Consider the following 57,671-nt stretch of genomic DNA (forward strand, 5'->3'; position numbering starts at 1 on the left):
TGGAAGGAGCATCCATCAAAACACTGCGGCTTGCCCTGGGCGGCGTGGCGCATAAGCCATGGCGAAACAAAGCAGCAGAGGCAGCGCTGGTGGGTAAACCTGCCAATGCTGCGGAGTTTCGCCTCTTTGCAGAGCACATCCTGGCCGATGCCATTGGCTACGGGCACAATACTTTTAAAATAGAACTGGCCAAACGCGCCATTGTACGGGCCTTAGAAATGGCTTTAAACGCTAAATCCTAAAACATGAACAGTAATTATACAGGGCAGCCAGCCAACAGGGTAGATGGGCCGCTTAAAGTAACAGGTAAGGCAAAATATGCCGCAGAATTTTTTGTAGAGGGTATGTTGTATGGTTATGTATTCAACAGTGCCATCGCCAAAGGCAGCATCAAAGCCATCGATACTACAGCAGTCCTAAGTGTACCGGGCGTCAGCCAGATTTTTACCCATGAAAATGTTTCCGGCCTGGCCTGGTTCAACATCAAATATAAAGACATGGATTCCCCCAGGGGCAATCCTTTCCGGCCCTTGCACGATGCGAAGATTCATTTCAGCATGCAACCCATTGGCCTGGTGGTGGCAGAAAGTTTTGAAATTGCTCGTTATGCGGCCTCGCTGGTTAAGGTCACTTATAAAGAAGAAAAATTTACCACCAATCTGCAGGAAAACCTCATCCATAGCAAGGAAGCGCCTATGGGCAAAATTGGCTATGTGCAACCAAAAAGCAGGGGCGATGCCGAAAGTGTTTATGCCAAAGCCGAACATAAAATTGAGGGCGAGTATGTGCATGGGGCAGAGCACCACAATCCTTTAGAAATGTTTGCCACCACTGCGGTTTGGGAAGATGACGACCACATTACCCTGTACGATAAAACACAAGGAGTAGGTAATGTACAGTTTTACATCAGTAATGTATTTGGCCTGTCGCTCAGTAAAGTAAGGGTCATTTCTCCTTATGTAGGCGGGGCTTTTGGTTCCGGTCTGCGGCCGCAGTACCAGGCCTTTATGGCTACGCTGGCAGCACTGGAATTAAGACGTCCGGTAAGGGTGGTGATGACCCGCCAGCAGATGTTCTCCTTCGGGCATCGTCCGGGAGCCGTACAGCGCATCGCCATGAGTGCAGATGCAGATGGTAAACTGACTTCCATCCAACATGGCGCCTTCGGGGAAACCTCTCAGCTGGAAGATTATACAGAGATCGTGGTCAACTGGTCGGGCACCATGTACAACTGCGAAAATGTGGCGCTGAAATATGAACTCGTTAAACTTGATGTGAGCACACCAACAGACATGCGGGCCCCGGGTGCGGTAACCAGTGCACATGCCTTTGAAAGTGCCATAGACGAGATGGCTTACGAAGTTAAAATTGATCCGCTACAATTTCGTAAAATCAATTATGCCGAAGAGGATCAGGTAGAAGGAAAGCCTTATTCAAGTAAAGAATTACGTGCCTGTTATGATCAGGGTGCTGCCAAATTTGGCTGGGACAAGCGTCCGCTAGAACCAAGATCCATGCGCGAGGGCAATCAGCTGGTCGGTTGGGGTATGGCCAACGGGGCATGGGACGCCCTGACTTTTCCTGCCCGGGCAGAAGCCATTTTAAGTATGGATGGTAAACTGGTGGTGAGCAGCGGGACTTCAGATATTGGTACGGGAACCTATACCATCATGACACAAATTGCGGCAGAAACGCTGGGCTTAAGCTTGGCCGCTGTGAGTTTTAAACTGGGCGATACCAAAATGCCTTTTGCACCTATAGAGGGTGGTTCCTGGACAGCTGCTTCGGTAGGCTCGGCGGTAAAGGCAGCTTGCGAAGAGGTCAAAGCCAAACTCTTTAAATTGGCCCGCCGTACCAAAGGTTCTGCTTTAAAAGGCGCCGATAAAAAGGACATGTTGCTTGCTGATGGTGCGATATACCTTGGCAAAGATCCAGCTGCTTCTATTTCCATTGTAGATTTGATGCGGCTGTCCAATACCAGCAGCATCAAAGAAAAATCATGGGCGGGCCCTAATCCACTGGCCAAGAAAACCCATAGTTTCAATTCCCATGCGGCTGTATTTGCAGAAGTAAAAGTAGATGAAGATTTGGGCACGGTCATCGTCAGCAGGGTGGTATGCGCCGTGGCAGCCGGGCGAATCCTGAATCCTAAAACCGCAGGTAGCCAGATTTTAGGTGCGGTGGTTTGGGGCATCAGCAAAGCGTTGGAAGAAGAATCCATTATGGACAATCGGCAAGGACGTTTCATGAACCACAGTCTGGCAGAGTACCATGTGCCCGTCAATAAAGACATCAATGAAATTGAGGTGATTTTTGTGGAAGAAAAAGATGATTTGGTGAATCCATTGGGCGTTAAAGGCGTGGGTGAAATCGGGATCATTGCCGTAGCACCCGCCATTGCCAACGCGGTTTTTCATGCCACAGGGGTAAGGGTGCGTAATTTGCCGATTACGATGGATAAGGTGTTGCAACTAGCGGAAGAGGATAAAAACCAGGAATCCTTAGTGCTTTAGTTTTTTCTCCACCTCTTTCAGCCATCCGTCCATCTGTTTGGCTTCTTCGTGCACATATTCCAGGTATTGTTTCAGTTCATCGGCAGGCTGTCCTTCGCTTTCCAGCAAGCTACAGATGCCGATGATGTTGGCCAGGGGCTTGCGCACCTGATGCGAATTGATAAAGGCCAGTTCTTCAGAACGCGCCTGGTTAACAAGTTTTTGATAATGGTTTTTCTGCCTGGTTTTGGTGTAGGAAACAAAAATGACCACAATGGTCAACAGGGCAAGGATGACCAGCAATACCAAAATGATTTTTTCTTTGCGGTAAATGAGATCTCTGGCAGTATAACCTGATTCCATGCGGTCAAGACGTAATTCGGACGCCAGGTCTGCGATTTTGGTGATCCCATGCCTGTAGTCTTCAGATTCTTCCAGGGCCAGTTTTAAATAATAATTGGCCTTGGACGCCTGATTTTTATCCAGGGCAATGCTGGCCAGTAGCTTATAGGCATCTATCCTGATTTGGGGCGATACCAGGTATTCATTTTCTGCAAGTTGGCTGGCCAGGCTAAAAGCTGTATCCAGTCGGCCGGCCTGGTAGTAACATTTTGCCAGGTATAAGCTGTCCAGTCCTTTGTAATATTGGTTGCCAGTAGCCAGTAGATATTCAATTTTGGGGGCCGCTAAATCGTACTTTTTATCCAGCATTAAGGCAAAATATTCCAAACGCATAATGTCGCGGTCTGGCCTAACCGTTGGCCCGGTAATTTTCTTTGCCAAATTAAGGTAACGCTTTAAGGTATCCAGCGCGCCCATTTTAAAATAGACTTCCGCTTTATTCAGGTAAATCAATTTCTGCGTGGAGGCGCTTTTATAATTGTGTTGGGTGTAGCTCAGTTGTGCCTGGTTGAGGTACCGGAGCGCCTGGGTATACAGCCCAATATGCATATAGATGTCAGATACGCCGATATCGGTGGTCAATTTAAAGTCGGTATTTCCCAATGCTTCAGCTACTTTTCTGGCCTGGCGATAACTGAATACGGCATTCAAAGAATTGCCCATGTCTGTCTGTACATAGGCCTGGTTGAGGTAAAACTGGTAGAGGAAAATCTGTTCATCATGCAGTTGCGCCATTTCAATGGCTTCATCAAGTAATCGGGCGGCTTTTTTGAATTCCGCCTTTCTGCGGAGGCTGAGGATTTTGATGAAAGCCTGGAGCTCTTCATGGCCGGAGATGCTGTATTTAAGCAGGGAATCGACCATCGATGCGGACAGCTGCTCACCTCCAGAACCGATTAAAAACCTATCGTAGCAGAGGTCGGCAATACGTTGTTGTTTTTTATCGTCAGTTTCTTTCTTCAAGAGAATCTCCCCCAAGGGATCAGGGCTGTCAGCTTTTAAGGGATGGCTGATAGCCATGCAGAAAATGATAAAGATGAACCGAAAAAAATTACGCATGTTTCCCTGTTTGCTGATAGTGAGGGATAAAAATAACATTTTGATTAAAAGATCAGATATTTTCTGCCGCTTTTTGTTTGAGGTATAGCTGGAGGTGGTGTTCCACGAGTCACGTCATCCCAAACGGACCGCACCATGGCATCGTCATCCCGAGCGAGCCGAACCTTGCGTCATTCCGAATGGACCGCACCTTAACGTCATTCCGAACGAGCGCAGCGAGGAGGAATCTATTAATCTCAGGGAAATTTATTTTACAAAAATTTGCAGATATCGAAACTAATCTGTTTATTTGAATTATATCTCCCTAAGATATTGTAATGATACTAAATCTTATACCGCTTGCGGTATGTTGTTAATACCCTTTCAGGTTCGCTTTAAGCGGCACGAAAGTGGAAGATGATTTGGCCGAGAGGCCAATTGTGTGTGAGGAAAATTTTGAATAAGATTGCCATAACAAACAAGATAAATTAACAACAAACAACACCACATGTTTAAACGCCCTTTCTCATTCGACGGCCGCATACGCAGGCTTGAATACGGATACAGCTATTTGATCTATTTTGCCATAGCCATGGTGGTTGGTATCACTTTTACAGTGCTATTTACCTCATCAGACCGTTCAAAAGCACCTGGTGCCAACATGGCGCTGATATATCTATTTTACATCCCAATCGGCTGGTTTTTGTTGGCGCAAGGGGCAAAGCGATGTCATGACCTCGGTAAAAGTGGCTGGTGGCAATTGATCCCTTTTTATTTTTTCTGGCTCCTTTTTCAAGAGGGCGAATTTCATGAAAATGAATACGGTGCCAATCCTAAGGGTATAGACATCACAAATCCAGATCATTTTTCCGCTCGTTCAACTGATTCAAACTCACCAAATATAAACCCATCTAATTAACACATCATGTTTAAACGCCCTTTCTCATTTGACGGCCGCATCCGTAGGCTTGAATACGGTTACAGCGCTATCATTCATTTAGTTGCATATTTAATTTATGAATATTGTCTTATAGGTGCTGGCCCTATGATAGTAATAATAGGCTCTGTGTTTTTTATTCCACCTACAATATTCATACTTGCACAAGGTGCAAAAAGATGCCACGATTTAGATAGAAATGGTTGGTGGCAAGTCATACCATTTTATGGAATTAAGTTACTTTTTAAAGAAGGTGAGCCTCTCGATAACGAATACGGCTCAAGCCCTAAAGGAATCAATTTAAATGAAGCCGATCCTTTTGGGCATTTTACACCAGAGACAATAGATACTGATAAAAACCAAATATAAACCTCATTTAAATTAGCTCCATATGTTTAAAAACCCTTTTACTTTTGATGGCCGAATCAGGAGATTAGAATACGCGCTCAGCTGGGCCATTTATATTGCCGGTGCACTTATAGTAGGCATTTTAGTAGGTGTAGGTTTCGTGGTGACAGGTCATTCCGAAATGGTTGAATCGCCAATCACAGAATATGTGGTTTCCGCATTATGCTTTCCGCTCTATTTGTTCCTGCTTGCCCAGGGCGCTAAACGATGTCATGATTTAGGTAGAAATGGATGGTATCAAATCATCCCGTTTTACTTTTTGGTACTGTTGTTTGGAGATGGCGATCGCTATGAAAACGAATACGGAGTGAATCCAAAATATCCAGATCCCGAAGGTCAAAGTGTGCTCTCCGGTGATCCTTTTGGCCATTTTGGCGAAGCGAAAACTGATAAGATACAGGTTAAGCAACCGATTAAAGAAGTGGAACCGATTGACCAGGTAGATGGAGAAGGAATTATTATACCCGCTGATCAGAAAACTAACCAGATATGATATACTTAATTAACTTGTTATGTTTGGACGCCATTTCTAATTTTGTGGGCACTAATTTAGACATCTAGCAATTTCAATATCTTTAATTTAACAAAGTAAAACAACTTAGTATGCATAACGATAAAATTAAAGATATAGCTACAAGACTAGAACAAGGACAATTGGTTGATACTGTGTCTGTTAGAACTTTATTAAGTTGGTTTTGGGGATCTAAAAGACGGGGATGGTGGGTTGTAAAAATAATCAAAGAGACATTGGCGGAAGAGGGGATAGAGACATTTCCAGACTTTAGTAGCGCATATATAGATTCGTTAATTCAATTTAGAAAAGTTACTATTAATGAAATAAAAAAGGCCTCTAAGAAAGAAGAAGAGGTTGGCCCCACATCGGAAAATATTGCAGATAAAAGTTTTGACGAGCTTCTGAACATCGACGACCCAACATACAGAATTTCAAGATTGGAAGCCGCGAATAAAACCTTAATTTTTGTAAAACCAGATAGCGCTTTGTCTGAAGCGATAACACAAATGATAACTTACGACTTTTCACAACTACCAGTTATGCAAAGTACTAAGAGAGATTTAAAAGGAGTTATTAGCTGGAGATCAATCGGTCAAAAACTTTCTGTCGGTAAGAAGTCAGCTACAGTGAGAGATTTAATGGAGCCTACATTTCAATTAATAGACTCTGATACTTCATTATTCAAAGCCATACCAATTATTATTGAACATGACTACGTTTTAATAAGTAATAAGTCCAAAGAAATATGCGGAATCGTTACTGCTAGCGATTTAAGTCTACAATTTAAACAGTTGACAGAACCTTTCCTCCTGGTAGCTGAAATCGAAAATCATCTTCGTCAAATACTAGGTAGACTTGAAAAGGAAGTTCTTGAAAAGGGAAAAGACGAACGAGATAGTGAGAGAATTGTAGCATCTGTTGTAGATTTAACATTTGGTGAATATTTACGTTTGTGCCAGAATCCAACAATTTGGGAACAACTTTTTCTTGAGATTGACCGAGACATTTTCTGCAAAAACTTAGAAAAAGTTAAAGATATAAGAAACAATATTATGCATTTTGATCCGGACGGGCTGGAGGATGAAAATGTCGAGGTTCTAAGAAACTTCGTGAGATTACTTCAGACCTTGCGTAGTCTACAAGTGTTTTGATATAGAGTTAGGCGACGAGCTATATAGATATTGAAACAGCGATTGATTATGAAATATAGCCACCAGATAATAATTGTAGAATGTAAGTGCCATCTAATTTCTCAATCAACAGTTTTTGTAGATTATGTGACTCTACATAGAAATTCAAAAAATAAAATAATATAAATGGCATTAAGCGCAAATTCACTTATTCATTACACCTCGGAGTTAGACAATTTGCTAGGTATTATCAGCTCCAGTGGATTCCGATATTCATATTGCGAAGAAAAAGTAATAACTAGAGGTAATAAAAGTTTTAGTGCAGCTATAGCGATGGTGTCATTCTGCGATATTCCTCTTTCTGATTATAAAAAGCACTTTTATAACAAGAGAAATAGTGGAGATTTGGGTTATTACGGCGACTATGGAATAGGTTTGTCAAAAAAATGGGCAAATCGCAATGGCCTTAACTCAATATTTTATATTGAATATAAGTCTTTTGTCGGCACAGCGATACGTAAAGATTTTAAAAATTTCATTAATGGTAACAGATTTATAGACCATGCAGTCCCACCTCAAGTATTTTTATATTGTAAAAATTATCAAGGTGAGCTCTTCAGAAAGGAGGCCTCAGTTATAAAAGAATATCGCTTTTATGACGAAAGGGAGTGGCGTCTAGTTCCAGATAATAAGATGTTGAATTATCAGCCACCCGTTATAGATATATCTAATTATAGAAAAGAAAAGGCAACTTATAATGCTAGAATAAGTGCTAATTTACTTTCTTTTGAACTTGAAGATATATCATATATTATTGTTAGAGAGGAAAGTGAGGTGCCGTTAATTTATAGTAAACTCCAAAACGTTTTCCATAAAGATCTTATAGATTTAATAGCGATACGTGTACTTACCTCTGAGCAAATAATCAGCGACTTTTAATGAATAATGTTGTAAGACTTCGAAGGAACAACTTGAATTAGTTAAATATATTGAATAATGCCTGGCAATTAAAAGGTGTTATCTATAGCAAAATGTCAATCTGCTATTTATCTATATTTAAGCGCAGTGGTTGCATATGAAAACTTCTATTTCTTACTTACTATTTTATCCTATTTGCGCTACAACAATCTCTTCGATTAGATTAACAAACTAATCCATGATTCAATATAGCTATAAATGGCTAATCATAAAAAGCGAGGGATGTGTTGTAGTTACCAAGTTAAGTAATAATGTGGATTTCAATGAATATCTTATTACTGCAAAGTGCTTAATGAGGTAACCTAACATTCCTCAAAAGCTAATCTCCACTTTCGCCAGCGTTGTAACAATAAGAGGCCTTTCAACTATGTTAAAATTTCACCATCTTGCACAACTAGTATTTTCAAATTCTAATAATTTCACATATCTGAATATCAGAACAGTAATGAAATGAATTAAAAAAAAAAATTTGGTGTTGCGTCATTTAGGGGATTTTACTTCTGAAAAAATACAATATATGACCTACTTATACATTATAAACGCAGATATATATAACATCGCATTTAAAAGAACTAAAAAAGCATGAGCATTAATATTCTGAAATACGAATCAGACGTATGGCGTACAGCCGATCTACTTATTGGAGCTGGAATCAAACAGAGTGATTTTCCTAAATATATGATGCCTTATTTCGCCCTATTGATGGTTGAAAGCAGGTTAATACGAGAAGCAAACAGATTGGCGGAAGAAATAGGTAAAGAAAGTATTGAAGATTTTGTAGAGGAGTTCCAGTTAGCAGGATTAGGATATAATGACTACATCATCCGAAAAGGTAAATCCCTAAAAGATATTTGCAAGAACGACAAGGCTTTTGACTCTGATTTTCACCTCTACTTAAAATCTTTTGACCCTGAAACAAAATATTTGTTGGGAGTTGACAAAGGGACAGAGGATGAGAAATTTCTGGATATTTCAGGCATAAGCGGTCAGCTTAAAAAGAAAAGAATATTATTTGAAACGGTACAGGCTTGGAGCGAAATTGACCTTACACCCTTTAATAACTCTGAAATAACCACTCTTGAGGAACACATTAAAAGAAAATGGGCAGATATTTCAGCAGAAACAGCCGGAGAACAGTACACTCCGGACGATATTATTTCGCTTATCTCGGACCTTATTGCCTCTAAAATTGAGGATAATGGGAAGTTCCTTACGATATATGACCCTACTTGCGGAGGTGGCAACTTACTCTTTGGTGTAGAGGATAAAATCAAAGAGAAATTCAAAAGACCTACGAAAACATTTGGTGAAGACTGGAGCGATAGCCTTTATGCCCTGGCGAAGATAGAGAGTCGTTTTAGGGCTGATTCAGAAATCAAATATGGCAATACACTTACCAACATATCTTTCATTGAAAAGCGATTTGATATAGTAGTTGCTAATCCACCTTACGGTGTAGATTGGAAAGGCTACCAGAAAGATATTCAGAACGATACTACTGAACGCTTTGTCGCACTCCCGTCTATTTCAGATGGTCAATTCCTGTTTACGCAACATATCTTATACCAATTAGCGAATGATGGGTTTTCGGTAGTCGTTCATAATGGTTCCACACTGTTTAGTGGTGATGCAGGTAGTGGTGAAAGCACTATTAGAAAACACTTTTTTGACAATGATTGGGTGGAAGGTATCGTTCAAATGCCTACGGATGAATTTTTCAACACAGGTATTTATACCTACCTGTGGATATTCAATAAAAATAAACCTGTCGAAAGAAAAGACAAAGTAATCCTAATCAATGCAAGTGAACTGTATGAAGGACTTAAAAAGAGCAAGGGTAAGAAGCGTAAACAAATGAATCTTGACAATAGGACTGAAATTGTAAAAGCATTCACCGACTTCAAAGAAAATGAATTTTGTAAAGTATTCGACAAATGGCATTTTTACTACAACAGGCAGAGCATTCTGCTTACTAATGTGGATATAAATGGCAAATTCATTGAAATGCCAGTTAAGGAAACCAAAGAGGGTGAAAAAGTAGAAGCAAAATCCATCAAGCTCGATCCGGTGAAAATTACGATTACCGATGAAACTGGTACAGTTACTTTCACAGACTTTGAAATTACCGAATTTGATAAAACAAAGTACCCATCATTGGATGCAAAATTCAATGAAGAAATAAAGCCAAATATTGCTGCAATTGACTATAAAGAACAGAACGCAAAATTATTCACGAAGAAGGCTATCTATTGGTATGATGAAGATAAAGAAACTATTATTGAGGAGGCTAATGGCAAAAAAACCGAATTGGGTTGCGGAAAAATAATCATCAAAGCAACCTTTAAGAAGGCCACCAAAACCAAAGAGGCTTGCGTAACTATTTCGGTAGAAATAACCAAAGATATGGAAAAGGACTATGAAATTATACCCTATTCACCGATTGAAAATGAAAACCAGCAGACGATAGTCAATTTTATGACTAAATATGTAACTAAGCCATTTAAGTATGTGGACAATGTGGTTGGGGTGGAAATCAACTTCAACAAAGTCTTTTACATACCCGAGAAGCTGCGAGAAGTTTATACTATCGATGCTGATTTAGAAGCGTTGGAAAATGATTTAACCAACTTAGAAAAGGAATTGGCTTTATGATGAAACACAACTCATATAGGGATTCTGAGCTTGACTGGTTGAGTAAGGTTCCATCCACTTGGCAAGTGCTGAGAGTTAAGGACATTACTATAAAAATCGGAAGTGGCGTTACTCCTAAAGGTGGAAGTGAAGTGTATGTTGATTCAGGCATTCCCCTTCTAAGAAGCCAAAATGTCTATGATGATGGATTGAGAATTGATGATGTGTCATTCATTGATGAGGAAACTCATCATAAAATGAAAAACTCGCAGCTCAAACCTTTTGATATTTTAATCAATATCACTGGTGCTTCCATTGGAAGATCTTGTATTGTTCCTGATAGCCTCCCAACAGCTAATATTAACCAGCACATCATTTACATTAGGATGAAAAAATCCTTAGTGCCTTATGTTTCTTATTATTTTAAATCAAATGCACTCAAAGAATATATTAATCTAATTCAGGCAGGTTCCTCAAAAGAAGCCCTAAACATGGGACAAACTTTGAGCACACCGATCCTTTTGCCAAGTCAAGCAGAACAAACCGCCATTGCCGAATATCTCGACACAAAGACCCAAGCAATAGATAAGAAAGTAAGCTTACTGGAAAAGAAAATAGGCTACTATCAAGAATTGCGTAAAAGTCTGATAAATAAAACAGTTACTCAAGGGCTTGATAAAAATGTAAAGCTTAAAGACAGTGGAATTGATTGGATTGGGCAGATACCGGAACACTGGGAGGTGAAAAGATTTAAAAGTTTTGCAAAGACGATTAAAGGAAAAAATCTTAATACCTCAGACTTTCATTTTGATAACGCACTACCATTATTAAGTCTAGAATACCTAAGGAATGAAAGTGTGAAGTTTGACACTTTTGCTTACAGTGCTGATAAATCTATTAAGGCAACAAAAAAAGACCTTATTATCGTTTGGGATGGTGCTGCTGTAGGTGAAATATTGAAAGCAAAAGAGGGATATATTTCAAGCACGATAGCCAAAATAAAATTTCAAAGAGAAGTTAGTTCAAGATTCTTTTACTTTTTGCGAGACACTTTAGATTACACATTGAAACAAATTCCGACAGGGATGGGCATTCCGCATTTAAATCCTACAGTGCTTAATAATTTCCCATGCCCAGCACCCCCACTAGCAGAGCAAATACTAATAGCTGAATTTTTAGAAAAGAAGATTGGATTGATCGAAAAAATCATTACAAATATTCAATACCAGGCAACCGCCCTCAAGGAGCTTCGCAAAACACTAATTAATGATGTGGTAACTGGTAAAATCAAAGTAATTAAAGATTAAGATGAAGGAATTAGACTTACAAGATAAATACCTTATCAACTTTCTTTGTGAACGGCCTGATGGCCTGCTTTATAAAGAAGCGAAAGCCAATACTGTATCGCCTAATTTCTTCATCATTGAGGATTTAAAATATTTCATTTCCGAAACGGAACTGAACAAAGCGAATTATAAAAAGCTGCTAAAAAAGTTCAGTAGTGAGAAAGACCTACTAAATGCGTTTGCGCTTTTCTTGGATGAGAAAGTAAAATCCTCCATGAATATGGCCATATTCATCAATACTAATAAATCGGTTACGTTTGAAGGCATCAAGCTGCATTTGTTCTATCCAAGTGGCAGCGAGTTTGAGGAAGATAAATTGTTTGACCAAAATGTCTTTTCGGTTGTTCAGGAAATGCCCTACACCTTCAAGTATGAAGGCAAGCAATATTTTTCATTCCGGCCGGATTTATCCTTTTTTCTTAATGGTATTTACTTAGGCTATAGTGAACTAAAAAGCAACTGGACAAATCAGACAGCTACAAAAAACGGGCGAAGAAAAGTTAGCAATGACTACTTGAATGCAGTTCAGGAGTATTTAACAATTGCTGACAAGAATGACTTGTCCCTATCCATTCGCAAAGATTTTTTAAAAATATTTGAGAAGGCTATTCACATCACTTCTACCGATATTTCCGAAACCTATGTAATACGTAATATTTCTAATCAGTTTGATGAAATTAAAACCACTGTAATCAACGGTAGTTATGATTTTGAACAGTACGAAAAGAAGATACTAAAAGATTTTAAGCCTTATCCACTCCGTAACAAGGAAGCATCCAAGACGCAGCGTTTTGAAGAGGTGTTCAAAGCCCTTTACGACAAGAAAATGATAGAGAAAGAAATTCTCTATTACAATTTTATTGAACGTGAATTGATAAAAAAAGAAGGAAGCAGAGCAAAAGAATATAAACACAATGACGGTAGGTTAATTAGTCCAAGGCCTAAACAAAAATTCGGAACTGATAAAGTTCTTTCTAAAATCAATGAATTTCTGGAGCATGAAAATGAGCCTGACTATTTCATAAAGAAGCTGGATTCAGAATTGAGAGCTAAAGGAATTGGTGATAACCAAATCAAAGAGTTGATCGCCAAACGCCAGAAATATCAGAATAATAAGACTGTTTATTCGCTCTTATTGCAGTATGCAGCAGGATTCGGGAAAAGTAATATCATTGGCTGGACAGCCCTGCAATTAAAAGATCTTCGCAAAGATGGTCTGTATGTCTATGATAAAGTGATGTTGGTTGTTGATAGATTACAACTCCGGGATCAACTTGATTCAAAGCTACATAACATGAATATTCAGAAAGGAATGTTCATTGAAGCCTCAGACAAAAAAAGCTTTATCACTGCTCTTAGCAGTGATAAAAGGATTGTGGTTGTCAACCTACAAAAGTTTACCGCTGTAAATAGCATTATGGATGAAGCGATAGTAAAAAAGCTGTCTAAATTAAGGATAGCTTTCCTGATCGATGAAATCCACAGAAGCAACAGTGGTGTTCAACATGAAGAAATGATAAGTGTATTTGACGAACTACAAAGCAGTTTTGATCAAAGTAAAGAGTATCAGGCACAGCACACCAAGAAAAATTTAATTGTTGGTTTCACCGCCACACCAAGCGACCATACCTTAGCCAGATTTGGAGAGTTTAATAAATATGCGGAATCCGAGAAAATTTGGATTCCATTTGATAGCTATACCATGCGGGAAGCGATTGAAGATGGTTACATTTTAAACCCGATTAGAGGTATAGTTCCCGTTTCAGCAAAGATGTTTTTTGAAATTCCTGACAACGACCTTGAAGGTTTTGAAGGCGATTTAGGTTACGGATTTGAGGAAATTCCGGATGATACAGATACAGGCGTTGATGAAGAAGGAAAGAAGTACGCAATACGCAAAAAGAAAATATACGGAAATACACAGCGTATCGAAGCAATATCCAAATTCATTGTTGAACGCTTACTTTCATCAGTTTACCCCAATATCAGAGGTACAGCAAAAGCAATGCTTGCTGTTTCTTCCATTCCTGCTGCAATAAAGTATAAAGGCTTTATTGATAAATATTTTGCTGAATTAGTAAAGGACAAGAAATATGAGCGATTTGTTGACGCTCCGATATATATCGTCTATTCAGAGAGCCAGGAACACAGAAGTGCTAATGGTTTAAATGGAGGAATCAATGAAGAAAAAGTATTGCAGAACTTCGCCATTAAGAAAAATGGATTAATCATAGTGGTTGACAAGCTGCAAACAGGTTTTGATGAACCCAAGCTTCATACACTTTTTCTTGATAAGGAAATCAAAGGGATTAATGCCATTCAAACAATCTCAAGAGTAAATAGAACTGCTAAATACAAGAATGATTGTAAGATCATCGATTTTTCATATAAAAACGTCAATGTAAAAAATATCAAGGCAGCATTTGAGCATTTTAGCAATGTGGTGGTTTCTGATTTTGACCCATTGGGCGACGAAGAAAAATTGGTGAATGTGCTTAAGGAATTGAATACTCACTCAATTTTTAAAGCCAACTTTCCTTCCTTTAATGCCTATCATACGTCAAAACCTAATATTTCTTTGATTATAGCCATTGAAGATGCAATGGATGATTATATTCGCAATTTTAAGGAGGAAGCCAAGAAATTAAAAGAAAAGATATTAGTCTACTTTAAAATCCTTAATCTTATAGAGTTTGTAATAGAATTAGACCCGAAATACAGCGAAACACTTCTCTTGGATTTCTGGCGTAAATACAACATACTCTATAATCAAATCAATAAAGATTCAGAGATAATAGATGATGTAGAAATATACTTTGACAATCGTATCGGCATCATCGCACCTAAAGAAATAAAGCCTAACAGTACAAAATCCGTAGTTGCAGAACCAGCCGGTGAATATGGTAATAAAAAATACAGATACCACATTCTAAAAGTGATTGAGAAACGAAATCAGGAAGAAGAAGCGATTGCAGAACTCATAGCAGATTTTGAAAGTAAAATTACCTCGTTATTCGAGTTTATTAAGCAAGATGAAAACGGTCAAAGGCTTATTGCGAAGATTAATGACGATGGTACCGCTTTCTCTCAGGATGAAATTTATGCTGACTTCTCAAGAATATACCGAAAATTCACCATTAGAAATAAGGAGTTAGGCGATTTCTTTATTAGGGAAACTAAAGATATTCTAAGTCAGTTGTGTGATGACCTCGAGAGGACCTTGAAGGAAAGCATCTCCAAAAATACAATTACCGAGATTGCTGAAGGTTATATCTACATCTCCACTGATGACTTAATAGCAGCCCAAAACATCTTCGTAAAGTACAGCCATTTTGCAGCGTCATTGGGTTTCGAAATTACTGATGAAGGAACGTTCGAACAAGGTTCATGGATAAAAAAGGGAATTAAAATGGTTCAGAACTTTTTGAAGCGTGAAGAAGTTCAGGAAATTTACCAAAAAGGCAAAAGGAGTTTAGAACTGGCCCACATTGAGAAGGTTCAAGCTGAAATTGATGGCTTAAAAGTTGGTGCAGCGGCCCAGCTTTTAGAAAGCGTGAAAGGGACATCCAATGTGGCAGTTAAGCTTGGGTCTATAGTATTGCTAAAGGTCGTTACAAATGGGCAGGAACAAACTGTTATTTTCGATCTTTCCGATCAACAGCGCCAAAATCTGGAAAAGAACACTTTTTTACTCAACCAACCGCAAGATCTCTTGAAGCTCTTAAGAGGTAATATTAACGAAGATTAGGTTGTGAATTTTATGATATTTTTATAAAACCAATAAGCTTTTTTTCTTAACCAAACAACTCTACATGAACAGACTTATATTAGTGGGCAATGGTTTCGACTTAGCTCATGGAATGAGAACGAGCTATAACGATTTTATTTTATGGTATGTGGCATGCTGCTTTGAAGAAGCAAGATCAAAGCATATTTATGAGGACGAACTTCTCCGGATTAAGGCTAGTGATCTCTTTACCACTTTCCACGAATTAGCAGGGAAAAGCGTTAAGGAATATATATACGCTCATTACTGTAATGATACCTTGAGTATATTAATGAATTGTGAAAATGATGAAATCTCACACTCTTTCATTTTCGCATCAGACCTTGACCCTTGGGAACGGGAAAGTGCACCAACAATGAAACCATTTGAAATTGTAGTTAAGTCAGCTTTATTGAAGCAATTGATATCAAATTGCTCATCTAATAGGTGGGTAGATATAGAAAATCTTTTTTATGAGATGTTAAAAAAGGCAATTTTTAGTACCAATCAGCAGAAACAAGAAGATATTAAAAGACTAAATCAGTCACTGTCATTTTTAATACAGAAATTAGAATCTTATTTTTCTTCGTTAGATTGCTCTGCTTACATTCCTGATTATAGTGTGCTTTTAACGGATGAAATAATACCAACTGATATGGTAGACGCTGGATCATTTAGAGATCCATTCAGATCTGAGTCACCGGACAATACATTAATTTTGAACTTCAACTATACCTCAACTATAGAGAAATACGTATCCGTAAAAAATGTAAATGTTAATTATATCCATGGTAAATTGAACGATAAGCAGAACCCGATTATATTTGGCTTTGGTGATGAGTTAGATGGTGAATATAATAAATTTGAATTAGATACAACGAAGGAAATATTTAGATATATTAAATCATTTTGGTATTTCAAAACCTCTAATTACCACAACCTGTTACGGTTTATACAAAGCAATAAATTTCAGGTTTATATCTTAGGTCATTCATGTGGCTTGTCTGACCGTACTATGCTCAATATGATATTTGAGCATGAAAACTGCATTTCAATTAAAATTCATTACTATGCTCTAAAAGGTGGGTCAAATAACTATACCGAGCTAACAGAAGAGATTTCCAGACATTTTAAAGATAAGCGGCAAATGAGATTGAAAATTGTTCCACTTGATAAGTCGACCGCTATGCCTCAGTTTTTTGACTAATTTAATCAAGATGATGCCAATAATAAGCCATCAACGTCCTTTTTTTGATCTTCAAACTTGGGCCTTAATTCCTTCTCTATCAAATAAACGAAAACTCTGAGGCTTTGAATTATTAATACTATAACTATGTTCATTATACGGAGATAGGAAAATTGAGTTAACAGATTTATTAGTGTTTAAAGTGTCTTTATTGTCAAAAATGATGATGTTTTGTCCCGAATTGACTACGGTTATTTTTAAAGGTTTTTGGCAAGAGCTTAGTAATATGACTAGTATAAATATAAAATTTTTCATTGACCGCTTAATTTACAAAACAGCGTAAAGAAGATGTGTAACTGTAATCTTCCCCTAACTAGCTACGTTCAAAACTAAAGAATTCCAATTACTATTGCTATTATTATCTTGTTGTAATGTGGGAAACTGGCGCTGGTTCAGCGCTGAAAGTTTTCCATATTTCAATAAGAACTCTACTGGGGTTCTATAGCCAAGAGCTGCATGCGGCCTTTCATTGTTGTACATCCATGCCCAGGCTAGAGCATATTTTCTTAACTCAGCCAAATTATCGAACATGTAACTATCTAGCACATCCTGCCTGAAAGTTCTGTTAAAGCGTTCGATCAAACTGTTCTGTGTTGGCTTGCCTGGCTGTATATGAATCCAGCTTATGCCATTGATTTCGCACCAATCCGAAAGTGCTACTGATATAAACTCAGGCCCGTTATCAGATCTGATTGCATCAGGTTTTCCTCTCCAGTCGACTAATGTTTCCAACTCTCTTATAATCCGTTGTGAGGGCAAACTGGTGTCGACCGTTATCGAAAGCACTTCACGATTAAAATCATCAATCACATTTAATGTTCTGAGTGTCTTCCCACTGGCTAAAGTATCATGCATGAAGTCCAGACTCCAGGTTACATTAGGGTAGATTGGACAAAGCAATGGCTCTTTTACCCGTGCTGGAAGGCGTTTCTTTCTTTTGTTGCGCAGATTCGGCGCATTAAAGTATAAACCCGGTAGACACGTTTATGGTTCCATATATACTGAAGCTTCCTCAGGCGGTGGTACATCATCCAGAAACCCCATGTTCGATGGGACTCTGCAAGCGAAGACAGCTGGTCAATGATTTCATCATCAGCCTTTCTTTTAGTATGATAATAAAATACTGATGTGCTGATAAAAAATAATATGCAGGCCTGCCGAAGGCTCATCTGGAATGTTTCTCTGGCATACCCGACAAGCTCCCGCTTTTCGGCAGGCCCTAAAGCTTTTTTTCAATTACGTCTTTTAACACTACGTTTTGGAGCGTCAATTCTGCCACTATCTTTTTATACTGTGCCAGTTCCTTTTCCAGATCCTTTAAATGCTTGACCTGGGAAACTTCCATGCCTGAGTATTTACTTTTCCATTTGTAAAACGTACCCTGACTGATGCCATGCTCACGGCAAATATCTGAAACTGATTTCCCAGATTCCTGTGAAGCCAGGATTTTGATGATCTGTGGCTCACTAAAATTACTTTTTTTCATTACCCTAAATTTATTAAAAACTACATTTACTTATGTAGCTGTTTTTGGGGAAGATTACAACGAAAGCTTATTACTGGGGAAATTATCTAAGTTATGTTTACAAGGCTAATGATACTTTTAAAAAAATAAATGGCAATAATTCCATTAAGAATCAGAGCAGGAAATTTTGGAACAAGTTTAATTTCCTATTGAATCAAACTGATTAGGATCACAACGGACATCTACTATCATTTGCCTTTAACCATAAATTTAACTTTTATAAATCATTTTCAGATTCAGCCACTATTATGTCATAGTAAGTACACCTCCTGTACGGGTAATAGATTTTAATGATCTGAAAGTCAGTGGTATATTAGATATTGCATCGGGAAGTAAACGGTCATAACGAGAACTAACTATACAAAGGTAAAAGGCTCTAAGCCAAACATTGAGTTGGCTGTTTGCATTAAAATAAAACGTCACTTTAGTGTACAATAGATGAACACTTTCTTTGAACCTCCCAAAATAAGCAAATAACCGTTATGAAGATATAATTCAATAGGACTACATTCAACTTTTTAATTTAAAAGCATGTCTAATTCAAAACTTTACTAACTTAACAGAATAATTAATAGACTTATTGATATGAAATTAATCGATGGAGAAGAGGTCACTTTTTCTGACTTAAAAAACGATAAAACTAAAGAGATTTCCGATGAAACAATAAATGAAAAATATGTTAAGGGAGAAGTTCGGATAGTCACGGAACAGGCTAGATATCCGTTATCTACAATTCCTACTTTAGTTATTAGTGATAGTTATTTATTGACACCAGAATTCCAAAGAAGACATCGGTGGAGTGTTTCTCAGAAATCACGACTAATAGAATCATTTATAATGAATGTTCCGATTCCTCCTATTTTTTTATATGAGGATAGTTACGGACACTACGAAGTTATGGATGGTTTACAAAGATTATCTGCGATAAAAGAATTTTATGCAGATAGTTTTACACTAGAAGATTTAGTTGAATGGCCAGAACTGAATGGTAAAAGTTATAGTACTTTGCCGAGTCAAATCAAAAAAGGAGTAGACAGGCGGTACCTTTCTTCAATAATTCTTTTGAAAGAAACAGCAAGCAATCAAGTAGACGAAAATAAATTGAAACAATTGGTTTTCGATCGCATAAATAGTGGAGGTGTTCAACTTGAAGACCAAGAATCTAGAAATGCAATTTTTAACGGACCATTTAATTTGATGTGTATAAAAGCCTCTAGAAATCCTTTTTTCTGCCGTGCTTGGGGAATTCCAGAGCCAGAAACTGATTATTTGTCCTCCGAAATAGAAACTATCACAGAGGAAATGAGAAAAAATGAACTATATAGAAAAATGGTAGATGTAGAATTGGTTTTAAGGTTCTTCGCAAATAGGCAAAGAGAAAAATTGATAAAAAACAGCTATCTGAAGCAGTACCTTGATAAATATTTGCAAAATGCTAATCAATTTGAAGAAAGAACCATTAGTGAATTAAAAAATTTATTTGATGAGACAGTTGAATTTTTATATGATTTGTTAGGGGAAAGTGCTTTCTTCTTTTATAGAGAACGAAATGATAAATGGTACTGGTTAAACAGACCTGTAACTGCTGTTTACGATCCCCTAATGATTGTGGCAAGTAACTTCTTAGATAAAAAGGATGAAATTTTAAAATCAAAACAGAATATTAAGAAGGTTTTTGAGGATTTTTATAAGGAAAAATACAACATTTTCGAGGGTAGAAATACTACTCAAACAATTTTCAAAGAAAGAGAAAAGGCGTTTGCTGAATTATTCAAGTCTTTTCTTAAGCGATAATGCAGATTGTTTTAAATGAGCTCAATCGAAGTCTTAAAAATATTGATGACCTAATCGATTATTTTGACCTAGAAGCAAAAATGTATAATTATAGATCACATCAAATACTAGAAGAATGTGAAGAGGTGTTTGTGGATTTATTAAATTCATTCAATAATTTTTACACAGAAAAGAGGAAATTCAATTATAATACCTTTATAATAAGTTTATATGGGGAATTCGAAAGGTTTATTGAAGATATAATTGTGGCATATCTCGAAGAAGTATTGAAAATAATTGACAATTATAATTTATTACCCAAAAAGATAATAGATAATCATTTCCTCCTTTCGCTGGAACTACTCAAAAAAGTTATTGAACCAAAATATGGAGGGTCTGAGACAAAGGAAAATGCGTTGAAAAATTTAAATGATTGTTTATCAGCATCAACACCGTTTTCATTGAACACTCGAGCATTTGCACTTCATTCAGCAAATTTCAAGCATACGGTAATTTCTGAACACTTTTCTAAGTTGGAAGTTGAAAATATAAACTTAAAAATCGCAAAAGACCGTATTTTAAAGACATTTGTCGAAGACTATAATGGATTATCTGCAGGTGTCGAAGTTGCTCCAGATGTTTCTTTCTTTTTATTAAATGATTTAGTTGCTAGGAGAAATGAAGTTGCACACGGAAACTTCAGTACCTTATTGAGTAATTCCGAAATGAAAAACTATGTGTTATTTTTCGAAAAATACTGTAATTCATTAGTTAAGGTACTTAATAATGAAACTCTAAAATTGATTTGTGAGTTCAAGGCTAAATTAATTGGGCCTGTAGATAAGTGCTTTGACGATGGAAAAATTGTTTGTTTTTTTTCTAATAATGTCGGTTTCAAATTAAATGATGTGATTATTGGCAAAAATAGTCATGAGATGGTGCAAAGTCAAATTATTGAAATTAAAGTGGATGACAACAATGTAGTTGAAGTTAAGGATGATTCAAATTATGATGTGGGCATTAAAGTTACAATCCCTTTCAAGGAAAACTATGAATTACTATTATCTCAAATGTGAAATTTATCTTATTCTAACCTAGAATTAACTTTAGTCAACTAGTTTTAGATATTTTTTTAAGAATACACGTGCTAACTGATTGATAATCAAAATGGGTTCGCTTTCTGCATCGGCAAATAATACATGATAATTACTGCATAAATTACACTAAAAGTAATGTCGAGTATGTGGTTCACACATAATTTGCGTCATATAGTGCGATTGCTTGGGCAAACTTGAATTGGGTGCTGATAAATTCTAGGATATACATTCCGATGCTGGTTTCACCTTAACTTAAACCTGCCGGCACACTATCTCTGTATTCACCAAATTGGTAAGCCTCCTGAATAATTGACAGCCTTGGTAAAACCGTCCCTGAAAGTTACCAATCCGTTTAACTGAACCAGATAGTTTAGCGTAGAGTTCTCACTAATTATTACAAAAGGAGATTTCGTAACCTGATACGGTCACCCTCGAGCTGTTCGAAAAGATGAAAGTACTTCCCTTTGCTCTTCGTTGTCCTTAGCATTACCTGCTTGGCGAGGTCTATATTCCCCTTACGTTCTGTAATAAGATTCCTGGATATAATTATTTGGGCAATCATTTCAAAGGTCGCAGACCTTGTTGGTAGCGTAATCAGGGCCACCACGATCGCTTCGTGTAGGGAGAGCAGGTTTTTTCTTGCCATTTGTTAAATCATCATTTCGTTTTTTTAACTAGTTGTTGGAATTGCCAATTTAGGAAATACATTAATAGGTACTAGCAATGTTCTCAAGTTTTTTGTATCATCGCCATTCTAAATGTAATAAATTAACGATCTAGAAATGGAAAATATCACTTCGATTGAAAAATCAGATGTAGACAGGGAACTGGACCAACAGCGCGAGGAATCAGAGGCCAGGAGCCTTATTAATGAAGTGGAAAGGCTCAATACCCTTGAGGGAGAGCACCTTTACCGGTGGATCTGGGAACTGTTACAAAATGCAAGGGATGAGGCCCAGACGGGAATGGAAGTGTCCTGCCAGTTGACAAACGACCAGTTTACCTTCGAACATAACGGAGAGCCTTTTTCTACTGGCAACTTATTGGCACTAACGCGTAAGACTTCAACAAAGCCCCTTGACGGTTCCCGCGGGAATGCCGGAAAGTTCGGGACTGGTTTTGTGACTTCGCATCTGTTGAACAAGACAGTTATTATATATGGGGTGCACCATAACTCTAGGGGCGATAGGCGTTTCGAGCTGACCCTCGATCGGAATTCCGATACACTGGCGGGGATGATGAATTCGATCCGCAAGAGTTTACAGCAGATAAGGGTGATTGACCTGGATCCAGATGCGCAGATCAATGATAGGCAGAACAGGTTTGTTTATAGACTTGGACCATCTGCCTATAATATCGCTGTTGGAAGCATAAGGCAGTTAGTGCAGAACCTACCCTTTACGATGATGGTCAACCCAAAAGTAAAATCTGTGTCCATCCAAGCGGATACGCTTAGGAAGTTTTCCGCTATTGAGGAGAAAAGTGCCGTCGGCAGCGTTTCATTCGTGTTCTTCGAGGATGGTTCGCAGGATGGGGAACTGAGGAATGGTATTTTCTATAAAGACAGCGGTGCTCTGAAGATCGCCTCACCGGCGACAAGGAAAAATGGCAAGTATAGCATTATTCCGATCGGTTTTAGGGCGCACTTGTTCAAAGAGCTCCCATTGATCGGAACAGAGGAGTTTTACCTTCCTGTAATCATGCAGCACGAAGACTTTCAGCCAACTGAGCCTCGTGATGGAGTCAGAACGAAGATGTCGGACGATATTACCGATGAGACACTGGATCCCAAGGCCAAAAAGAACCGTGATGCGTTTCGCGAGTTCGCCAAAGCATTTCCTGCATACCTATCCGAGCTGATCGAGGGAAAGGTGGACAATCTCCATTTTCTCGCAGAGAGTGGTTTGCCACCCAATGTGGATATTTACTATGGAAGAGATTGGTTCCAGACCGAGCTGCAGGATCCGATCAGAACCGCACTGATTGAGCAGCCGATCTTAAGGAATGTAGAAGGGGTTAACATGAAGATCGGCCAAGCGGTCTTCTTTTCGGAAAATACGCAGAACATCGCGGAGTTTTTCGCACTGGTAAGTGCCTACATGCCAGAGCGGTGCCCTGACGAAAACAGCTATCTTGACTGGGTAAGGATAATTAACCAGCAGCCAGGTTCATGGCCTCAGGGAATCATGTTTTCGGTCGAGGATCTGATCAGGGAGTCCACTGCCGAAAATATGTTATTGTCCAGATTTCCTATCGAAGAGGACCGCATTGACTGGCTACAGCAGCTGGTGGTTTATCTTGAGACTACGGGGAAGGAAAGGCTGGCGATCGAAAATGAACTCTATCCTAACCAGTGCGGCGGGATGAAGGGACAGAACGCCATTTCCCATGAAGGCGACCTGCATCCGCGTTTCAAGGCGATCTCTGAAAAATTCGGAAGAAACCTTGCAGAAGAACTGTTGCCCAATGGGTTTGCCGCCAGGTTTGTCCTACATTTCAATTTTAAGCAGTTCCTGATCGACCTTAACAAGCAGATCGGCGACCTGGACGTCAGCACGGCTTCCCAGGGCCAAGCTACGGCAATCTTGGATATTTGCTGTACATTCAGGCCTTCGAGGGCGGAAAGAAGGGAAGTATGGTACAAGATCATCACCGACCTCTTACCGGCATATGCCGGCTCGCGCTCCGAGATCGAGATTGGTGAGGAGTATTCATTCGATCCCGCAGAAAAATGGGCGCTCAAATATGTGTGTTCGCTCGTTCAGGAAAGTGGCAGCCTCGAAGTGCTTTATGATAAATACTTCGGGGGTGACCATCAAACTGGCCTTGTATGGCTGAACGATCTCATCGCATTTATTTTCAGGAACGAAGAAACAAGAGATACCGGGCTAAAGTTCAAGGTCTTGCCGACCAGAGATGGGACATTCCGTGTGTACACAGAGGACCTGTATAAGGAGATGGATAACATGGCCTTTGATCAGGAGATCAAGGACATCTTTACCGATTTTTGTGGCGGGGGTAACCCAGATGCCTTTTTGATACACGATGGCATAATCAACTCAAACCTGCGCGAAGAAAGTATCCAATTGCTTACAGATCGGATAGACAGTCTTTTCCGCGAACAGGCTTCCGAAGAGAAGGTAAAGGAAGATGGGCCATACAAAAGCCTGTTTTTAAGGCTGAAAAAATGGATCGATGAAAATGGCAAAGGCGATGAGCTGTTCCCGCTGTTCAGCGAAAAGCAGCCTGTCCTTTATATCAAGGCGTTTGGTGGACGGACCTTCGGAAGGCTCTTGAACCTTACCAAATCTGCCGATGACCTGGAGATTCTGGACAAGATAAGTCTTTCTGCCTCGCAGGTGAAGGCCTTGGATGATGCTGTCAAAAAAATTGGCAATGCGCAATCGCTGCTCGACAAGGCACTCGAACTTGCCGATGAAGCAGAGTCCATTCGTTGGAGGAAGGATGTCGGAAATGCTGCCGAGGCTGCATTTTTGGAAGCCCTGGAAGAATTTTGCCCGGATTTTCCTGAACCAGAAAACCCGGACGATGGGAAAGATTTTGTGATCAGGGTAGGTGGGGTGGAGTATGCGGTAGAGATCAAAAGCGCCGTAGAGTTCAAGGAAACCGTCAATATGTCCATCAAACAGGGCCGCACTGCTGTTAAGGAAAGCGGCGCTTATGCACTTTGCGTTATCAGCCGGCCGGCCGGGACGCTGACGACGAAAAAGGATTTTATAGTAAACTCCAGGTTTGTTCTGACAATAGGGGAAGATCTCAAGGATAAGATCGAAAACTGGGAGCAGAACCTGGGCAGAATGAACCAGATGGGTGATCTTAGCGTGAAACTGGAAAGCCAGTCCAGTTCAGTCTATGTTAACAAGCCTATCTGGGAAGCGGGCATAAGCTTTGGGCAATTTATAGATGAGTTGCGGAGCTGTTTTTCGAAAATTTAGAATTGTCTGTCCGGAATTTGGTTGCGGATCCTAGATGAGGAAGGGGCTGATCTTTAAGACGAATTGTGCTCCATGTAGCTGGATTTTTGATGATGTCTGGACAAAAAATCTTAAATTCCTTGCCAACCATGTTGTGGTTCGCAATTCTTAAAGTTATCAAAAATCTGACTTTCAATGCTTTATGTACTTTGTAAATCTCATCTGTTTTTTTAGCTTTGCTCGTATTTAACAAAAAAGTAATTAATAAGGGCAGTGTGACAAAATAGTAGATATGGGAAAGTATGATAAATTTTTGGAAGCGCGGCTTTCAGCTGGAAGGTGGGCACTGGGCAGCGACCTCTCCTTGGCATTGATCACCAAGTTCAAGGTTGAACCGGAAAATGCCAGGAAGATTGTACAGCGGGCAGCTGATCAGGGAGTTATTGTCTCCAGTAAACCCCTGAGCTTTGGCAAGGGCCAGTTCCTTTATTTAAGGAAGGACCAGTTTTTTGGTAGGATAATGGTACGCGAGGTTGCGGCAAAACATAGGAAACCATTGTACCGTCTATTGGAGCTGCTAGAGCGCACGATGGTTGTCAGTTTCTATGAAGGCCTCAAGATCACTTCTTCAACGGAAGAAAAGACAAGCACCAAGATCAGCTTGCTTGTGGATATGCTTGACGACCTGGAAAAGCTCAAATTGGTGGCCACCAGAAAGGACCGTCGGGGGATCCATTATATCCTGCTGCGCCAGGGGGGAGATCTACAGTCAACTGAATCTACATACGAAGCGCTGATGGAAGTGCACTTCCAGTCCATGCAGCTCGACGCTATGTTCATTCCCGATGTGCTGAGGTGGCTGAGGTCGCTAAATCTTGTCGGCTTGGGGGCAGCCTACAGAAATGTAAGCGCTCCGGCAACTGGTGTAAAGCATAACAACATACTATGGGATGCCTTTGCTTATTCCAAAACTACCGGTATCAATCCTTTTGTCGCTGCCCAGGCTGACAGCATCGCCAAACAGACCCTTGTGCCCCTGGATGTGGTTATCAGCAGGAAATACCTCCAAGTGGACCTCGACGCATATTTGGCGCGGATACAGATCAATATCAATTCTGCGAAAATGGCGGGGCGTAAGGTCATGCCGGTAGTTGTCTATCAGGAAATAGATGAGATGACGCTTAACAGTATGAAAAAGCTGGGCTTTCTATCGCTGGATATCAATATTCTGTTCGGAAGGAATTTTACGGAAATTATCGATAAGGTTCGAGATATGTATTCGGGATTTCATGAGGTTGATCTGGGCAATACGGTCGAGCAGGCACTGCAGCTGATTGACCAGAGCGGACATTCCGATCAGCTGAAATCGCTAAGGGGGGCGCTGTTCGAGGCGCTGCTTGCTCCGGTGGTGGCGCATTTCTATCCCAATGCCCAGTTGCTACAAGGAAAGAAACTTACGGATCCTACTAGCGGAAAGAGCAGGGAGTTCGACCTGGTCATCATTTCCTCCCATCCCAAGGAGGTGATGCTTGTCGAGCTCAAGGGTTATGCTGGGAAATCGCTGATACCGGTTGGCACGGCTGAGGATAAGGATACGTTGCGATATTTTTTCCGGGGCTCGGTCCCGATAGCGCAGAACTATTATAAGGGGGACAAATCCCTGGAACATCACAGGGTCAGCGCAGCCTATATCACCAGTGGACGCTACCATGAGGATGCGGGCAAATTCATCCGTAAAGTGGGGAGTTCAACATTAAGGCCTTCAAGGTTGGAAATGTTCTACGATGGTCCGTTATTGGAAAAGTTGTTGAACGAAAATGGCTTTGAACATCAGGCCAAGATCATCAAACAGTTTTATTTGGATGGCAGGGGTTAGTGTTGTAAATACGCTGTAATATCGTCAATAGATTTGCCAGCCGCAAGTATGGCTTTTCGAAGCTCTTCTTCGCTAATCTCAAATTGCTCAGCCCAAAAGGCTACGTCATCAGGATCATTCACATCTATTTCAAAGGTTTCGGCCTTGCTATCAATCTCTTCGACTATTTTACCCAAAATTTCCGTTAAATATGGTTTAAACTCCTGAGGCTTGATTAGCCAGATGGCTTCATTGCTAAAGTCTGGATAAACGTAATCCCCATAAAAATCCTCACCGTCTAGGTCAAGCAGGCTAACATCAGGAACAGATGGGGGTTCAGGCACAGGATAAAGCCATCCAAGTTCTTCGAAATCATCATTAAATATGATGTATCCGCCAGTATGACCCAAGTCTTGAATCCTTAAGTTTTGCATTTTACCAAACAGTTCTATGGTAATGTGGTGTGCCGCATCAGGATAATTGAAATGCAATACGTCAATCAGCTTCCTATCACGGTAAAACTTGAATTGATATTCTTCTTTCGGATCTCCACGCTCAATTAGATAGTTTTTTACATAGCCATGAATGGCCTTTACCTGCGGAGGCATATCTATTACCGAAACATCGAAATGAAGATTAAAATTGATATTCTCTGGACTGACCTCAACTTTTTCAATAGAAAAAGTTGATTTGAGTAGCCCGCCAAGGGCTTCCATATCATTGGCTGACGTAATATTATTTTCCATGTCCTTGGGTTAATATAATAGGTTAAAAGTTGATAATTGATTCTGTTCTAAATGATAAAATATTAAAGTTACAACCATTGACGCTAACATTGTTAGCATCAATTTATATTTGCTTAAAATATTAGTATAGCTTTGTAGTGTTAATTATACCACTATGAAAGAAATACTAATGTACCAGCGCTCGGAGTCTAATTTGCTTATCCCTCTTGTCAGCACAAAAATCCATGCAGGCTTTGAAAGCCCGGCGGCAGATTATGAAGAAGAACCCATAGTACTAGATGCCTACCTCTCCAAAAACCCAGAAGCTATGTTTTTTGCGAGGGTAGCTGGAGATTGTATGATTGGTTCCGGCATCTTTCCTAATGACTTGCTAGCAGTAGATAAATCACTTAACCCAACTTCTGGCGATGTTGTAGTTGGTATCATAAATAATGAATTTATCCTTAGGTCTTACTTCTGCCATGAGGGTAAAGAATACCTAATGCCGGACAGCAATTATTACAAGCCAATTGAACGCAATTCAGAAACTGAATTTCAGATTTGGGGTGTGGTGCCTCACACTGTATTGGACCAGAGGCGTCGAAAAAGTGAAAGGATTAGTAGGTTTGAGAAAAGGTTGAGAGCATAATATTATGATTGCACTCATTGATTCCAACAACTTTTACGTTAGTGCCGAGCGGGCATTTCAGCCTCAATTAAGAGGCAAGGCAGGATGTGTGCTTTCAAATAATGACGGTTGCGCAATTTCACGTAGTAACGAAGCAAAGAAAGAGCTGGGAATTAAAATGGGCACTCCTTATTTTGAAATGAGGGAAAAACAACAACAAGGTTTGCTGTGGTGGAGGTCTTCTAACTATACACTCTACCAGGACATGATGCGCCGAATTACCTCTATTGTTCGCAAAACCTTTCCCGATCAGGAAATCTATTCTATTGATGAATGTTTTTGCGACTTAACAGGCCACAAATATTCGGATATTGAATCGGAAGCCATCAGGCTAAGGGCAAAAATTCTCAAATTTACTGATGTACCTGTATGCATAGGCATAGGTGCCACCCGTACCCTCGCAAAAATTGCTAATAAACTAGCCAAAAAGATTAGCCTTAAAACTGGAGTTTTTTTGATGAATACTCCAGAAAAAATAGAGGAAGGGCTAAAAAGTACCGAGATAGACGAAGTATGGGGTATTGGTCCAAAATATGCCATAAAGTTAATTCAGGATGGGGTTTACACTGCCTGGGATTTTATTCAATTACCAGAAGATTATGTATTAAAGCTGATGACCATCCAGGGCAGAAGAACGTATAGGGAGTTGAAAGGTGAGCGCTGCATTCCGATGGAATATGACAGGCCGGATAAGGAGGGTATTACTACGGCGAGGTCTTTCGGGGGATTTGAAACCGAGCTACCACCGATGGAGGAAGCACTTTCTACTTATGTTGCTAATGCGGCACTAAAGCTTAGAAAGCAAAACTCCGTAACCGCTAAGATATTTGTTTTTGCACATACCAGTAAATTTGCTGTAATTTCAGATAGGTATTCTGCTGGGTTAGAAGTTAAATTGCTTGTCGCTACAAATGACACAGGACAACTGATCAAAGAAGCAACGGCTGCGCTAAGAAAAATCTTTGTTAAAGGTTATCGCTATCAGAAAGTAGGAATTGAATTAAGGGAATTAAAGCCATATAGTCAAGTTCAGGCATCTATATTTCAGCCGGTAGATACTGAGTTGGAAAAAAAGAAGCAGAAGGCGTTAAAGATTATCGATAATCTAAACGCAAGCTTCGGAAAAGACACTGTCCGTTATGCCGCTATGGGGTTTGAAAAAAAATGGAGCATGAGGCAGGAATTTTTATCCCGAAAGTTTACCACCAGAATAGAAGATATAATTATCGTTCACGCAAAATAAACAGTGCTATGAAAGTATACACAGAACCTTCTGATCTTAGTCAACATGAGAGAATGCCAGGTGATTTTAAATTGTTATGGCCGCTGGTCAAGGATGCTTTTAACAGGAACTTTTGGCTGTACCATAAGCTTACAGGAGATTGGTTTACCCCGGAAGAATTTAGGGACCAGTATCAAAAAAAACAAATGAACAATTATGAGGTTAATGTACTTTTGCAGAATTTGATTGTCCGCGACCCAAGGGACGGAAATATAGCATACCATAAAGAGATTGAAAAGGAGATTAGCCAGCATCATAAAAAGATCAGTACCTTACGGGCTAAGGGTGAGGCTTTTTTAAATAAGGTGATTGGTTATTACCAGAAAGGGCTACAGGGTTGAGGAAAATTCATAGAAAAATCCCGGTGTTTGCTGCCGTGGTATTGCGCATGTTGCCCAAGAGGTTTGTTGAGATTGAAGTGGTGGAACAAAAGCAGGGCGATGCGTTTGAGGTTTACCTGAAAAGGCGTATTTCTGCGGATCAGTTCGTGGTCCAGTTTGAAAATTATATGCGACATTTACATTCTGAATTTGGTGATCCTGATTTCGTTTACACTTTTGCAGTTATTCAGGGGAGGTCTTTTAAAAAGCAGCTCATCTTTGCTGAATTGAATCCTCTCGAAAATTAAGTGTCTTCTGCTCTTAACTAAAACAGTGTGCTAACCTTTTGCCCATTAATCTGTTAATGTATTTATGAAAAACCTTATCGAAAGTTTGCGTCTGCAAATCCCGGAAATCAAGGAAGTTGACCAGAGGTCTGCCACGCATTATTATGTTTTTTTGCAGGGTACTGATGAGCTATTACCTGTGGTCCGGCAGATTGACGAAATGCTGGTTGGCCTGATTACCGAAAACGGCGAGCCGGAGGAGCACTATTCTTTTGACTTGTTTTTCGGTGATGGCACCTGGTGTGCTTTGCAGTATAATGATGAAGAAGTAGTCTATAGTATGGTACTGGAAATAGAGGGAGAACCTGCAAGGCTTCAGATCATGGATTTGAACGGTGCAAGCGGTGATTTTGTGGTCTTCGATGCCCAGCATGAGTCGCTGGGCGTGATACATTGCCAGAATTCCTGGTGTTTTGATGATGCGACCAGCGTGACACATTCCGAAAAAATCAACCCATACCTTGGAGAAATCCTTAATAAGATCCGCATGATCAGGGGGGCGCAGCCAGAGCCAGGAAGGGAATTTTCGATTGATGTAAATGATCAGCAGGAATTGGAGTATTGGGCAGGAAAGTTCCAGATTTCAGCTCAGCATCTGAAAGACAGTATCCATGCGGCAGGGAATTCACTGAAATTGGTGACTAGTTACCTGCAACATTAGTACCTAAAAAAACATTAGCCTGTTATGACAGTTTCGCACAACATTCCTGAATTTACGATATTGACCAATAAAAAATAGTTATGCCTGAATTGCCAGATTTAGAAATCTTTGCCATCAACCTTGAGAAGCAGTTTAAAAATAAAACGCTAGAAAAGGTAAAGGTCGTAGTACATAAAAAACTTAATGTACCTGAAAAGGAGCTTAAAGAGGCACTTGAAGGCCACAAGCTAATGCAAGTCAGCCGCGTTGGCAAAACTTTACAGCTGCATTTTGGTGGAGACAATGTACTTGGGCTACATTTAATGCTGCATGGCAGGTTGCGGCCAGTTGGTGATGAGCCTGTTAAATACCAACTTATACAATTCGTATTTGCCGGAGGTTGTGCTTTTGCATTGACCGATTTTCAAAAGCAGGCAACGCCAACTTTAAATCCACCAGAAAATAAAGTGCCTGATGCACTCTCTGCGGAATTTGACCTTGATTATTTTAAAACAGTTTCAGCCAAAAAGCAAACTACCATTAAGCAAGTGCTAATGGATCAGAAAATTGTACGAGGCATAGGCAATGCATATGCTGATGAAATTCTTTGGAAAGCCCGCATCTCACCCTTGTCAAAGGCTAATAAAATACCAGAATCCAAATTACAAGAATTGTACAAGGCTATTAGCGATCTGTTAAAAAAGGAGATTAAGAATCTCGCTAAGGCGTTGCCAGAGGTTTATGATACAGAGGTCAGGGATTTTCTAGTTATCCACGGGGCGGGCATCAAAAAGAGCCCAACAGGGCATGAAATTAAAGTTGAAACTATTGATGGCCGTAAGGCGTATTATACTGATGAACAGGAATTGTTCGTGTAACTAAAAGAACGGATTATGTGCGCACGCTACTCGTTAACCGCAGAAGAAAAGGAGTTTTTAAAGGGTAATAAATATACGCTACAAGGAACATATACGCCAGACCCCAATATTGCGGTCACGGATGTAGGTTTAGTGATGACCTCAGATGAACCTGACATTGTGCAACGAATGCATTTTAAGCTCATCCCTTATTTTGCAGATGGCCTTGATTATCCTGCGGCAACTTTTAATGCCAGGTATGAAAGCATTACAGAAAAGGATTCCTTTAAAGATGCATGGGCATGGGGTCAAAGGTGTATTATATTAGCGGATGGGTTTACCGAGGTGGAGGAGGTTAGCGATGCAGATAAACGTCCCTGGCGCTTTGTGACAGAACGCAAGACGTTTGGGATTGCTGGTATCTGGGACAAGTGGGAAGATCCGGAAACCGGAGAAGCTTATTATTCATTTGCTATGCTGACTTGTGAAGCGAACCAAATTGTTGGTGAAATACACCCGCAAAATCGCATGGTAGTAATCCTTAGCCTTGCTGGGGAAGACATTTGGCTAAATAAGCAATCAAAAGAAGAAGATCTTTTTGCATTATGTAAACCCTATCCGGATCAGCTGATGAACCGATACCGGGTCAGTAAAAAAAACCTTGCTGTTTCAACAAAAAAAAAGCCCAATAAAGATTTAAGCCTTATAAAGGCTGTTGAGGATGAACCCCGCCAGGAAAGTATGTTTGGCTTTGATAAACCGGCGCCTAAAAAACCTGAACCCAAACCTACCACATGGAACAGTCAGGGAGCTAAAAAGGTTAAGAACCCTAAACAAAAACCTGACGAACCAGGCTTATTTGGTTAAGGCTCGCAAAATGACGTATTGAATTCCATATATTGCTCAGACAAGAAACTATTCATTAAAAAATAGGTTATCTTAGTTACGGTTTAGTACCACATAATTTTAAATTCTATGGAATCATTTCAAATTAATGTAAGTATCGATGGACTACCAGATCAGCTCCGGGTAGTGCCGCTTGAGGTTAGATCGCACGAGGATCAGCATAAGTATGAAATTTACAATGAAGAAGCCTACATGGGTACGGTTTATCCAGATTGTGTAGATGCAGGGCTTTGCTGGTTTTCCAGCGATGACATACCAGAAGATACCCTGGAGAAAATTGGTGAAGCCATAGAACGTTACGATAGGTAACAATCAAATTTACTAACGATTTGCCCCGGATCTTCCGGTGCAAATCAGTTGTGTGTTATTTACCAGAAAGGTATTTTTTAACTTCTGCTCTTGAATTACCAACGGCCTGGATGGCTTCTTTAATTTTAGCTGCCGTTACACCAAATTCTTTGGCCGCATAAGCCACTTCACTGCTATCATTAGCGTCAATTTTACTATCGTCTCTTCCGTCCTGTTTGTTTTTATTGTCTGCCATAGGTTTTAAATATAAGTTCATCATCAGGAACAACCTCAAAGTTAAAGTGTTTTAAAAGAGTGAAACGTAAAAAGGAAATACAAATCAGCGAAGATCTTACCAAGATGGTGGCTGCGCTAAAGCCGTTGAGGTATGAGCGGGGAGGTGCATTCTATTGCACCCTAGAGCATGGTGAATCAAATGTTACTGGTGTAGGCAAATCCTTGAACGAAGCAATTCAACACTGGGAGGCGAACTTGCAGCAGCATTTGGCTACGGCAGGCGTAAACGATGAGATTGTACAGTTTGTGGTCTCCCTATTATCTGATACAGCTGGAGTGGCGGAGCAACCCGACCATGTTAAACCTGTTGTCCAAACAATATCTGGGATGGAAGAACATATTGCCAGCATTGATGATCCAGAAACGGCCAGGCAGGTTAGAGAATTTTATGAACAGTTTCTCCCTTCTAAAAAAAGCAACAAATTACCTTAACCGAATTAACTGACATACTTACAACTCAACTAGTGGGTTCCAGAATTTTCTTTCAAAGTCCTGTACCTGGTCGTCTATAACTATGATCCCTTCTTTTTCTAAAAGCTCCTGCATCTCTGTAGGCGTTTGGTAGTGGTGTTTGCCAGTGAGCAGGCCTGTTCTGTTAACAACACGATGGGCAGGGACATTAAGAGAGGGGTCATGTGCATGCTTCATTGCGGTGCCTACCATTCTAGAAGAGCCGCTCATGCCTAAAGATTTTGCAACAGCGCCATACGTGGTTACTCTGCCCTTAGGTACAAGTTTCACCAATTCGTAAACCTGCTCGTAAAAGTTCGCTGTGTTCTTCATTTAACAAGTAAAAATCTTTGTGGCAAATATTGATTGTGTTTTCAAGCGCATAAAATCATTGTAGAGTTCTTTGTGAATTTATTCCGAATATAAGTAAGTTTTTCATAAGTCTTATTCATTTCTAGTTTGTCCATTAATGTGATAAGACACACTGTATAGCAAAACCAGGATTATTAACCAACTGGTGGATTGCTATAGACGGACGAGACACGTCCGGAGCAAACGCACAGAGAACGCACAGAGAACGCACAGAGAACGCACAGAGAACGCACAGAGAACGCACAGCCGGTGTGTGGTTGTTGTGTGTTTGCTGTTTTTTTAGTCTGAATTTGCTGTTTTGTTCCTGCGGCTACGGTGGAGGTATGATTGTATTATCCTCCCAATTAAGTCTTGGATTGGCTGTTCTGAACTCAAATAGACTATAGTAATGGAACTTGGATGAGTATTTTTGACCAGAACAAAGCGTATAGATTTTCAAACCTATTTTTTTCATTTTCATGCATTACTATGGATTCGAATACAAGCAGTTGTATGTTAATGCTTTTAAATTCGTCAGCATAGTTCGGTGGTATGGATTCAAAATTACCATTTTCTACATACTGAAACCGATTAATATCTTCTTCTAAAAAATCTAACAATTCTATTATTGTATACATACTTATTACGGGTAATGGCTCGCCGGATTACTAACCAATTTGTTAATCCAGAATCTGTTTTTTATTTTTCGGATTACCATTATTTATTTGAAAATAATTTTTCTGATCCGGAATTAGATCGAAAAGAGTCCATTCGATTCATGAATTACCAACCCATCGTTTTTTTATTAAACAAAACATGTATGTTTAAATGTTTGGTAAAATTCTGTATCTTAGGTTTCTAAACGTTTTTCTATGAAAAGTAATAAGTATTCCAAACCAGAGGTCCACCACATATTTTTAAATGGTATTAAATTTTTTCAATCTGCTTTATGTCAGCGATTGAGTGAAATAAAGGATATTATGAATAGTAAAAATTTCCCTGATTTTGCGCCGTCTACAAGATTGATTATAGATGAGGCAGTACAGGATATGGTGACTTTGATTAATATGCAAAAAAAAGTAGCAAAGCTTGGTGATAGATATATACGTATAAATAGGATAGATGCAGTATTTTTACCACAAGATTTTTCTTCCGCTTGCAAAATTGAGGATGAATTCAATGATCCAGTTGCAATGCAACTGGCTGGAGAAATATTCCATTCATGCTTTACAGAACATTATCCTGAAAGAAGAAACTCCGCTCATTTTTTTGCGCAAGCATTTCTTTTTCTACACAGATTAAAATCGTTTATCCTTTTTGGAGAGGATAGGCTTTCTGAAGACTCCGGGCACCAATTTTTGGAGCGTATAAATTACAAAGAAGATGGTTCTGTCGATGTGGATGATCTTGTTTTATTGCCTAAGAAATATTCAATCGGTATTTTTTTAGCCTCGGTTTTAAAAAGCTATCACAAAAGTTTATATGTAAGTCTTGTATAAGCTAATAAAAAAATAAGATCGTTACCTTTATTTTTGTCCGCAGGATTTTTAATACATTACTAATTTGCTTTTTAACTGTTTTGTCAGAAATATCCAGTTTCTCAGCTATTTGCTTATGAGACAAGCCTTCATATCTGCTCAATTCAAACACTTCACGCATTTTTTTTGGCAGGTGGCTTATTTCCGACTCTATCATTGCGCGCAATTCCTTCTCCACATATTTATCGTGAGCAGAATCGTCTACCACTACCAGTTCGGTAAATGAGTTACTATATTTTACCATCACTTTTTTGTGAGCGATGATATCTAGTACCTTGTTTTTAGTAGCGCCATAAAGATAATTATCAATGTTTTCTGTGACTTTAAAATTCGATCCTTGGGCCCATATTGTGGCAAATAAATCTTGCACAACATCTTGCGCCTCTTCTTCGTTTTGCAGCATTCTGTATGCGTGCAAAAATAGCCGATGTTTAAATCGTAGAAAAAGCTCGGAAAACGAAGATATGTTGCCATCTTTTATAAAAGGCAAAAGACCATCGTCAGAGAGTTGTTTGAAGGTTGAGGCATTCATTTTTAATTAATTTAGAATTTTAACAATTTAAAGGCCATGCTACATGGTAGTTACTCCTTTGTTTGCTAAATTACAGTTTTAATTGTGAACTGTGGTAAGAGTTTCATAATTAATTGCTTGTAGAAATGTAATAGGATGTTGCTAACTTACCAGGAATATCATTTGTATATTAAAGAACACTAATATTAATTTGAATAAAATACTAATATAATTAGTTGTTTGTCGAATATCTTTTGTATCTTAGCCTTATTAAAAGTCCTTGCATAAAGATAATGTAAGTGCATTCTTCTGAATATTATCAATTACATTACTGTTCCGGTAGTGGAGAGTCCAAAATAATTTGTCTTTATAAACCCGTACAACTACAGTTGTGCTTAATCAGTTTTTAAAATGAATAGTCTCTTAGCGGCTAATAAAATTTCCTATACTTGTAAACCTGGGGAAAACTACAACTTATTTTTTTGCGTAAATACTTATAGCTTGTAACAATGCGCATAATGGGAACAAGACTCGAATATAAAATACACACTGATGCGGATCTGCTAGCCTTGATCAAGGAGGGGAAAGAAATCGCTTTTGCTGAGCTTTACGAGAGATACTGGGCTCAATTGTATTTATATGCGATGAAAGTATTTCAGGATCCACAAGATGCTGAAGATGCAGTGCAAGAAGTGCTTGCTTATGTATGGAGTAAAAGGGGGGATCACAAAATCACTGGTTCTTTATCTTCATATCTTTATAGTTCTGTTCGATACGCTGCATTGAATATGATCAGAAGAAAAAAAATTCATGATCGATATCTCGATTCGTTTAGTGATTTCTTAGATAAAGGAGCTAATGCTACCGACGATTATATTCAGGAGAAAGAATTAATCAAAAATATTGAAAAAGCTGTGGCAACGCTTCCAAAGAAAATGCGTGAAGTGTTTGAACTGAGCCGAAATGAGCAAATGACTCAAAAAGAAATCGCTACTAAACTAAATTTATCTGATAAAACGGTAAAAAAACAGGTGGTTAATGCATTGAAAATCATTAGGATGAAAATTAGTCAGGTGATGGTGACTTTTTTATTGTAAAAAATCTACTCCCTAGGGCGCGTTTAAGTTCCATCTATATAAATAACCACAAAAGATAAGATGAGAAACCGCCTAACTGAAGAGCTTTGGAATAAATACCTGGATGGTAGTAGCAGCCCGGAAGAGAAAGCTATTTTTGAAAAGTGGCTTTTTCAATATATGAATGCTAACTCGGTTGTTCCTGATGAAAAACAATTGCTTCATGCAAAGGAAAGCATTCGTGATGGATTACTTGAAGTAATGGAGGAAGAGCAGAAGCCAGCTGCCAAATTATGGCCGTTACGCTTGGCTGCTGCAGCCGCAAGTATTGCTGTTGTCCTTTCAGTATTTATATACTTAAATAAAAAGCCAGAGAAGGTTCAGGCCATTGCCTACGCAAATGATGTAAGCCCTGGTACAAACAAAGCATTATTAACATTGGCTGATGGCAGGAGGATTAATTTAAGTTCAGGCAAAACAGGTGTTGTAATAGATGCGAATCAATTAAGTTATAATGACGGTACGCCTTTAGGTAACAACAAAACACTGGATCAACCTTCGAGCTCGGAGCTGTTGACCTTAACTACACCATTTGGGGGGGAGTATCAGGTAAAACTACCAGACGGCTCATTGGTATGGATGAATGCTGGCTCTGTACTGAAATTTCCCAGTAGCTTTGCTAATTTAAAGCAGCGTAAGGTTTACTTGATCGGAGAGGCTTACTTTGAGGTTTCAAAAGATTCCAGGCATCCTTTTGTAGTGCAAAATGATCAACAACAAATCAGGGTGCTTGGTACACATTTTAATGTGTCTAGTTATGCAGATGAGTCAATTGTTAAAACAACCTTATTGGAGGGTTTAGTGGAAGTTTCTATTGTTTCAGCTAAATCGGGCAGTGTTGGAAAAGTAAAAGAAGCCGTTAAAATAGTTCCTGGGCAACAAGCAGCACTAAATGGTAATAATTTACAGGTAACTGAAGTGGATGCAAATAACGCTATTGCCTGGAAAAATGATCAGTTTATTTTTATTGACGAACCTCTTAATAACATTATGAGAAAATTGGCCAAATGGTATAACGTTGACGTAATTTACCAGAATAAAGTCATTGAAAATAAACTGTTTGGAGGAATAGCTTCAAGAAGAATGAAAATCTCTGAAATACTCAATATGCTGCAAATGACTGGAGAAGTAAACTTTAAAATAGAAGGGAGAAAAATTATGGTCAGATAGGTATATACTCCAACTACGCCTCTAAACGAAATGAAATAATACAAGCTTTTTCAAAAAAAGCCAGAAGTGTTTCCCGACACAACTGGCTCAATGCCTGTATTATTAGAAGAATAGCAAACGATCAACTAAACCACAGACGTACAAATGTATAAAATTTACCCTAAACCAAGGTATCCCGAAGGGCTATGCCGTAAAATCCTGCTAATTATGCGACTAACCACCGTAATATTAATTGCTACCATCATGCAGGTAAGTGCATTTAGTTATGCGCAGAAGATGACTTACGTTAATAAAAACGTTTCGTTACAACAGCTATTTAAGGAGATTACGAAACAAACTGGCTACAATGTATTTTGGTATGCTGGTAAAGTAAGTTCAAAGAGCATCATTAACGCTAATTTTAAGCAAGCAACACTAGAAAACGTGTTGGACGTAGCTTTAACCGGGCTACCATTAACCTATGAAATCAATGGTAAAACTGTAGTGATTAAACAAAAGGAAAAGACAGTTTTTGACCGGATCACTTCCCTGTTTGCTTTGATTGACGTTACGGGTAGGGTAGTGGATGAAAATGGAAATCCATTGGTAGGTGCAACGGTAATAGTAAAAGGTAGTTCCAAAATTGCTAAAACGAACGAAGATGGTTATTTCTCTTTGGCTAAAGTAGATGATAAAGCCATATTGATTATTTCTTTTTTAGGATTTGATAGTCAGGAAGTTAAAGCTGTAGAGAATATTGGGACAATTAAACTTGCTTTTGGCTCGGGGAAATTGGAAGAGGTGGAGGTAATAAGTACTGGCTATCAAAATATTCCAAAAGAGAGAGCTGCTGGCAGCTATACAGTCATAGATAATAAGACTTTAAATCGCGTTGTATCTGCCGATCTATTATCTAGGCTGAAGGGGGTTGGAAATGGTATTCTTTTCGACAATCAGACGGGTAATAATTTAGGTCTAAGCGTTCGTGGAAGAAGTACTATTTTTTCAAATGCTTCTCCATTAATTGTAATAGATAATTTTCCTTTTGACGGGGACTTGAATACGATAAACCCTGAAATAGTTGAAAACATAACAGTATTAAAAGACGCTGCTGCCGCTTCGATATGGGGAGTAAGAGCAGGTAACGGTGTAATAATAATTACCACGAAGAAGGGAAGTTATAATCATGTACCTACTATTACTTTAAAGTCTGATTTAACAATTGGAGAAAAGCCAGATCTCTATTATCAAAAACAAATTAATTCAAATGACTTTATAGATATTGAAAAATTTTTATTTGATAAAGGTGCATTTACGGCCTCAATTAATAATGGCTACAGCGTAATATCCCCAGTAGTAGCTATATTACAAAAAATAAAAGTTGATCCTGCTTATGAAACGATAGGAAAGATTGAAATCGAAAAGTTGAGAAATATTGATTATAGAGATCAACAAAAGAAATACTTATACCGCAATGGTTCTCAACAAAGATATTTTATTGATTTGAATGGCGGTGGTTCCAGTCAGACATTTTATTTTTCAGCAGGCTATGATAAAAATCTTCCTAGTTTAAAAACACAATCTGATTCAAGGGTCAGTTTAAAGGGGAGTAATTCATACAGGATACTAAATGGCAAATTAGCTCTATTAACAGATATTGCATTTTCAAAGTCCAAATCAAATAATATACAAATCGGGAGTAATCTTGGGTATCTGCCTTATGAGCAATTAGCTGGCGACAACGGTGAGGCTTTAGAAGTATTAGTTAATGGGGGACTAAGGTCCAGTTATACTGATACTGCTGGTAAAGGAAAGCTCCTTGATTGGAAACTGCGTCCACTCAATGAATTAAAAAACAAAAATTCAACCTCTAATCGAGATCTTACTGATTATCGGTTGAATTTTGGACTGACATATAAGATATTATCCCCATTGGTGCTCTCTCTAAATTATCAATATTACAGTGCCAATTCTAAAATAGAGAATTTAAATAGTATTGGGTCATTTTCTACAAGAGACGCAATTAACAGAGTGACACAAATTAATTCCATTACAGGAGCAGTTACAAGGCCGATTCCTCTTGGTGGTATTTATAATCCGTATTTCCAATCGACAGAGTCAAATGTGGGAAGAGCTCAACTTAATTTTGCTCAAAGTTTCTCCGAAATGCATGAATTCTCCGCTATAGGTGGATTGGAAATTAGAAGCAACAATTTTAAAAGTAACTCATTTTATTTATACGGTTACGATTCTGAAACTGCAACAAGCGTCCAAATAGACCCGGTAAATCAATATAAAAGCTACATAACGGGAGGATTGTCTCAAATTGGACAGCCTCCTAGACAAAATGGTACTACAGACAGGTATGTGTCCTGGTACGGAAATGGATCGTATACGTATAATAAAAGGTATATTGCCTATTTGAGTTATAGAAAAGACAAATCAAACATCTTCGGTGTTAAAGCGAATCAAAAGGGAATTCCACTATGGTCGGCAGCATTGGCCTGGAATATTAATAGAGAAAAGTTTTATAATATTGAGTGGTTACCCTATTTACAGCTAAAAGGGAGCTTTGGTTATAATGGGAATGTGAATAATTCCTTATCCGCCTACCTGACGGCTAAACCTAGTAACACAAATACTTTTACAAATTCTACATATTATGAGATCGTGAACCCTCCTAATGATAATTTAAGATGGGAAAAAGTGAAAAATATAAATTTTGGGTTGAATTTTACTACTAAAGGAGATAGAATTTCCGGTAGCTTGGAATATTACATTAAAAATGGAACAGACTTAATCGGCACTAGTCCTATTGCACCACAAACTGGAATCTCAATTTTTACGGGTAATACAGCTGATACCCATGCTCAGGGTTTTGACATCCAGTTGAACTCGAAAAATTTGCTTGGAGTATTTAAATGGGCGACAACATATATTTTTAATTATAATAAAGATAAAATTACAAATTATAAAATAGGCGTTGGTATGAATTCAAATACTGTTACACAAATCACTTTAGTACCGATAGTTGGCTATCCAATTAATTCTCTTTTTTCTTATAAATGGGGAGGGTTAGATGCTTCTGGGAATCCACAAGGTTATTTTGATGGTAGTTTAAGTAATGATTATACAAAAATTAGTAATTCAAACGATCCTACTCAACTGGAGTTTTTTGGATCCAGAACCCCCACAATATATGGAAGTTTACGAAATACTTTTTCCTTCAGTGGTTTGGAATTTTCTTTTAATATTACTTATAAAACTGGGTTTTACTTCAGGAGGCAATCACTTGATAACTCAGCGCTTTACAATTCCAATTTTATCAATTTTTTACAACCAGATTATGAGAAACGCTGGCAGAATCCAGGTGATGAATTAACTACATCTGTCCCGTCCTTAGTTTACCCTAATAACTTTCTACGTAGTAGTTTTTACAGTAATTCAGCTGTGCTTACTGAGAAGGGTGATTATATTCGTTTACAAGATGTACAAATAAATTATTCAATACCAAAAAAAATAATGAATAAGCTTCTGGTATCTAACCTAAATATTTATGCATATGTGAATAACCTCGGTTTGATTTGGAAAGCTAATAAAGAAGGATTAGATCCAGATGTTAGATCCGGATACCCTAATCCGACCACTTTTGCATTTGGTCTAAAAACTAACTTTTAAATTAATTGAGATGAAAGGTAAAATTACATTTTTAGGGGCTATTGTCTTTGTTCTAACAAATATTAGCTGTACGAAAAGCTTTTTGGATGCAAAACCGAATACAGATATCACACAGCCTATAACCTTGGACGAATTTCAGAAGCTTCTCGATAATACCACAGCAATAAATAGATCAGGAGGATTAGCAATTCTTTCTTGTGATGAATTTCAATATAGTAGTGATGCTCTTTGGTCTTCTGCTCCTACGGCCACAGCAAGAAATTCTTATATATGGACAAAAGATCTTTATGAAGGGGAAATTGTCGATTCTTGGAATATTCCATATACTTCTATATTCTATGCTAATAATGTTATAGAGGGTTTATCGAGAATTGAAATTTCAACCGTTAATACATTACAATGGAATAACATCAAGGGATGGGCTTTATTTGTCAGAGCCTATGCCTATTATGAACTTGTCAGTAATTTCGCTCCTGTTTATGATTCTTCAAACTCATCTAGAGACTTAGCGGTTCCTTTGAGATTAAAACCCTCAATTGACGAATTGCTTCCACGAGCATCTGTTACTATGGTATACAATCAAATTTTAGAAGATCTGAACGAAGCTGTAAATCTACTTGATTTATCACTTCCTATAGCTAGAAGTAGGCCTTCTAAAATTGCTGCCAATGCCCTTTTATCTAAAATATATCTTAGTATGAGAAATTATGAAAAGGCAGAAATTCATGCGGACGCTTGTCTTAGCTCGTACAGCAAGCTGATCGATTACAATTTGCTAAGCAAAACTGCTGCGGCTCCATTTCCAAGAGCACACGACGAACAAATTTATGCAAAAAGTGCAGTAACCAATCAATCATATATTACACGGGGAACTAGTAGTGGTGCAAATACTTATATACAAATAACTTCAGAAGTTCTTGGATTATATGAGCCAAACGATCTTAGAAAAACTATTTATTTCGTTCAACAAACAGATGGCTCCTACGATTTGAAACAGGGGTATTTTGGACCAGGTTTGAATCCCTTTACCGGATTGGCTACAGATGAGGTCTTATTAATTAAAGCCGAATGTTTAGCCCGGCGTGGGGAAATTACTACCGCAATGGACAAATTGGATCAATTGCGAATTAAGCGTTGGAGTCCAAATGCTACCTCGCCAGCCAAAGCATATCAGAATCTAATAGCTGCTGATCCAGTAGATGCTTTAGCTAAAGTATTATTAGAACGTAGAAGGGAACTAGTCTGGCGTGGTGTTAGATGGGACGATTTAAAACGGTTTAATAAAGAAGGAGCTAATATCAGTATTTCACGCTCTGTAAATGGTCAACTCTATACACTACTACCCAATAGTAATAGATATATTTTCCCAATTCCAGATGATGAAATTAGCCTCAGCGGCATCAGTCAAAACGAAAGATAAATAATATGAAAAATCTTACTATAATATTTTACTTGTTTGCGATATGTTCTGTTAGAGCGCAGAAGCAAAATGAATTTAATGAGCCAAATAATATTGTTATTGAGGGGAAAGTTACGGACCCTATGTTTAATTCGGTCCCCGATACGAATATTACTGTTATGCTTTGGGTTACATCATTTCCTTCAAAAATAAATATTGCCCCTACTGAATACTACAGTGTTATAACTAAACCTAATAAACCCTTTAAGTTATCATTTATAGCTCCAGCTAAAAGGTTTTATATTCATATTGGATTTGTACCAAATTCATTCCAAATGTGGTCATCTAGTGACAATATGTATGTTATGGATAAGGATGATCAAATAACTTGCAAATTATCTTGTGCGAATTTTGAATTTTCGGGCAAAGGGTCTGACAAATTCAACTGTCAAAGTGATATTTACCATTACAGATATTTGGCGACTGCTGAAGATATTCAATTTAGAAAAAATCGTCAATTTAATGAGCTATTTGATTATAGAGGTACCAAAAAGGATTCTTTATTAAAACTGAAATTAGAAACGATAGAAAAATATGCTAGGAGTATAGGAAAAGAAACAACCGAATTAATGATTGCTAATAGTTATGGGCAATTATATTATTCTGATCTAAAAGGGGAACGAGGTTCGTATAATGACTTCGAAAGAGTTAAGGCACTCACAAATAGTTCAGAGTATAAAATAAATCTAAATAAATTGAATGATATTAGTCCGAATGTTTTAGTAAGCTCGCCTATTTTTTCAGATTTTCTCTTTGAAAAGGAAGTTGTCCGCAGTATGTTTTGGGCATTTAAAGATGGAAAAGTTGATTTGTCATATGATCGCATGCGGTTTCAGTTTAATTCTATCTTAGAAGACTATTCTGGTCCTATGCGAGAAAAATTACTTACTCTTTTTTTTCTCAACTACAATAAAAATAAAAAATCCATACCTCCTTCTTATTTTAAAGAAGCTATTGCTCAAATACACAATCCTGACTATCAAGAGATTTTACATAACATTCAAAAAACAAATTCGAAGGACACTCCATTTTTCCCATTTGAAATTGAAGATAATAATGGAAAAACATTAAAACTTGTTGACTTCCGTAATAAAGTGGTCATTATGGATTTTTGGTTTACTGGATGTATAAATTGTATTAAACTTAAAAAACACTTAGTACCTCTAGTTGACACATTCAAAGATAATCCTAATGTGAAATTTGTATCAATTAATATTGATAAATCCAAAGAAAGCTGGCTTGAAAGTATAAAAACAAATAATTATACCGACTCTAATTCGATTAACCTTTATGCTGGAGGAGGTCAATTGGCGGATAGAAATTCTAGGCACCCATTAATCAATGCTTATAATATTACATCTTTTCCTACTTTGTTTATTTTAAATAATGGAAAATTGTACGAACCTACTCCTCCTAGAGGAAATATTGTGCAAATGATAAATATCGTTAATAAAGCACTTGAAGATAGGCAGCCTTAGAATATTAACTTTTCCAATTTAAGGAGTAGTTAACGGGCCATAGTATTCTCCCATCCCAGTGGGTTTAAAGCTAGTAGGAGGGGCTGCTAATATTGTAGAAAGATTTATTATAGGACCATAATTTGTAACATCAGAATATTGTTGCAAAAAAGAACAAGGATTTGGACTTAAATCACAGAACTGATCTGGATCATATGTAACGGAGATAAGCTCATAAACTCCGAGTGACGTTTGAACATAGCGATCGCCTGGGTGGAAGTGTTTTTTTTTGTTAACAAATGCGCTTACACTAATTGTTACGCATGCAACAATTAAACCTACAAAGATCATTTTCATAATAACTTTTTCAATTGACAAAAACCACAAATTAAAAGTCACATATATCGATTGACTCTAATAAAACTGACTAAATCCTAACTAATGTAACTTCTATTAGCCATTTAAGGGGCTGCCTCCGGCAGCCCCTTAAAGATATTAAGGAACAAGTGGTCCAGTATACTCACCTTGGTCGCTTGCAACAAAGCTTCCTGCTGGAGCAGAAGTGATTGTTGAAAGATTAATTGTCGAACCATAATTGGTTGGATCAGAGGGTTGTTGTACAAAAGAACAAGGATTTGTGGTAAGGTCACAGAAGCTATCAGGATCATATGAAGCAGTGATCAACTGATAAGTACCTGGAGATGTTTGAACATAACGGTCTCCTGGAAGGAAAGTTTTTGCGTTGGTAAATGCGCTTCCTGCCAATGCTACACCTACAACTAGTAGGCTTAAAGCAACTTTTTTAAAATTTTTCATTGTTAAAAGTTTTGTTATTTTTGTTTAAGATTGCCATATTTCTTTAAACAGGTTACGGCTTTCCCTGTTTCACGCGCGTAAAGTCTTTATTATATTTAAGTTTTATTCCTGTAATGGCTGCGGCGATAAATAGAAGATTAAACCATATGTGCTGTTTCCATGATAAGGAACTTATCACTCCACCGCAATGGCAAGGAAGTCGACTTCCCACTAAAATGCCATAAATAAGAAAGCAGGTGAAAATTACCATTATAGCCAGTGAGGCATATAGACCTATCCTTTTTGTCGAAGGGATTAAAAGCAAGAAAGAAATTATGGTTTCGCTAATAGGGACTGACCATGATATGAATGAACTATAAGACCCAGTTAAAGGAGATCGCCTTAATATTTTTTCAAACCCATCTTGAGTTTGAAATTTACTGGCAGCAGTATATATAAATAAAGCAAGAAAAATATAAATTATTATATCGACTATCAGATCTTTAGTTTTTTCAGACAATCTAAATAATGGTTTTTGTAATATAGTTTCCATCTGTTTTATATTTTGGTATTCAAATATTTCTCGTGTTTTGTTGAATCAAATATCAGAAGGAAATGAATGGTAGTGTTAGGAAATATTTCCCATTTTATTTGGGAAATAATTCTCAAACTGTTAGATGTTGTAGATACCTATTGATATTCTGGTGCCGTCCCTTTTAGTTTGTTTAAGAGGTTAAAATACATTCTTCTGGTGAGGTTAACGTGCATAGCCTGGATGTCTTGGGTTGCACAAAAAGTGAACAGATTGTTCTCTTCCCTAAACTGCCTTACACGTTCAAAAGATGAAAGGTTCATTAAAAAGCTTTTACGTCTGAAGTATGCATTATTTCTGGCTGACAACTTTTCTACGGCTGTATTAATGTCTATGTATTTTCGCATTAGATGATCTAAGTCATCGTAGCTAATGGATATAACTTCATCCTCTTCAAGGATTTCCAATGTATCCCGGCGATCTTTACCATCCAATAGACTGGCATCTTCAAAAATAAAATCTCGCTTGTTCCAAATCCTGGTGCCTATTTTACTGCTTTTCTTTCTATCGTAAAAATAGTGATGACTCATCGCGTTGATAGGAAACCATAAGAATCCTTCATTTCTGGAACCCGGACTTTCAAGGGTGTCATATTTACGCACGTGATGTAATCTACATCTGGTAATAATATCCTGGAGTTTGATGCCTTCAATTTCACTTAAGCATCCTAACGCCGGAATCAAATGCTTAATAATTAATTCCGTTTTGTAGGTGATATCATAAATAATATTCATGTGGGAGGGCTATTAGTTACTTTAATCGATCAATTAACATCGTTAAGTTTGTTAGCATAATCCAGGTATGCTTTACTTTTGATGTTCAAATGCATTGCTTGGATTTCCAAACTTGCACAAATGGTAAACAGATAGTTCTCCCGCCTAAATTGATCTATCCTTTCAAGCTCGGGGCGGTATAGTAGGTAAAGTTTGTTTTGGGCATACAGGGTGCAGTTGACTGAGATATTTATGATTGCCCTCTCCATATCTTTATATTTTTGCATTAGATAGTCTAGGTTGGTGTAGCTAATAGATAAAACTTCGCTATTTTCAAGAATTTGAAGGGTGTATTTTCTTTTATTATCCTCGAATAGACTGTCCGGATCTAAAATAACATCTTTTCTATTCCATATCCTTATACCGGTATGTATGTTGTGTTCTTGATTATAATAGTAAAAGTGGCTCATGGCATGTATTGGGAACCATAATACACCTTCACTTCTGTTTCCTGGAACTTCAAGAATTTCGTAAGCGCTTGCTTCAATTAATTTGCAGTTGCAAAGCAAGTCCTGCATTTCTTCACCTTTAACGTCAATGGTGTAGCCTAGAACTGGAAGCAGATGCTTTAGGATCAATTCCTGTTTACGTGTTTCATTGTAAATAATGTTCATAGCGGTTATATTTAGTTTGAATATCGATTTAAGTTGGTTATCAATATTTTATGAAAGCTAATTTCCGAACATAGAAGACGAAAAACAATACAATTTCTGGCAAATATTAAGTCAGCTTTTTCTATTTTGGAATAAAAAGTGCCACTAAACTAATAGGTGTAATACCCGAATTATATTATTGATGTACGTGCACAACGGCGTTACTGTTTGTTTTAAAAGTGCGGATTTAGAAAGTTAGATTAATTCTGCTAAAACAAATGTTGTTTAGCTAAAAGGCTTTATGGGTTTTGTTTTCTTACCCTGGAGATCTTTTTTTTGCCACTTATGCCAAGTTCTTGAGTTTCAGAAGGCCTCACTTTAAAGTATTTATAGTAGGCCCTGCTAAAATAATGTGGATCACTATAACCCACCTCTCTTGCAATAACACTGATCTTTTTATCTGTGAGCATCAGTTCTTTAAGGGCCTTGTGCATTCTGTAGTAGATAACGTACTTATGTATAGGCATGTTTAGCGCTTTCAATGCCAGTGTGGCCAGTAGTTTATAGGAAACTTGCAATTTATCAGTAAAAAAGGATGGATCATCAACTAATTCAGTAGCGAAATTCTCATGCATTAGATTTTTTAAGATGGCTATTTTTTCTTTGTGAATGAAGCTGGTAACATACTTGTTTTTTTTTAGCGTATCGTGATAATTACCAATTAGCGTTACGATAAATAAATTGAACGCGATCTCTAACTTACCTTCAGTACTGGTCTTTATAGCACTCAGTTGATTCAACGCGCGTTTGGTATTGCGTGTTAAGGGGCACTGTGGCAAAGCGCTCAGTAAATCGTCAGACCCATTAAACTTTTGAAACAAAGGTTCAAGTTTTGGAAATTCAATGGTTTTTCCGGATATCCATTCAGGGCGCAATCTTAAAGTCATTATTCTGTGTTTACCTGCTGGAAATTCTACAGTATAGTTTCCCGATTTTTGTTGAACCATGCAACAACATGTTTCCATCACTTCCAAAACTTCTCTGTTGCCCCGGTCCGTACATTTGAACTGCGCATCTACACAAATTATCATCATTAGCGCAGATTTGGCTAAGGAATAGTTTAATATTAGAGGCTTGTCCAGGGTATATTCCCAAACATCCACGAAGCAGAGAAATGAGCTGTGTTTTTGGTGAATTAATGTCCCTTCATTGACAGAAATCAAGGTGCTTTCGACAAAAGGCAATGATAATTCAGTAACTATCCTGCTGTTTGAATCCAGATTTTGGACGTTTTTGGCTTTGAAGTGTAGTTTTATATTTGGCTTCATATTGAGAGGTTTAATCAACCCAAAGCTTAATGGTAACTTAAAAGATTAATGTTTAGATAAACCAAATATAATTACACGAATTGAGAGTGTCAAATTATTTGGTAAAATAATTTTACTAATGATATAAAATTTGTTAGTTTAACTGGATAATATCAGCTTATAACTATTTAAAGCTTATTTTTGCATCAAAATAATTTTGCCCACAATCCATAGATCTACCCTGCAAATTTGTATTTTAAATGATTATCCGACTTATTTTTTGTTAAAAAGTGGATAGCGCCTGGCGAAGTAAAATAATTTATCGTGCTATGTTTTCAGAGATTGTAAGATGTAAATTCAATTCTTGCATTGCCCGGAAGATAAAAATCCAGCAAGGATTTGATAATTTTTTGAAGCTAAAGATGCTGATTTATGTTTCTTATTAATTCAATTTTTTATTTTCACTTCTTTTATGATTGAGCTTTTATATTGTAATATGGAGAATGCATTATAAAAGAATGAATAAGTATGCCATCTTAAATAGAAAACAGCAAGGATTGAAATAATACATTTTAAGATTATAAATAGGTCATTAGATAATAATGTTTGCAAAATTAGAATTATGATTAATATTTATGTAATTTCCTAGTTACTGAAATCTATTTGACTAGATGCTTTTAAAGTTGATGAAATGAAGGGGCTGTACGCTGAACATTGTGTCTGGCTGAAGGGTGTTTTTTTGTATTTCTGTAAGATGTAATTATTATACCTATAAAGTTGACGATTTTGAAATTTTGTTTGGACACAAATACCTGTAGTGTAGGTGTATATAACTTACTTTGTTCTATTTCATGGATCATTGGTTGTTTATTGTGTTCTTATACGTTACCTTTATTAACTCAAGGTAGTAAGATGTAGGTTGGGTTGTGGATAATGGTAGTATATACATCAATCAATAGCATAGAAATGAACTTTAAAAAATCTTTATCTTAATTAATGAGTAACCGCCATCAAACTGATCAAAAAAACGTTCCGTATACCCTTGTTTTTGAAACTGATTTTCTTAAAGATGCTACATACACTGATGTGCTACCAAATAAACAGATGCGAAAACTTGCTTATGCTAAGGTAAGACATACATGTGTGCCCGGTGTAATGCAGTTAACGCGGCAATTTCACACTGCTAATGGCCTGTTTTATTTGGAGATGATACATCTGGAATGTAGTACAGCGTTTACGCTGTCCCTAAACTTACACCAACCAGCCTTAATATTTCCAGTTGTACTTAAAGGAGATATATCCATTTCAGATTTCGATCATATAATTTTAAAGGAAGGGCAAGCGTTAGCTGAAATTTTGCCTGCTAAATCTTACAGTACTACAATACAACCAGGTAGTTTTAAAGTATTTCTTTTATTGCCCTCAATAGCTACACTGGGTGCCTATGTTCCCTATCTAAATAAGTATTGTGAGCAGTTGCTTGATGGGGGTGATATTGAGGTATTTGACATCATAAAAATTGGTAGGCGTAAACGCAGATTAATCAGCAACATAGTTGATTGTAAAGAAGCGGTTGGCCACGAGCGCGACGCTAAGATATGGGCAATGTCGATTAGCCTGATTAAACTGTATACTGACAACATTAGAAACGTGCAGCAGTTTTTTAGAAAAAACGACATCGAGCTGATCAATAAGGTGAAAGATTACATTGATAGTCATTCTTATCAAAACATCTTGCTTACTGTAGAGGGGCTTTCTATGCTCTTTGATATGAATAAAAGGGCTATTACGCCCTTATTTAAAAATGAATTTAATGTAAGCCCCTATGGTTATATCATCTCCATAAGAATGGAACTGGCCCGGGAGCATTTGAAGAATGGGTTGAAAATTAAGGAGGTAGCTAATAAACTGGGTTATGCTGCACCGGAAACTTTTTCGAGGGCATTTAAGTTGCATTATGGTTACCTTCCCAGCGAAATTGTGATTTAGCAGTATTGACATAACTGTCGGTAAAAATAAATTTCAAAAATGTCTGGTACTCATTTATAGAATATATTGATTTTAGGATTGCAATTAAGGCTATCTGGCAGTGCCTTAGTTGTGTGACTTATTATTAATAATTGATGAATGAATGATTTAGCTGATGCAAATTTATGGGTCCACGTTTTGGTCAATTTGACTTTGCCAGCTGTTGAGTTATTGCTGCAATTATTCCTGGTAAGAAGAGTGGTAGTAGTTGATTTTGTTCATGACCGGAAACATGCTCTTTTTACGGTTAGGCCATCGGGATATAAAAAAGGACTACGCTCGTGACGCAGCCCTTCAACTTTATGATCCCGAAGGGCCAACATTAGTTCGACTCAAAGGTAGGTATACTGCCTGCCATTTTCTAAAATTCGTTATTTAATAAACCTAGACTAATAATATGAAACCGCATATTAATTTAATGTTCTCAGATAGTGTATCGTCACAACTCCATGAAGGAGAAAAGATCTCTTATTGTCGCCATCCTACCAAATTTAGTAATGTAAATCTTACTGACATAGAAGACGCTGTAATTGTAACCCAGACGCATAGCGATGAATTGACTAATATCCAGCTTTTTGAAATAACGGCTTATCAGGATATAGAAGCCAGTATTGAAATGAGAAACGCTGGCGCATGTATGTTGATTATGCTGGAAGGCAATTTGAAACTGACTACAGCTACAAACGATTTTACCTTTAAGGTTAAAGGTACTTGCTGCTGCCTTAGTCAGAGTAAGCAAGGTAATTATGCTTTAACAGTTGCGGCAGGCCTAAATGCTTTTATTGTGGTATCTTTAAATGCCTCATGGCTGATAGCGCAATCTGAAATTTGGCCGCAGCTAAGTGGCATTGTAAATAATTTATTGAGACCACGCATGCCTGTACTTATTCTGCCCCAATGCCCGGTAAATAAAGGGATTAAACAATGTGTGAAGCGCTTGCAAAGACACTACGTTAAGGGTGCCAGAAAAAAAACTATTATAGTTACGACCTTTTTGTGGGAGATTTTAACTGCATATAATAGGTTACTGGAAGAACACAGGTACATTAAATGTAGCCATAACCAGGATAAAGCGGAAGCGTTAAAGAAGATTATTCATGAAGAATACCCTCAGCCATCAATTACGGACGAATTTGCCATGGCTGATAGGCTAAATGTATCTCGAAAGAATTTGAAACTGTTAGCGCAATTTGCATTGCATGTGCCCCTGGACGAGTATGTTGCGACTTACAGATTGAATAGGGCTATGAGATTAATTATTGAATCTGATGATGCTCTCGAATCAATTGCCAAGAAGGTTGGGTATGCTAAACTGAGATCTTTTAGTTTCGATTTTGAATTAAGGTACGGTGTTTTGCCCGGCGCTATACTGCGCTATCCGGCTAGCTTGTTTATTGAAGAACCGGTTGTTTAGCAGTTTTGCTTACGAAACCACTCTAATTCGATAAACCGCCTTGATCTAAATGTGTTAATTTAATTTATGAATTTTAATATCCCGAATATTATTCGCTGGCTTTTTGGCCAGGGCTTAAAATATAAACCACTAAACCCGCCAGTCCAGGTTATTGTTGTAAAGAAATGGATAACGGCAGCAGAGGCCGCAGATCTGCTAAAGATTTCCAGACGGAGCTTGTACAATAACAGACAACAGTTTGTGCACAAACGCGTGGGCAGGGCTGTAGTATATTGTGAAGAAAGCATACGAGAATTTAAACTGTAAATTAATTTTAAGCCCTCCGTAAAGTACGGGGGGTTTTTTTTATCGTACTATTACGTGCATTAGGTGCAAAAACGAGATGCATTTGGAACATATACGTGTAGTTTGCTGCATTTGGTGCAGCAAATTTGGTTACTGTTTTTTTGTGATTTTAATTTGTTGGCAGCTCAAAAACAACCTATATGACCCCACAACCAAACATTACCCAAGGATTTCTGGCAATTACCAGGCATGCCAGCTTTTTAAAGGTAAATTTTTGGTTGAGTGCATTAGTTGTTAAGCGGATCTGGAAAGGAGGTATAGCGATATAGGAAATTTAACGATTAAAGCCTGGCAAATAGCAAAGATTATGAAGGTAAGCATGACAACAGCCCATAGAAAAGTAAGATTGGTGAAGAAGAGGTTTGACAAAAAGCATGGAGACTACATTACACCAGCAGAATTTTGCGAGGTGTTAAGGCTGGATATGGAACTTGTTCTTCAACTGCTAAACAAGTTTGGGCAAGAATAACAGGCGGCCATTCCTAGTCAATTGTTTTCAAAAATTGTCAGATGTAATCAAAAGTTGTCACATTATGTTGATTATTAGGTTGTTATAAATATGGTCTATACTTTTGTTTCAACATTAAGCCAAAGATACAATGGCATACGGCTTAATGAAATCATATAGTATTAACAATTTAATTTTTAAAAACATGGGAACTTACATGAAAGGGATCCTGGGCTCATTCTCAGGAAAAATTGGTACAGTAATAGGCGCCAGCTGGCGTGGAATAGACTACATGAGGAGTCTTTCTAAAAAACGAACAAGTCCGTTTAATCAGAATGAACTGGGTGTACAATCCAGGTTTACATTGATGATCACTTTTTTAAGGCCTATTGCAGACTTGATAAGGAAAGGTTACCAGCATGTAGTTGGGCAGACCCCAATGAACAGGGCGGTGTCGGTTAATTTAAAGGAAGCGGTAACTGGTGTTGCGCCAGACTATTCGGTTAACTATGCTGCACTTAAGTTTGGTAGTGGACCGCTATTGCCGGCTGGTCCGGAATTGGCGGTAACAGCCGTAGCGGGTAAAAAAGTAAGGTTTGTTTGGGTAGACAGTTCATCTGGTGAGGATACCTCTAAAGCAACCGACAAGTTTATCCTGTTGCTGTACAGCGTGGAGAAAAAGGCCTTTGTACGCCTTTATGATGGCGGAATTAGGTCTGAACAGGAATGTGAAATGATTGTGCCCTCAAGCTTTGTGGGAAATACGGTGCATGCTTACATCATGTTTGAAACTACAGATGGTAAAAAAGTAAGCGACAGCCAATACGGTGGCCTGGTTACCATATTAGCCTAAAAAACAGCCGGCTGGTATGCCATTCCAGCCGGCTTTTACCAAAGATTATTAATTTAAAAACATAAAGAAAATGAAGATTTTAAGTTTGAAAAGTCCGCCCCGCATAGCCTGGGGTTTAAAAAAAATGGTTGTAGTAGCTGGGCGCTGGATTACCTTTTGGATGATGCCTTTTATGGTTTTTTTGACCTGGCTGGTAACTAGAAACAGTATGCTTGTCAATAACCCGCAAGCATTGGTAGGAGAAGGAGATACCTGGTTGTACATGCTGCAAAGCATGCTTGCCTTTTTTACCGTAGTGCCGCTGTGCTGGTGGTTTTTACAAAGGTTTTGGAAAGAGTTAGGGCTAATGCCTTTAACGGGTTTAATTATTCACTTTAATGATATGGAATTATGGCAAAAGCTTGGATTTTATTTTGCCTCATTTGCTGTGCTTTTGCTTTCAGCAGTTGGGTGCCTCATCGCAATCTGCTAGAGGTTGCAATCGCCGAAATTGGCGTGAGGGAAGCTACAGGCCATAATGACGGGCTTAGGGTTGGCGAATACCAGCGGGCAGCGGCCTGCAGCAAAGGAGACCCCTGGTGCGCTTGTTTTGTAAGCTGGGTATTTAAACAAGCGGGTTATGTGCAACCCCGTACAGGTTGGTCGCCGGCACTATTCCCTCCCTCCAGATTGGTTATTAAGCCCAAAAGAGGGTGTGTATTTGGGATTTACGTTGCCTCAAAAAAAAGAATAGCCCATTGCGGCATCATTGAACGGGTACATGGAAGTAGATTGTACACCATAGAGGGCAATACGGATATAAAGGGCAGTAGCGAAGGCGATGGTGTATATCGAAAAGTCAGGCATTTAAACCGTATCAAATATTTTGCAGAATGGAGAGGTTGAGCAAAAAAAATGTAGTTCTGCTATTTCTGGTACTTGTTTATTTTATTCTGGCTTTACAATCCTGCCGCTTATTTAAGCAGGTTAAAACAGAAAAGTTTGAAAATGAAGCGCAGTCTAAGTTAGATGTTAAGGAGATGCTTAGTTTGAATCATGAGTTGCTTACAGATCAGCATTTCTTTGAATGGAAAATGGACACCTCCAGTACCAGTGCTTCCGTACAGATATGGCCAAAAGGGGTTTTTAAGTTTACTGTGGCGCATGGTTTTGAGGGCGAAGCGGAACGGGTGATCATTAACTCCAGGGAAGAAAAATCTGCCCGGGGAATTAAAACTAAAGACAGTTTGAGCAAGAAAAGAGATCAACTTGATTTGAATAAATCCAGGAAAGAATTGCTGAAAAAGAAAGATACTAAAACAGTGAAAACGGAAACGCCTGCGTTTTGGCTGATTATAGGGCTGGTTTTACTGGCTATTGCGGGTGTAATTATTTATAAAATCTTAAAACCTTAAACATGATGAAAAAAACAAAACTTTTAAAATCGAGCTTAAAATTACGTTTGTTGTTAAATCCGAAAGGCAAAACTTATATGAGTTTTAAAGGAACTGAATTTTTAAGAATTAACGGGATTAAAAATCCGGAAAAGGTGCGGGACTATCTTTATGGGATATTGTATGTGCTAAACGGAGACGAAGGGGCGGTAATGGATTACTATTTCCAGTCCTGGGGAGGCAATTACTGGTTTCTTAAATTGGAATGTCTTGCCAGGAAAACTTTTACGGTTAAGTTATCTCAGGTAACCGCGCCAGAAATTGAAGGCGACCCAAACATATTTACCCAGGTGTTTGATTGGAAAGGTGGCTATCTTGAATTTAGAAAAGCTGCAGAGGATTTGTTAGCTGCATACGACAGTGATCCGCGACGGGTAGCTGTACCAACAGCAGTGAAGCAACGCCTAAGCAAATAGCCGTAATCGTCATCTCGAACATGCGCTTCGTCATCTCGAACTGAGGCACGATTGAGACATCCATTTTATTACACGAAGGATAGATCTCTCCTTGCATCGTCATCTCGAACCGCAGGGAGAGATCTAATTTTAAAATTGTCTTTTATTTAAACATTAACCTTATCAAAATGAACCTTAAAAAACTATTTAAATTAAAACAAGCCCCGGTATTTGCTTTAGCTTGTTACGAAAACAAACGCAGTGGCTTCTGCTTTCAATTCATTAAAGAACGGGAAAAATTGACCGTGAAAAGCATACTCATGCCAGAGCAACTGATGCTTGATCTTTGGGTAAAAACCAATGCGTTGCGCAGCAGGAAAGATGAGTTATGGCTGGTGGACTTTAAAACCAGAACCGGGCAAGCCTGGCAAATTGAATTGCAGAAAAATGGCTGTGGATTTGGCATCAGGGTTTTTTCAACCTGCTTGAATGATGACAATAAAATGTTTTGCGTGTTTAGCTGGGAAGGTTGCCTGGCAGATTTCCTATTTGCATTGCTTGATCTTGCTGATGCCATTTCGAGCCGTAAAGAAAAGTTTAGCGAATATAAGGCAACTGCATAATGGGGAATCTGATTAAAGGAATAAACGGTCCCTATAATGGAACTGTAGGAGACACGGTAGGCTCTTCTCTATTTGGAGTGCCCTACATTAAAAGCAAGTATAAAAAAAGAACCCGGCCACCAGGGCTGGGAGAATCATCGAATAGAAACAGGTTTGCGGTTGCCCACAACTGGTTAAAGCCGATAACATCAGTGGTCCGTGATGGGTTTAAAGGCTATAGACCGAGATCGCATGGTTTTAATGCGGCTAAATCAAACCTACTGGAATTCGGCTTTGAAGCCGAGGGGCAGAATGTTGTGATAAACCCGGCAAAAGTTAATGTGAGCTGGGGGAGCTTACCCTTACCGGCATCCCTTGAAGTAGAATTAGCCGAACCAAGATTACTAAAATTTTCATGGCATACTATGATGTCAGAGTCTGCGCGGCATGATGATCAGGTAATGCTGCTAGCCTATGACCTGGAACATCATGTTGCATATTATAAAATTAACGGGCAACTTAGGATAGGGGGTTCTGATACCTTAATTATTCCGGGTGCAAGGGGATACAATTATCATATTTATTGCGCTTTTAAATCTGCAGATAGACGAAGCCAGTCTATGAGTAAATATCTGGGAGTTATCGGTGTGTAGTACACCGATAACTTTAACTAAACTGTGCTTTGCCCTAGCTGAGTTATTTGGAAATAAATAAATTACATAGTCTTTAACCAGCTATAACAAATTCAAATAATAATATGCAATTATTCAAGTTATTAGTTCTGTATTTGATATCGATTATTTGCTAACTTCGAGTTTGTAAAAGATCAATGGAAGAAAATCAGAAACCAGTCATTTTGTTTAAAGTCGTAAAAGATCTGAATGTAGGTATATCTAAAGCAGTTGAACATCTCAAAGCCAAAGGCTACATTATAGAAAATA

At 38.2% G+C, this 57,671-nt stretch carries 54 protein-coding genes and 2 pseudogenes (2 of these 56 running past the window's edge); 43 read left to right on the plus strand and 13 right to left on the minus strand.

Annotated features, from left to right (window positions below; translation table 11 throughout):
- Both LPB86_RS15565 and LPB86_RS15570 read left to right on the plus strand, forming a co-directional pair.
- On the plus strand, positions 1-242 hold the end of the coding sequence (locus LPB86_RS15565; protein ID WP_230645608.1) for a xanthine dehydrogenase family protein subunit M. 745 nt of this gene lie to the left of the window's left edge; 242 of the gene's 987 nt are visible here — the last part of the coding sequence; the start codon falls outside the window, past its left edge; it ends in the stop codon at positions 240-242.
- Between the two features lie 3 nt (positions 243-245).
- Complete coding sequence (locus LPB86_RS15570; protein WP_230645611.1) at positions 246-2,513, plus strand: xanthine dehydrogenase family protein molybdopterin-binding subunit; 2,268 nt, start codon at positions 246-248, stop codon at positions 2,511-2,513.
- On the opposite strand, the gene LPB86_RS15575 is transcribed toward LPB86_RS15570, so the two are convergent.
- Positions 2,502-3,914 (minus strand): histidine kinase dimerization/phospho-acceptor domain-containing protein, encoded by a 1,413-nt coding sequence (locus LPB86_RS15575; RefSeq protein ID WP_230645612.1) that lies wholly within the window; start codon positions 3,912-3,914, stop codon positions 2,502-2,504. The two genes, LPB86_RS15570 and LPB86_RS15575, sit on opposite strands and share 12 nt — an antisense overlap.
- 526 nt (positions 3,915-4,440) lie before the next feature.
- Between LPB86_RS15575 and LPB86_RS15580 the strand changes: the two genes are divergently transcribed.
- The 9 genes from LPB86_RS15580 to LPB86_RS15620 all read left to right on the plus strand — a co-directional run bounded on the left by LPB86_RS15580 (position 4,441) and on the right by LPB86_RS15620 (position 16,849).
- Positions 4,441-4,851: a DUF805 domain-containing protein gene (locus LPB86_RS15580; protein ID WP_230645614.1), complete on the plus strand. Its 411-nt coding sequence runs from the start codon at positions 4,441-4,443 to the stop codon at positions 4,849-4,851.
- Between the two features lie 6 nt (positions 4,852-4,857).
- Complete coding sequence (locus tag LPB86_RS15585) at positions 4,858-5,238, plus strand: DUF805 domain-containing protein (protein WP_230645617.1); 381 nt, start codon at positions 4,858-4,860, stop codon at positions 5,236-5,238.
- A 22-nt stretch (positions 5,239-5,260) separates the two neighbouring features.
- Complete coding sequence (locus LPB86_RS15590) at positions 5,261-5,770, plus strand: DUF805 domain-containing protein (protein ID WP_230645619.1); 510 nt, start codon at positions 5,261-5,263, stop codon at positions 5,768-5,770.
- Positions 5,771-5,880: 110 nt separating this feature from the next.
- Positions 5,881-6,942 (plus strand): CBS domain-containing protein, encoded by a 1,062-nt coding sequence (locus tag LPB86_RS15595; RefSeq protein WP_230645621.1) that lies wholly within the window; start codon positions 5,881-5,883, stop codon positions 6,940-6,942.
- A 165-nt stretch (positions 6,943-7,107) separates the two neighbouring features.
- Entirely contained in the window at positions 7,108-7,860 is a 753-nt protein-coding gene (locus LPB86_RS15600; protein WP_230645624.1) for an abortive infection system antitoxin AbiGi family protein, read from the plus strand.
- A 621-nt stretch (positions 7,861-8,481) separates the two neighbouring features.
- On the plus strand, positions 8,482-10,551 hold the full coding sequence (locus tag LPB86_RS15605) for a class I SAM-dependent DNA methyltransferase (RefSeq protein ID WP_230645625.1): 2,070 nt from the start codon (positions 8,482-8,484) through the stop codon (positions 10,549-10,551).
- Positions 10,548-11,837 (plus strand): restriction endonuclease subunit S, encoded by a 1,290-nt coding sequence (locus tag LPB86_RS15610; RefSeq protein ID WP_230645627.1) that lies wholly within the window; start codon positions 10,548-10,550, stop codon positions 11,835-11,837. The genes LPB86_RS15605 and LPB86_RS15610 overlap by 4 nt, the downstream gene beginning before the upstream one ends.
- Before the next feature lies 1 nt (position 11,838).
- On the plus strand, positions 11,839-15,624 hold the full coding sequence (locus LPB86_RS15615) for a DEAD/DEAH box helicase family protein (protein ID WP_230645630.1): 3,786 nt from the start codon (positions 11,839-11,841) through the stop codon (positions 15,622-15,624).
- Positions 15,625-15,688: 64 nt separating this feature from the next.
- Entirely contained in the window at positions 15,689-16,849 is a 1,161-nt protein-coding gene (locus tag LPB86_RS15620; RefSeq protein WP_230645632.1) for an AbiH family protein, read from the plus strand.
- 453 nt (positions 16,850-17,302) lie between these two features.
- On the opposite strand, the pseudogene LPB86_RS15625 reads toward LPB86_RS15620, so the two are convergent.
- Positions 17,303-18,374, minus strand: a pseudogene (locus tag LPB86_RS15625) (IS3 family transposase); the annotation flags it as partial.
- Between the two features lie 624 nt (positions 18,375-18,998).
- Between LPB86_RS15625 and LPB86_RS20975 the strand changes: the two are divergent.
- Positions 18,999-19,580: pseudogene (locus LPB86_RS20975) on the plus strand (DUF262 domain-containing protein); the annotation flags it as partial.
- Positions 19,581-19,678: 98 nt separating this feature from the next.
- Here LPB86_RS20975 and LPB86_RS20980 read toward each other — a convergent pair.
- Positions 19,679-19,810: a sortase B protein-sorting domain-containing protein gene (locus LPB86_RS20980; protein WP_370632856.1), complete on the minus strand. Its 132-nt coding sequence runs from the start codon at positions 19,808-19,810 to the stop codon at positions 19,679-19,681.
- 396 nt (positions 19,811-20,206) lie between these two features.
- On the opposite strand from LPB86_RS20980, the gene LPB86_RS15635 reads away from it, so the two are divergent.
- The 3 genes from LPB86_RS15635 to LPB86_RS15645 all read left to right on the plus strand — a co-directional run bounded on the left by LPB86_RS15635 (position 20,207) and on the right by LPB86_RS15645 (position 27,094).
- On the plus strand, positions 20,207-21,262 hold the full coding sequence (locus tag LPB86_RS15635) for an MAE_28990/MAE_18760 family HEPN-like nuclease (protein ID WP_230645636.1): 1,056 nt from the start codon (positions 20,207-20,209) through the stop codon (positions 21,260-21,262).
- A gap of 803 nt (positions 21,263-22,065) precedes the next feature.
- Positions 22,066-25,239 carry a sacsin N-terminal ATP-binding-like domain-containing protein gene (locus LPB86_RS15640; RefSeq protein WP_230645638.1) on the plus strand — a complete coding sequence of 1,058 codons (3,174 nt, stop codon included), beginning with the start codon at positions 22,066-22,068 and terminating at the stop codon, positions 25,237-25,239.
- A gap of 271 nt (positions 25,240-25,510) precedes the next feature.
- Positions 25,511-27,094: a hypothetical protein gene (locus LPB86_RS15645; protein ID WP_230645640.1), complete on the plus strand. Its 1,584-nt coding sequence runs from the start codon at positions 25,511-25,513 to the stop codon at positions 27,092-27,094.
- Here LPB86_RS15645 and LPB86_RS15650 read toward each other — a convergent pair.
- Positions 27,091-27,819 (minus strand): DUF3606 domain-containing protein, encoded by a 729-nt coding sequence (locus LPB86_RS15650; protein ID WP_230645642.1) that lies wholly within the window; start codon positions 27,817-27,819, stop codon positions 27,091-27,093. The genes LPB86_RS15645 and LPB86_RS15650 overlap by 4 nt on opposite strands.
- A gap of 154 nt (positions 27,820-27,973) precedes the next feature.
- Here LPB86_RS15650 and LPB86_RS15655 point away from each other — a divergent pair, with 154 nt between their 5' ends.
- From LPB86_RS15655 to LPB86_RS15690, 8 genes are all read left to right on the plus strand, one after another.
- Positions 27,974-28,447, plus strand: a complete 474-nt coding sequence (locus LPB86_RS15655; protein WP_230645644.1) for a LexA family transcriptional regulator — start codon at positions 27,974-27,976, stop codon at positions 28,445-28,447.
- Between the two features lie 4 nt (positions 28,448-28,451).
- The gene (locus tag LPB86_RS15660; protein WP_230645646.1) at positions 28,452-29,729 is read left to right on the plus strand and encodes a Y-family DNA polymerase; all 1,278 of its coding nucleotides are present in this window, start codon (positions 28,452-28,454) and stop codon (positions 29,727-29,729) included.
- 8 nt (positions 29,730-29,737) lie between these two features.
- On the plus strand, positions 29,738-30,109 hold the full coding sequence (locus LPB86_RS15665) for a hypothetical protein (RefSeq protein ID WP_230645648.1): 372 nt from the start codon (positions 29,738-29,740) through the stop codon (positions 30,107-30,109).
- Positions 30,106-30,396 carry a hypothetical protein gene (locus LPB86_RS15670; protein ID WP_230645650.1) on the plus strand — a complete coding sequence of 97 codons (291 nt, stop codon included), beginning with the start codon at positions 30,106-30,108 and terminating at the stop codon, positions 30,394-30,396. The genes LPB86_RS15665 and LPB86_RS15670 overlap by 4 nt, the downstream gene beginning before the upstream one ends.
- 64 nt (positions 30,397-30,460) lie before the next feature.
- Positions 30,461-31,096, plus strand: coding sequence for a DUF3606 domain-containing protein (locus tag LPB86_RS15675; RefSeq protein ID WP_230645652.1), 636 nt, complete (start codon positions 30,461-30,463; stop codon positions 31,094-31,096).
- Positions 31,097-31,176: 80 nt separating this feature from the next.
- Complete coding sequence (locus tag LPB86_RS15680) at positions 31,177-31,953, plus strand: Fpg/Nei family DNA glycosylase (protein WP_230645654.1); 777 nt, start codon at positions 31,177-31,179, stop codon at positions 31,951-31,953.
- A gap of 15 nt (positions 31,954-31,968) precedes the next feature.
- Positions 31,969-32,799 (plus strand): SOS response-associated peptidase, encoded by an 831-nt coding sequence (locus tag LPB86_RS15685; RefSeq protein WP_230645656.1) that lies wholly within the window; start codon positions 31,969-31,971, stop codon positions 32,797-32,799.
- A 108-nt stretch (positions 32,800-32,907) separates the two neighbouring features.
- A complete protein-coding gene (locus LPB86_RS15690; protein WP_230645658.1) occupies positions 32,908-33,147 on the plus strand; it encodes a hypothetical protein in 240 nt (79 codons plus the stop codon).
- A gap of 55 nt (positions 33,148-33,202) precedes the next feature.
- Here LPB86_RS15690 and LPB86_RS15695 read toward each other — a convergent pair whose 3' ends face one another.
- Positions 33,203-33,382 carry a DUF3606 domain-containing protein gene (locus tag LPB86_RS15695; RefSeq protein ID WP_230645660.1) on the minus strand — a complete coding sequence of 60 codons (180 nt, stop codon included), beginning with the start codon at positions 33,380-33,382 and terminating at the stop codon, positions 33,203-33,205.
- Positions 33,383-33,441: 59 nt separating this feature from the next.
- On the opposite strand from LPB86_RS15695, the gene LPB86_RS15700 reads away from it, so the two are divergent.
- Entirely contained in the window at positions 33,442-33,855 is a 414-nt protein-coding gene (locus tag LPB86_RS15700; RefSeq protein WP_230645662.1) for a hypothetical protein, read from the plus strand.
- Between the two features lie 18 nt (positions 33,856-33,873).
- On the opposite strand, the gene LPB86_RS15705 is transcribed toward LPB86_RS15700, so the two are convergent.
- Positions 33,874-34,206, minus strand: coding sequence for an MGMT family protein (locus LPB86_RS15705; protein WP_230645664.1), 333 nt, complete (start codon positions 34,204-34,206; stop codon positions 33,874-33,876).
- A gap of 890 nt (positions 34,207-35,096) precedes the next feature.
- On the opposite strand from LPB86_RS15705, the gene LPB86_RS15710 reads away from it, so the two are divergent.
- Positions 35,097-35,723: a hypothetical protein gene (locus LPB86_RS15710; RefSeq protein WP_230645666.1), complete on the plus strand. Its 627-nt coding sequence runs from the start codon at positions 35,097-35,099 to the stop codon at positions 35,721-35,723.
- A gap of 1 nt (position 35,724) precedes the next feature.
- Here LPB86_RS15710 and LPB86_RS15715 read toward each other — a convergent pair whose 3' ends face one another.
- On the minus strand, positions 35,725-36,294 hold the full coding sequence (locus LPB86_RS15715; protein ID WP_230645668.1) for an RNA polymerase sigma factor: 570 nt from the start codon (positions 36,292-36,294) through the stop codon (positions 35,725-35,727).
- A gap of 497 nt (positions 36,295-36,791) precedes the next feature.
- Here LPB86_RS15715 and LPB86_RS15720 point away from each other — a divergent pair, with 497 nt between their 5' ends.
- The 5 genes from LPB86_RS15720 to LPB86_RS15740 all read left to right on the plus strand — a co-directional run bounded on the left by LPB86_RS15720 (position 36,792) and on the right by LPB86_RS15740 (position 45,173).
- Positions 36,792-37,370, plus strand: coding sequence for an RNA polymerase sigma-70 factor (locus tag LPB86_RS15720; RefSeq protein ID WP_230645670.1), 579 nt, complete (start codon positions 36,792-36,794; stop codon positions 37,368-37,370).
- 60 nt (positions 37,371-37,430) lie between these two features.
- Positions 37,431-38,579, plus strand: coding sequence for a FecR family protein (locus LPB86_RS15725; RefSeq protein WP_230645672.1), 1,149 nt, complete (start codon positions 37,431-37,433; stop codon positions 38,577-38,579).
- Positions 38,580-38,786: 207 nt separating this feature from the next.
- Positions 38,787-42,236, plus strand: a complete 3,450-nt coding sequence (locus tag LPB86_RS15730; protein ID WP_230645674.1) for a SusC/RagA family TonB-linked outer membrane protein — start codon at positions 38,787-38,789, stop codon at positions 42,234-42,236.
- A gap of 10 nt (positions 42,237-42,246) precedes the next feature.
- Positions 42,247-43,656, plus strand: coding sequence for a RagB/SusD family nutrient uptake outer membrane protein (locus LPB86_RS15735; RefSeq protein ID WP_230645676.1), 1,410 nt, complete (start codon positions 42,247-42,249; stop codon positions 43,654-43,656).
- Between the two features lie 5 nt (positions 43,657-43,661).
- Positions 43,662-45,173 (plus strand): TlpA disulfide reductase family protein, encoded by a 1,512-nt coding sequence (locus tag LPB86_RS15740; protein WP_230645678.1) that lies wholly within the window; start codon positions 43,662-43,664, stop codon positions 45,171-45,173.
- 18 nt (positions 45,174-45,191) lie between these two features.
- On the opposite strand, the gene LPB86_RS15745 is transcribed toward LPB86_RS15740, so the two are convergent.
- The 6 genes from LPB86_RS15745 to LPB86_RS15770 all read right to left on the minus strand — a co-directional run bounded on the left by LPB86_RS15745 (position 45,192) and on the right by LPB86_RS15770 (position 49,233).
- Positions 45,192-45,530 (minus strand): hypothetical protein, encoded by a 339-nt coding sequence (locus LPB86_RS15745; RefSeq protein WP_230645680.1) that lies wholly within the window; start codon positions 45,528-45,530, stop codon positions 45,192-45,194.
- 117 nt (positions 45,531-45,647) lie between these two features.
- Entirely contained in the window at positions 45,648-45,968 is a 321-nt protein-coding gene (locus LPB86_RS15750; protein WP_230645682.1) for a hypothetical protein, read from the minus strand.
- A 52-nt stretch (positions 45,969-46,020) separates the two neighbouring features.
- Positions 46,021-46,500, minus strand: coding sequence for a MauE/DoxX family redox-associated membrane protein (locus LPB86_RS15755; protein ID WP_230645684.1), 480 nt, complete (start codon positions 46,498-46,500; stop codon positions 46,021-46,023).
- 137 nt (positions 46,501-46,637) lie between these two features.
- Positions 46,638-47,273: a hypothetical protein gene (locus LPB86_RS15760; RefSeq protein WP_230645686.1), complete on the minus strand. Its 636-nt coding sequence runs from the start codon at positions 47,271-47,273 to the stop codon at positions 46,638-46,640.
- 29 nt (positions 47,274-47,302) lie between these two features.
- Positions 47,303-47,926 (minus strand): hypothetical protein, encoded by a 624-nt coding sequence (locus LPB86_RS15765; protein ID WP_230645688.1) that lies wholly within the window; start codon positions 47,924-47,926, stop codon positions 47,303-47,305.
- A gap of 278 nt (positions 47,927-48,204) precedes the next feature.
- Positions 48,205-49,233, minus strand: coding sequence for a helix-turn-helix transcriptional regulator (locus tag LPB86_RS15770; RefSeq protein WP_230645690.1), 1,029 nt, complete (start codon positions 49,231-49,233; stop codon positions 48,205-48,207).
- Positions 49,234-50,208: 975 nt separating this feature from the next.
- Here LPB86_RS15770 and LPB86_RS15775 point away from each other — a divergent pair.
- The 13 genes from LPB86_RS15775 to LPB86_RS15830 form a co-directional block, all read left to right on the plus strand.
- Entirely contained in the window at positions 50,209-51,201 is a 993-nt protein-coding gene (locus tag LPB86_RS15775; RefSeq protein WP_230645692.1) for an AraC family transcriptional regulator, read from the plus strand.
- A 436-nt stretch (positions 51,202-51,637) separates the two neighbouring features.
- Complete coding sequence (locus LPB86_RS15780) at positions 51,638-52,654, plus strand: helix-turn-helix domain-containing protein (protein WP_230645694.1); 1,017 nt, start codon at positions 51,638-51,640, stop codon at positions 52,652-52,654.
- 66 nt (positions 52,655-52,720) lie between these two features.
- Positions 52,721-52,960 (plus strand): helix-turn-helix domain-containing protein, encoded by a 240-nt coding sequence (locus LPB86_RS15785; RefSeq protein ID WP_230645696.1) that lies wholly within the window; start codon positions 52,721-52,723, stop codon positions 52,958-52,960.
- Between the two features lie 179 nt (positions 52,961-53,139).
- Complete coding sequence (locus tag LPB86_RS20870) at positions 53,140-53,268, plus strand: hypothetical protein (protein ID WP_255695563.1); 129 nt, start codon at positions 53,140-53,142, stop codon at positions 53,266-53,268.
- Positions 53,269-53,306: 38 nt separating this feature from the next.
- The gene (locus LPB86_RS15790) at positions 53,307-53,468 is read left to right on the plus strand and encodes a hypothetical protein (RefSeq protein ID WP_230645698.1); all 162 of its coding nucleotides are present in this window, start codon (positions 53,307-53,309) and stop codon (positions 53,466-53,468) included.
- Positions 53,469-53,652: 184 nt separating this feature from the next.
- Positions 53,653-54,300 (plus strand): DUF6266 family protein, encoded by a 648-nt coding sequence (locus tag LPB86_RS15795; RefSeq protein WP_230645700.1) that lies wholly within the window; start codon positions 53,653-53,655, stop codon positions 54,298-54,300.
- A gap of 70 nt (positions 54,301-54,370) precedes the next feature.
- Positions 54,371-54,772, plus strand: coding sequence for a hypothetical protein (locus LPB86_RS15800; RefSeq protein WP_230645702.1), 402 nt, complete (start codon positions 54,371-54,373; stop codon positions 54,770-54,772).
- Positions 54,691-55,185 (plus strand): CHAP domain-containing protein, encoded by a 495-nt coding sequence (locus LPB86_RS15805; RefSeq protein ID WP_230645704.1) that lies wholly within the window; start codon positions 54,691-54,693, stop codon positions 55,183-55,185. The genes LPB86_RS15800 and LPB86_RS15805 overlap by 82 nt, the downstream gene beginning before the upstream one ends.
- On the plus strand, positions 55,173-55,694 hold the full coding sequence (locus LPB86_RS15810) for a hypothetical protein (RefSeq protein ID WP_230645706.1): 522 nt from the start codon (positions 55,173-55,175) through the stop codon (positions 55,692-55,694). The genes LPB86_RS15805 and LPB86_RS15810 overlap by 13 nt, the downstream gene beginning before the upstream one ends.
- Positions 55,695-55,696: 2 nt before the next feature.
- Entirely contained in the window at positions 55,697-56,149 is a 453-nt protein-coding gene (locus tag LPB86_RS15815; RefSeq protein ID WP_230645708.1) for a hypothetical protein, read from the plus strand.
- A 167-nt stretch (positions 56,150-56,316) separates the two neighbouring features.
- On the plus strand, positions 56,317-56,751 hold the full coding sequence (locus LPB86_RS15820) for a hypothetical protein (RefSeq protein WP_230645710.1): 435 nt from the start codon (positions 56,317-56,319) through the stop codon (positions 56,749-56,751).
- Complete coding sequence (locus LPB86_RS15825; protein WP_230645712.1) at positions 56,751-57,383, plus strand: DUF6266 family protein; 633 nt, start codon at positions 56,751-56,753, stop codon at positions 57,381-57,383. Before LPB86_RS15820 ends, LPB86_RS15825 begins: the two co-directional genes overlap by 1 nt.
- 176 nt (positions 57,384-57,559) lie before the next feature.
- Positions 57,560-57,671, plus strand: partial view of a hypothetical protein gene (locus LPB86_RS15830; RefSeq protein WP_230645714.1) — the beginning only. It continues 3,218 nt past the right edge of the window; 112 of the gene's 3,330 nt are visible here — the first part of the coding sequence; it begins with the start codon at positions 57,560-57,562; its stop codon lies off the right edge, out of view.

It is taken from the genome of Pedobacter sp. MC2016-14 (assembly GCF_020991475.1).
Lineage (GTDB): Bacteria > Bacteroidota > Bacteroidia > Sphingobacteriales > Sphingobacteriaceae > Pedobacter.

Excerpts from the sequence above, each read along its gene's own strand:
- LPB86_RS15570 (WP_230645611.1), top strand. The coding sequence starts at position 246 with ATGAACAGTAATTATACAGGGCAGCCAGCCAACAGGGTAGATGGGCCG.
- LPB86_RS15575 (WP_230645612.1), bottom strand. The coding sequence starts at position 3,914 with ATGGCTATCAGCCATCCCTTAAAAGCTGACAGCCCTGATCCCTTGGGG.
- LPB86_RS15580 (WP_230645614.1), top strand. The coding sequence starts at position 4,441 with ATGTTTAAACGCCCTTTCTCATTCGACGGCCGCATACGCAGGCTTGAA.
- LPB86_RS15585 (WP_230645617.1), top strand. The coding sequence starts at position 4,858 with ATGTTTAAACGCCCTTTCTCATTTGACGGCCGCATCCGTAGGCTTGAA.
- LPB86_RS15590 (WP_230645619.1), top strand. The coding sequence starts at position 5,261 with ATGTTTAAAAACCCTTTTACTTTTGATGGCCGAATCAGGAGATTAGAA.
- LPB86_RS15595 (WP_230645621.1), top strand. The coding sequence starts at position 5,881 with ATGCATAACGATAAAATTAAAGATATAGCTACAAGACTAGAACAAGGA.
- LPB86_RS15600 (WP_230645624.1), top strand. The coding sequence starts at position 7,108 with ATGGCATTAAGCGCAAATTCACTTATTCATTACACCTCGGAGTTAGAC.
- LPB86_RS15605 (WP_230645625.1), top strand. The coding sequence starts at position 8,482 with ATGAGCATTAATATTCTGAAATACGAATCAGACGTATGGCGTACAGCC.
- LPB86_RS15610 (WP_230645627.1), top strand. The coding sequence starts at position 10,548 with ATGATGAAACACAACTCATATAGGGATTCTGAGCTTGACTGGTTGAGT.
- LPB86_RS15615 (WP_230645630.1), top strand. The coding sequence starts at position 11,839 with ATGAAGGAATTAGACTTACAAGATAAATACCTTATCAACTTTCTTTGT.
- LPB86_RS15620 (WP_230645632.1), top strand. The coding sequence starts at position 15,689 with ATGAACAGACTTATATTAGTGGGCAATGGTTTCGACTTAGCTCATGGA.
- LPB86_RS15635 (WP_230645636.1), top strand. The coding sequence starts at position 20,207 with ATGCAGATTGTTTTAAATGAGCTCAATCGAAGTCTTAAAAATATTGAT.
- LPB86_RS15640 (WP_230645638.1), top strand. The coding sequence starts at position 22,066 with ATGGAAAATATCACTTCGATTGAAAAATCAGATGTAGACAGGGAACTG.
- LPB86_RS15645 (WP_230645640.1), top strand. The coding sequence starts at position 25,511 with ATGGGAAAGTATGATAAATTTTTGGAAGCGCGGCTTTCAGCTGGAAGG.
- LPB86_RS15650 (WP_230645642.1), bottom strand. The coding sequence starts at position 27,819 with ATGGAAAATAATATTACGTCAGCCAATGATATGGAAGCCCTTGGCGGG.
- LPB86_RS15655 (WP_230645644.1), top strand. The coding sequence starts at position 27,974 with ATGAAAGAAATACTAATGTACCAGCGCTCGGAGTCTAATTTGCTTATC.
- LPB86_RS15660 (WP_230645646.1), top strand. The coding sequence starts at position 28,452 with ATGATTGCACTCATTGATTCCAACAACTTTTACGTTAGTGCCGAGCGG.
- LPB86_RS15665 (WP_230645648.1), top strand. The coding sequence starts at position 29,738 with ATGAAAGTATACACAGAACCTTCTGATCTTAGTCAACATGAGAGAATG.
- LPB86_RS15675 (WP_230645652.1), top strand. The coding sequence starts at position 30,461 with ATGAAAAACCTTATCGAAAGTTTGCGTCTGCAAATCCCGGAAATCAAG.
- LPB86_RS15680 (WP_230645654.1), top strand. The coding sequence starts at position 31,177 with ATGCCTGAATTGCCAGATTTAGAAATCTTTGCCATCAACCTTGAGAAG.
- LPB86_RS15685 (WP_230645656.1), top strand. The coding sequence starts at position 31,969 with ATGTGCGCACGCTACTCGTTAACCGCAGAAGAAAAGGAGTTTTTAAAG.
- LPB86_RS15690 (WP_230645658.1), top strand. The coding sequence starts at position 32,908 with ATGGAATCATTTCAAATTAATGTAAGTATCGATGGACTACCAGATCAG.
- LPB86_RS15695 (WP_230645660.1), bottom strand. The coding sequence starts at position 33,382 with ATGGCAGACAATAAAAACAAACAGGACGGAAGAGACGATAGTAAAATT.
- LPB86_RS15705 (WP_230645664.1), bottom strand. The coding sequence starts at position 34,206 with ATGAAGAACACAGCGAACTTTTACGAGCAGGTTTACGAATTGGTGAAA.
- LPB86_RS15710 (WP_230645666.1), top strand. The coding sequence starts at position 35,097 with ATGAAAAGTAATAAGTATTCCAAACCAGAGGTCCACCACATATTTTTA.
- LPB86_RS15715 (WP_230645668.1), bottom strand. The coding sequence starts at position 36,294 with ATGAATGCCTCAACCTTCAAACAACTCTCTGACGATGGTCTTTTGCCT.
- LPB86_RS15720 (WP_230645670.1), top strand. The coding sequence starts at position 36,792 with ATGGGAACAAGACTCGAATATAAAATACACACTGATGCGGATCTGCTA.
- LPB86_RS15725 (WP_230645672.1), top strand. The coding sequence starts at position 37,431 with ATGAGAAACCGCCTAACTGAAGAGCTTTGGAATAAATACCTGGATGGT.
- LPB86_RS15730 (WP_230645674.1), top strand. The coding sequence starts at position 38,787 with ATGCGACTAACCACCGTAATATTAATTGCTACCATCATGCAGGTAAGT.
- LPB86_RS15735 (WP_230645676.1), top strand. The coding sequence starts at position 42,247 with ATGAAAGGTAAAATTACATTTTTAGGGGCTATTGTCTTTGTTCTAACA.
- LPB86_RS15740 (WP_230645678.1), top strand. The coding sequence starts at position 43,662 with ATGAAAAATCTTACTATAATATTTTACTTGTTTGCGATATGTTCTGTT.
- LPB86_RS15750 (WP_230645682.1), bottom strand. The coding sequence starts at position 45,968 with ATGAAAAATTTTAAAAAAGTTGCTTTAAGCCTACTAGTTGTAGGTGTA.
- LPB86_RS15755 (WP_230645684.1), bottom strand. The coding sequence starts at position 46,500 with ATGGAAACTATATTACAAAAACCATTATTTAGATTGTCTGAAAAAACT.
- LPB86_RS15760 (WP_230645686.1), bottom strand. The coding sequence starts at position 47,273 with ATGAATATTATTTATGATATCACCTACAAAACGGAATTAATTATTAAG.
- LPB86_RS15765 (WP_230645688.1), bottom strand. The coding sequence starts at position 47,926 with ATGAACATTATTTACAATGAAACACGTAAACAGGAATTGATCCTAAAG.
- LPB86_RS15770 (WP_230645690.1), bottom strand. The coding sequence starts at position 49,233 with ATGAAGCCAAATATAAAACTACACTTCAAAGCCAAAAACGTCCAAAAT.
- LPB86_RS15775 (WP_230645692.1), top strand. The coding sequence starts at position 50,209 with ATGAGTAACCGCCATCAAACTGATCAAAAAAACGTTCCGTATACCCTT.
- LPB86_RS15780 (WP_230645694.1), top strand. The coding sequence starts at position 51,638 with ATGAAACCGCATATTAATTTAATGTTCTCAGATAGTGTATCGTCACAA.
- LPB86_RS15785 (WP_230645696.1), top strand. The coding sequence starts at position 52,721 with ATGAATTTTAATATCCCGAATATTATTCGCTGGCTTTTTGGCCAGGGC.
- LPB86_RS20870 (WP_255695563.1), top strand. The coding sequence starts at position 53,140 with ATGACCCCACAACCAAACATTACCCAAGGATTTCTGGCAATTACCAGG.
- LPB86_RS15790 (WP_230645698.1), top strand. The coding sequence starts at position 53,307 with ATGAAGGTAAGCATGACAACAGCCCATAGAAAAGTAAGATTGGTGAAG.
- LPB86_RS15795 (WP_230645700.1), top strand. The coding sequence starts at position 53,653 with ATGGGAACTTACATGAAAGGGATCCTGGGCTCATTCTCAGGAAAAATT.
- LPB86_RS15800 (WP_230645702.1), top strand. The coding sequence starts at position 54,371 with ATGAAGATTTTAAGTTTGAAAAGTCCGCCCCGCATAGCCTGGGGTTTA.
- LPB86_RS15805 (WP_230645704.1), top strand. The coding sequence starts at position 54,691 with ATGGCAAAAGCTTGGATTTTATTTTGCCTCATTTGCTGTGCTTTTGCT.
- LPB86_RS15810 (WP_230645706.1), top strand. The coding sequence starts at position 55,173 with ATGGAGAGGTTGAGCAAAAAAAATGTAGTTCTGCTATTTCTGGTACTT.
- LPB86_RS15815 (WP_230645708.1), top strand. The coding sequence starts at position 55,697 with ATGATGAAAAAAACAAAACTTTTAAAATCGAGCTTAAAATTACGTTTG.
- LPB86_RS15820 (WP_230645710.1), top strand. The coding sequence starts at position 56,317 with ATGAACCTTAAAAAACTATTTAAATTAAAACAAGCCCCGGTATTTGCT.
- LPB86_RS15825 (WP_230645712.1), top strand. The coding sequence starts at position 56,751 with ATGGGGAATCTGATTAAAGGAATAAACGGTCCCTATAATGGAACTGTA.